General features: G+C 45.2%; 59 protein-coding genes, 7 tRNA genes and 1 other RNA gene (2 of these 67 cut by a window edge). 41 read left to right on the top strand and 26 right to left on the bottom strand.

Annotated features, from left to right (window positions below; translation table 11 throughout):
• Positions 1-781: the 5' portion of a pyridoxal phosphate-dependent aminotransferase gene (locus tag L0991_09030; protein ID XGB61581.1), read on the bottom strand. Its footprint begins 452 nt before the window's first position; the window shows 781 of its 1,233 coding nt (coding positions 1-781); its start codon is at positions 779-781; its stop codon lies off the left edge, out of view.
• A gap of 291 nt (positions 782-1,072) precedes the next feature.
• Between L0991_09030 and L0991_09025 the strand changes: the two genes are divergently transcribed.
• From L0991_09025 to menE, 6 genes are all read left to right on the top strand, one after another.
• Positions 1,073-2,380 carry an isochorismate synthase MenF gene (locus L0991_09025; protein ID XGB63877.1) on the top strand — a complete coding sequence of 436 codons (1,308 nt, stop codon included), beginning with the start codon at positions 1,073-1,075 and terminating at the stop codon, positions 2,378-2,380.
• Positions 2,377-4,101 (top strand): 2-succinyl-5-enolpyruvyl-6-hydroxy-3-cyclohexene-1-carboxylic-acid synthase, encoded by a 1,725-nt coding sequence (gene menD / locus L0991_09020; protein ID XGB61580.1) that lies wholly within the window; start codon positions 2,377-2,379, stop codon positions 4,099-4,101. The genes L0991_09025 and menD overlap by 4 nt, the downstream gene beginning before the upstream one ends.
• 9 nt (positions 4,102-4,110) lie before the next feature.
• Positions 4,111-4,908: a 2-succinyl-6-hydroxy-2,4-cyclohexadiene-1-carboxylate synthase gene (menH, locus tag L0991_09015; protein XGB61579.1), complete on the top strand. Its 798-nt coding sequence runs from the start codon at positions 4,111-4,113 to the stop codon at positions 4,906-4,908.
• 105 nt (positions 4,909-5,013) lie between these two features.
• The gene (gene menB, locus L0991_09010; GenBank protein ID XGB61578.1) at positions 5,014-5,880 is read left to right on the top strand and encodes a 1,4-dihydroxy-2-naphthoyl-CoA synthase; all 867 of its coding nucleotides are present in this window, start codon (positions 5,014-5,016) and stop codon (positions 5,878-5,880) included.
• Between the two features lie 74 nt (positions 5,881-5,954).
• Positions 5,955-6,962: an o-succinylbenzoate synthase gene (gene menC / locus L0991_09005; GenBank protein XGB61577.1), complete on the top strand. Its 1,008-nt coding sequence runs from the start codon at positions 5,955-5,957 to the stop codon at positions 6,960-6,962.
• A 52-nt stretch (positions 6,963-7,014) separates the two neighbouring features.
• The gene (gene menE / locus L0991_09000; protein XGB61576.1) at positions 7,015-8,445 is read left to right on the top strand and encodes an o-succinylbenzoate--CoA ligase; all 1,431 of its coding nucleotides are present in this window, start codon (positions 7,015-7,017) and stop codon (positions 8,443-8,445) included.
• Positions 8,446-8,555: 110 nt separating this feature from the next.
• Here menE and nagE read toward each other — a convergent pair whose 3' ends face one another.
• Positions 8,556-10,001: an N-acetylglucosamine-specific PTS transporter subunit IIBC gene (nagE, locus tag L0991_08995; GenBank protein XGB63876.1), complete on the bottom strand. Its 1,446-nt coding sequence runs from the start codon at positions 9,999-10,001 to the stop codon at positions 8,556-8,558.
• A gap of 194 nt (positions 10,002-10,195) precedes the next feature.
• Here nagE and L0991_08990 point away from each other — a divergent pair, with 194 nt between their 5' ends.
• Positions 10,196-11,074 carry a LysR substrate-binding domain-containing protein gene (locus L0991_08990; GenBank protein XGB61575.1) on the top strand — a complete coding sequence of 293 codons (879 nt, stop codon included), beginning with the start codon at positions 10,196-10,198 and terminating at the stop codon, positions 11,072-11,074.
• A gap of 106 nt (positions 11,075-11,180) precedes the next feature.
• Entirely contained in the window at positions 11,181-11,345 is a 165-nt protein-coding gene (locus L0991_08985; GenBank protein XGB61574.1) for a hypothetical protein, read from the top strand.
• A gap of 113 nt (positions 11,346-11,458) precedes the next feature.
• On the opposite strand, the gene L0991_08980 is transcribed toward L0991_08985, so the two are convergent.
• The 3 genes from L0991_08980 to L0991_08970 all read right to left on the bottom strand — a co-directional run bounded on the left by L0991_08980 (position 11,459) and on the right by L0991_08970 (position 15,009).
• Positions 11,459-12,379 (bottom strand): putative sulfate exporter family transporter, encoded by a 921-nt coding sequence (locus L0991_08980; GenBank protein ID XGB61573.1) that lies wholly within the window; start codon positions 12,377-12,379, stop codon positions 11,459-11,461.
• A gap of 147 nt (positions 12,380-12,526) precedes the next feature.
• Positions 12,527-14,401 carry an MFS transporter gene (locus L0991_08975; GenBank protein ID XGB61572.1) on the bottom strand — a complete coding sequence of 625 codons (1,875 nt, stop codon included), beginning with the start codon at positions 14,399-14,401 and terminating at the stop codon, positions 12,527-12,529.
• Positions 14,402-14,418: 17 nt separating this feature from the next.
• Positions 14,419-15,009, bottom strand: a complete 591-nt coding sequence (locus L0991_08970; GenBank protein XGB61571.1) for a WHG domain-containing protein — start codon at positions 15,007-15,009, stop codon at positions 14,419-14,421.
• Positions 15,010-15,206: 197 nt separating this feature from the next.
• Here L0991_08970 and L0991_08965 point away from each other — a divergent pair, with 197 nt between their 5' ends.
• On the top strand, positions 15,207-16,121 hold the full coding sequence (locus L0991_08965; protein ID XGB61570.1) for a TIM44-like domain-containing protein: 915 nt from the start codon (positions 15,207-15,209) through the stop codon (positions 16,119-16,121).
• Positions 16,122-16,354: 233 nt separating this feature from the next.
• On the top strand, positions 16,355-16,510 hold the full coding sequence (locus L0991_08960; protein ID XGB61569.1) for a hypothetical protein: 156 nt from the start codon (positions 16,355-16,357) through the stop codon (positions 16,508-16,510).
• Positions 16,511-16,670: 160 nt separating this feature from the next.
• Here the strand turns inward: L0991_08960 and L0991_08955 are convergent.
• The 7 genes from L0991_08955 to L0991_08925 all read right to left on the bottom strand — a co-directional run bounded on the left by L0991_08955 (position 16,671) and on the right by L0991_08925 (position 17,884).
• Positions 16,671-16,755: transfer RNA gene (locus tag L0991_08955), tRNA-Tyr, on the bottom strand.
• Positions 16,756-16,859: 104 nt separating this feature from the next.
• Positions 16,860-16,944, bottom strand: a tRNA-Tyr gene (locus tag L0991_08950).
• A 103-nt stretch (positions 16,945-17,047) separates the two neighbouring features.
• Positions 17,048-17,132 (bottom strand) — tRNA-Tyr (locus L0991_08945).
• A gap of 103 nt (positions 17,133-17,235) precedes the next feature.
• Positions 17,236-17,320 (bottom strand) — tRNA-Tyr (locus L0991_08940).
• Positions 17,321-17,422: 102 nt separating this feature from the next.
• Positions 17,423-17,507, bottom strand: a tRNA-Tyr gene (locus tag L0991_08935).
• A 103-nt stretch (positions 17,508-17,610) separates the two neighbouring features.
• A tRNA-Tyr gene (locus tag L0991_08930) sits at positions 17,611-17,695 on the bottom strand.
• Between the two features lie 104 nt (positions 17,696-17,799).
• Positions 17,800-17,884, bottom strand: a tRNA-Tyr gene (locus L0991_08925).
• A 129-nt stretch (positions 17,885-18,013) separates the two neighbouring features.
• Here L0991_08925 and L0991_08920 point away from each other — a divergent pair.
• The 3 genes from L0991_08920 to vexH all read left to right on the top strand — a co-directional run bounded on the left by L0991_08920 (position 18,014) and on the right by vexH (position 22,639).
• Positions 18,014-18,175 carry a hypothetical protein gene (locus L0991_08920; GenBank protein ID XGB61568.1) on the top strand — a complete coding sequence of 54 codons (162 nt, stop codon included), beginning with the start codon at positions 18,014-18,016 and terminating at the stop codon, positions 18,173-18,175.
• Positions 18,176-18,449: 274 nt separating this feature from the next.
• Positions 18,450-19,526 carry an efflux RND transporter periplasmic adaptor subunit gene (locus tag L0991_08915; protein ID XGB61567.1) on the top strand — a complete coding sequence of 359 codons (1,077 nt, stop codon included), beginning with the start codon at positions 18,450-18,452 and terminating at the stop codon, positions 19,524-19,526.
• The gene (gene vexH, locus L0991_08910) at positions 19,526-22,639 is read left to right on the top strand and encodes a vibriobactin export RND transporter permease subunit VexH (protein XGB61566.1); all 3,114 of its coding nucleotides are present in this window, start codon (positions 19,526-19,528) and stop codon (positions 22,637-22,639) included. Before L0991_08915 ends, vexH begins: the two co-directional genes overlap by 1 nt.
• A gap of 99 nt (positions 22,640-22,738) precedes the next feature.
• Here the strand turns inward: vexH and L0991_08905 are convergent, their stop codons facing one another.
• Positions 22,739-23,332, bottom strand: a complete 594-nt coding sequence (locus L0991_08905) for a thioredoxin domain-containing protein (GenBank protein XGB61565.1) — start codon at positions 23,330-23,332, stop codon at positions 22,739-22,741.
• 127 nt (positions 23,333-23,459) lie between these two features.
• Between L0991_08905 and L0991_08900 the strand changes: the two genes are divergently transcribed.
• Complete coding sequence (locus L0991_08900; protein XGB61564.1) at positions 23,460-23,780, top strand: DUF1244 domain-containing protein; 321 nt, start codon at positions 23,460-23,462, stop codon at positions 23,778-23,780.
• A gap of 85 nt (positions 23,781-23,865) precedes the next feature.
• On the opposite strand, the gene L0991_08895 is transcribed toward L0991_08900, so the two are convergent.
• Entirely contained in the window at positions 23,866-24,933 is a 1,068-nt protein-coding gene (locus tag L0991_08895) for a PLP-dependent cysteine synthase family protein (protein XGB61563.1), read from the bottom strand.
• A 147-nt stretch (positions 24,934-25,080) separates the two neighbouring features.
• Here L0991_08895 and L0991_08890 point away from each other — a divergent pair, with 147 nt between their 5' ends.
• Together L0991_08890 and L0991_08885 are read left to right on the top strand one after the other, a co-directional pair.
• A complete protein-coding gene (locus L0991_08890) occupies positions 25,081-25,536 on the top strand; it encodes an Lrp/AsnC family transcriptional regulator (GenBank protein XGB61562.1) in 456 nt (151 codons plus the stop codon).
• A 62-nt stretch (positions 25,537-25,598) separates the two neighbouring features.
• Positions 25,599-26,264 (top strand): hypothetical protein, encoded by a 666-nt coding sequence (locus L0991_08885; protein XGB61561.1) that lies wholly within the window; start codon positions 25,599-25,601, stop codon positions 26,262-26,264.
• A gap of 112 nt (positions 26,265-26,376) precedes the next feature.
• On the opposite strand, the gene tesB is transcribed toward L0991_08885, so the two are convergent.
• On the bottom strand, positions 26,377-27,237 hold the full coding sequence (tesB, locus tag L0991_08880) for an acyl-CoA thioesterase II (GenBank protein XGB61560.1): 861 nt from the start codon (positions 27,235-27,237) through the stop codon (positions 26,377-26,379).
• Between the two features lie 168 nt (positions 27,238-27,405).
• Between tesB and L0991_08875 the strand changes: the two genes are divergently transcribed.
• On the top strand, positions 27,406-27,846 hold the full coding sequence (locus L0991_08875) for a YbaY family lipoprotein (protein XGB61559.1): 441 nt from the start codon (positions 27,406-27,408) through the stop codon (positions 27,844-27,846).
• 75 nt (positions 27,847-27,921) lie between these two features.
• On the opposite strand, the gene L0991_08870 is transcribed toward L0991_08875, so the two are convergent.
• Complete coding sequence (locus L0991_08870; protein ID XGB61558.1) at positions 27,922-28,224, bottom strand: MGMT family protein; 303 nt, start codon at positions 28,222-28,224, stop codon at positions 27,922-27,924.
• A 51-nt stretch (positions 28,225-28,275) separates the two neighbouring features.
• Between L0991_08870 and L0991_08865 the strand changes: the two genes are divergently transcribed.
• Entirely contained in the window at positions 28,276-29,019 is a 744-nt protein-coding gene (locus L0991_08865) for a hypothetical protein (GenBank protein ID XGB61557.1), read from the top strand.
• Positions 29,020-29,230: 211 nt separating this feature from the next.
• Positions 29,231-29,327, top strand: an RNA gene (gene ffs / locus L0991_08860) — signal recognition particle sRNA small type.
• An 84-nt stretch (positions 29,328-29,411) separates the two neighbouring features.
• On the opposite strand, the gene L0991_08855 is transcribed toward ffs, so the two are convergent.
• Positions 29,412-29,747 (bottom strand): hypothetical protein, encoded by a 336-nt coding sequence (locus L0991_08855; protein XGB61556.1) that lies wholly within the window; start codon positions 29,745-29,747, stop codon positions 29,412-29,414.
• 248 nt (positions 29,748-29,995) lie between these two features.
• Between L0991_08855 and L0991_08850 the strand changes: the two genes are divergently transcribed.
• From L0991_08850 to L0991_08830, 5 genes are all read left to right on the top strand, one after another.
• Positions 29,996-30,829 carry an AraC family transcriptional regulator gene (locus L0991_08850; protein XGB61555.1) on the top strand — a complete coding sequence of 278 codons (834 nt, stop codon included), beginning with the start codon at positions 29,996-29,998 and terminating at the stop codon, positions 30,827-30,829.
• 104 nt (positions 30,830-30,933) lie between these two features.
• A complete protein-coding gene (locus L0991_08845) occupies positions 30,934-31,662 on the top strand; it encodes an AzlC family ABC transporter permease (protein XGB61554.1) in 729 nt (242 codons plus the stop codon).
• 2 nt (positions 31,663-31,664) lie between these two features.
• Entirely contained in the window at positions 31,665-31,994 is a 330-nt protein-coding gene (locus L0991_08840) for an AzlD domain-containing protein (protein XGB61553.1), read from the top strand.
• A 46-nt stretch (positions 31,995-32,040) separates the two neighbouring features.
• The gene (locus L0991_08835) at positions 32,041-32,346 is read left to right on the top strand and encodes an NIPSNAP family protein (protein ID XGB61552.1); all 306 of its coding nucleotides are present in this window, start codon (positions 32,041-32,043) and stop codon (positions 32,344-32,346) included.
• Positions 32,347-32,427: 81 nt separating this feature from the next.
• On the top strand, positions 32,428-33,210 hold the full coding sequence (locus L0991_08830; protein XGB61551.1) for a ribonuclease H family protein: 783 nt from the start codon (positions 32,428-32,430) through the stop codon (positions 33,208-33,210).
• 102 nt (positions 33,211-33,312) lie between these two features.
• Here L0991_08830 and L0991_08825 read toward each other — a convergent pair whose 3' ends face one another.
• Positions 33,313-34,458: a glycosyltransferase family 4 protein gene (locus L0991_08825; GenBank protein ID XGB61550.1), complete on the bottom strand. Its 1,146-nt coding sequence runs from the start codon at positions 34,456-34,458 to the stop codon at positions 33,313-33,315.
• Positions 34,459-34,753: 295 nt separating this feature from the next.
• Between L0991_08825 and L0991_08820 the strand changes: the two genes are divergently transcribed.
• The 6 genes from L0991_08820 (at position 34,754) to L0991_08795 (ending at position 39,561) form a co-directional block, all read left to right on the top strand.
• Complete coding sequence (locus tag L0991_08820) at positions 34,754-35,680, top strand: glycosyltransferase (GenBank protein ID XGB61549.1); 927 nt, start codon at positions 34,754-34,756, stop codon at positions 35,678-35,680.
• Positions 35,681-35,696: 16 nt separating this feature from the next.
• Positions 35,697-37,133, top strand: coding sequence for an oligosaccharide flippase family protein (locus tag L0991_08815; protein ID XGB61548.1), 1,437 nt, complete (start codon positions 35,697-35,699; stop codon positions 37,131-37,133).
• 74 nt (positions 37,134-37,207) lie between these two features.
• Complete coding sequence (locus L0991_08810; GenBank protein XGB61547.1) at positions 37,208-37,525, top strand: hypothetical protein; 318 nt, start codon at positions 37,208-37,210, stop codon at positions 37,523-37,525.
• 127 nt (positions 37,526-37,652) lie between these two features.
• Positions 37,653-38,267 carry a LysE family translocator gene (locus L0991_08805; GenBank protein ID XGB61546.1) on the top strand — a complete coding sequence of 205 codons (615 nt, stop codon included), beginning with the start codon at positions 37,653-37,655 and terminating at the stop codon, positions 38,265-38,267.
• A 49-nt stretch (positions 38,268-38,316) separates the two neighbouring features.
• On the top strand, positions 38,317-39,093 hold the full coding sequence (locus tag L0991_08800) for an aminoglycoside phosphotransferase family protein (GenBank protein XGB61545.1): 777 nt from the start codon (positions 38,317-38,319) through the stop codon (positions 39,091-39,093).
• A gap of 33 nt (positions 39,094-39,126) precedes the next feature.
• On the top strand, positions 39,127-39,561 hold the full coding sequence (locus L0991_08795; protein ID XGB61544.1) for a GNAT family N-acetyltransferase: 435 nt from the start codon (positions 39,127-39,129) through the stop codon (positions 39,559-39,561).
• 75 nt (positions 39,562-39,636) lie between these two features.
• Here L0991_08795 and L0991_08790 read toward each other — a convergent pair whose 3' ends face one another.
• The 4 genes from L0991_08790 to L0991_08775 form a co-directional block, all read right to left on the bottom strand.
• On the bottom strand, positions 39,637-40,104 hold the full coding sequence (locus L0991_08790) for a DUF3429 domain-containing protein (protein ID XGB61543.1): 468 nt from the start codon (positions 40,102-40,104) through the stop codon (positions 39,637-39,639).
• Entirely contained in the window at positions 40,101-40,646 is a 546-nt protein-coding gene (locus L0991_08785) for a glutathione peroxidase (GenBank protein XGB61542.1), read from the bottom strand. The genes L0991_08790 and L0991_08785 overlap by 4 nt, the downstream gene beginning before the upstream one ends.
• An 84-nt stretch (positions 40,647-40,730) precedes the next feature.
• Positions 40,731-42,074: an AarF/ABC1/UbiB kinase family protein gene (locus tag L0991_08780; GenBank protein XGB61541.1), complete on the bottom strand. Its 1,344-nt coding sequence runs from the start codon at positions 42,072-42,074 to the stop codon at positions 40,731-40,733.
• Positions 42,075-42,398: 324 nt separating this feature from the next.
• Entirely contained in the window at positions 42,399-42,785 is a 387-nt protein-coding gene (locus tag L0991_08775; protein ID XGB61540.1) for a DUF393 domain-containing protein, read from the bottom strand.
• A 162-nt stretch (positions 42,786-42,947) separates the two neighbouring features.
• Between L0991_08775 and L0991_08770 the strand changes: the two genes are divergently transcribed.
• From L0991_08770 to L0991_08755, 4 genes are all read left to right on the top strand, one after another.
• The gene (locus L0991_08770; GenBank protein XGB63875.1) at positions 42,948-43,505 is read left to right on the top strand and encodes a DUF1439 domain-containing protein; all 558 of its coding nucleotides are present in this window, start codon (positions 42,948-42,950) and stop codon (positions 43,503-43,505) included.
• A 203-nt stretch (positions 43,506-43,708) separates the two neighbouring features.
• The gene (locus L0991_08765; GenBank protein XGB61539.1) at positions 43,709-45,271 is read left to right on the top strand and encodes a glutamate synthase-related protein; all 1,563 of its coding nucleotides are present in this window, start codon (positions 43,709-43,711) and stop codon (positions 45,269-45,271) included.
• A 263-nt stretch (positions 45,272-45,534) separates the two neighbouring features.
• On the top strand, positions 45,535-46,326 hold the full coding sequence (locus L0991_08760) for an arylamine N-acetyltransferase (protein ID XGB61538.1): 792 nt from the start codon (positions 45,535-45,537) through the stop codon (positions 46,324-46,326).
• 19 nt (positions 46,327-46,345) lie between these two features.
• On the top strand, positions 46,346-46,870 hold the full coding sequence (locus L0991_08755) for an NAD(P)H-dependent oxidoreductase (protein XGB61537.1): 525 nt from the start codon (positions 46,346-46,348) through the stop codon (positions 46,868-46,870).
• A gap of 81 nt (positions 46,871-46,951) precedes the next feature.
• On the opposite strand, the gene L0991_08750 is transcribed toward L0991_08755, so the two are convergent.
• Positions 46,952-47,764 (bottom strand): enoyl-CoA hydratase/isomerase family protein, encoded by an 813-nt coding sequence (locus tag L0991_08750; protein ID XGB61536.1) that lies wholly within the window; start codon positions 47,762-47,764, stop codon positions 46,952-46,954.
• A gap of 130 nt (positions 47,765-47,894) precedes the next feature.
• On the opposite strand from L0991_08750, the gene L0991_08745 reads away from it, so the two are divergent.
• Positions 47,895-48,854: a LysR family transcriptional regulator gene (locus L0991_08745; GenBank protein ID XGB61535.1), complete on the top strand. Its 960-nt coding sequence runs from the start codon at positions 47,895-47,897 to the stop codon at positions 48,852-48,854.
• Between the two features lie 138 nt (positions 48,855-48,992).
• Entirely contained in the window at positions 48,993-49,433 is a 441-nt protein-coding gene (gene soxR / locus L0991_08740) for a redox-sensitive transcriptional activator SoxR (protein ID XGB61534.1), read from the top strand.
• 18 nt (positions 49,434-49,451) lie between these two features.
• Here the strand turns inward: soxR and L0991_08735 are convergent, their stop codons facing one another.
• On the bottom strand, positions 49,452-50,213 hold the full coding sequence (locus L0991_08735) for a carbohydrate deacetylase (GenBank protein ID XGB61533.1): 762 nt from the start codon (positions 50,211-50,213) through the stop codon (positions 49,452-49,454).
• Between the two features lie 109 nt (positions 50,214-50,322).
• Positions 50,323-51,651, bottom strand: coding sequence for a 6-phospho-beta-glucosidase (locus L0991_08730; GenBank protein ID XGB61532.1), 1,329 nt, complete (start codon positions 51,649-51,651; stop codon positions 50,323-50,325).
• A gap of 103 nt (positions 51,652-51,754) precedes the next feature.
• Between L0991_08730 and L0991_08725 the strand changes: the two genes are divergently transcribed.
• From L0991_08725 to L0991_08715, 3 genes are all read left to right on the top strand, one after another.
• A complete protein-coding gene (locus L0991_08725) occupies positions 51,755-52,639 on the top strand; it encodes a LysR substrate-binding domain-containing protein (GenBank protein ID XGB61531.1) in 885 nt (294 codons plus the stop codon).
• A 74-nt stretch (positions 52,640-52,713) separates the two neighbouring features.
• Positions 52,714-53,094 (top strand): VOC family protein, encoded by a 381-nt coding sequence (locus tag L0991_08720; GenBank protein ID XGB61530.1) that lies wholly within the window; start codon positions 52,714-52,716, stop codon positions 53,092-53,094.
• A 97-nt stretch (positions 53,095-53,191) separates the two neighbouring features.
• Positions 53,192-53,611 carry a globin gene (locus L0991_08715; protein ID XGB61529.1) on the top strand — a complete coding sequence of 140 codons (420 nt, stop codon included), beginning with the start codon at positions 53,192-53,194 and terminating at the stop codon, positions 53,609-53,611.
• A gap of 119 nt (positions 53,612-53,730) precedes the next feature.
• On the opposite strand, the gene L0991_08710 is transcribed toward L0991_08715, so the two are convergent.
• Positions 53,731-54,501 (bottom strand): DUF481 domain-containing protein, encoded by a 771-nt coding sequence (locus tag L0991_08710; protein ID XGB63874.1) that lies wholly within the window; start codon positions 54,499-54,501, stop codon positions 53,731-53,733.
• A gap of 139 nt (positions 54,502-54,640) precedes the next feature.
• On the opposite strand from L0991_08710, the gene L0991_08705 reads away from it, so the two are divergent.
• A complete protein-coding gene (locus tag L0991_08705) occupies positions 54,641-55,030 on the top strand; it encodes a DUF4345 domain-containing protein (protein ID XGB61528.1) in 390 nt (129 codons plus the stop codon).
• Positions 55,031-55,039: 9 nt separating this feature from the next.
• On the top strand, positions 55,040-56,389 hold the 5' portion of the coding sequence (locus tag L0991_08700) for an arylsulfatase (GenBank protein ID XGB61527.1). 153 nt of this gene lie beyond the right edge of the window; only the first 1,350 of its 1,503 coding nucleotides appear in the window; its start codon is at positions 55,040-55,042; its stop codon lies beyond the right edge, outside the window.

Below are 56,389 nucleotides of genomic sequence, written 5' to 3'. Positions count from 1 at the left end.
CTAAATGTTTAGGGCCCGTTAGGAACATCCAACCACCACGGAAACCACAAACACGGTAAGCTTTAGATAGGCCGTTGAACGTTACCATCAGTACGTCTTCAGCAAGCGTTGCCACAGAAGTATGTACAGCACCGTCGTAAAGGACTTTGTCGTAAATCTCATCAGCGAAGATGATTAGGCCGTGTTCACGTGCAATCTCGACAACTTGCAGTAGGAAATCACGGCTGTAAACCGCACCTGTAGGGTTGTTCGGGTTGATAAGAACGATGCCGCGAGTCTTCGGTGAGATCTTTGCGCGCATGTCATCCAGATCTGGGTACCAGTCTGCATCTTCATCACACATGTAGTGAACCGGAGTACCACCAGAAAGTGCCACTGACGCTGTCCATAGTGGGTAGTCTGGAGCGGGAACTAAGATTTCATCACCATTATCCAGTAGCGCTTGCATAGACATAACGATAAGCTCTGAAGCACCGTTACCAATGTAAACGTCTTCTACGTCAAGATTGCGTAGGCCTTTTTTCTGGTAGTGTTGAACAACCGCTTTACGGGCTGAATAGATGCCTTTTGAGTCGCAGTAACCTTGAGATGTCGGCAGGTTACGGATTACGTCAACAAGGATTTCATCAGGGGCGTCAAAACCAAATGGGGCGGGGTTACCAATATTAAGCTTTAGTATTTTATGCCCTTCTTCTTCCATGCGCTTAGCATGTTTGAGTACAGGCCCCCTGATTTCGTAGCATACGCTGTTGAGTTTTGACGACATCCCGATATTTTGCATTGCCGATTTCCTGAAATTAATTTAAATACTTTATTAAAGTACCGCAAAATGGCGTTTGATAGAATAAAAATCTGATGAATGTCGCATTTCAGTGTTACGTTTGGTCCTTTTGTTGTCACCCTTTTCTAAGTTTTAATTCATCGCTTTTATGGTTATTGTCTAAAATGATAGAGGGGCTCGCTTAAAGTCACAGGAATGTTGAAAAGATATCGGACATTCTTGATCTAAGTGGGTGCTACCCATAAAGTATCAAACTAATATAATAAGAATTTAGATGTGAACGAGGTCGATTTGTCACATTTCCAGCAAACTATCTCTGCTTTGATTGAGCGAGTACAAAATGCCCAAGCAAGCGAAGTTCGTTGTGTTGAAGTTCTCACGCAAAAACCATCGTTTGCATTTATCGAATGGCTTCATGCTCAACCACTTTTTCCTAAGTTTTACTGGCAGTCACGCGACACTCGTGAAGAGGTGGTTGCACTTGGTCAGTTACACACATTTTCAGATCCAGCACCCGCGTATGCGATTCTTGGTGAAGACCAACGAATCTGGGGTGGACGTTCATTTGACGGTCACACTGAAAAAAATCGCCGTTGCATGGAGTCTTTTTTCTTTCTTCCTCAGATAGAATTGATCCGCTTTGACGATACTTGGTCGCTGGCCGTTAACTTATCACCTGATCGCGTTGCGTCTATTAATGCTCTGAATAAGCTGTCTGTTGATGCTGCGATACTGGCTCCCTTGTCTGCGCATATTGAACAGATTAACCACGTTCCAGAAAGAGAACAGTGGGGCGGTTTGGTTGAGAAAGTACTCAAAGGCATCAGTGACGAAGAATATAAGAAGGTGGTTTTGGCGCGTAAAACGACGCTAAGGCTTGATGCGCCTATTTGTGCCGCTCAACTCCTTAAAGCGAGCTATCTGCAAAATCATCACAGCTTCCACTTTATGCTGGTATTGGATTCGAAACACAGCTTTATTGGCTCGACGCCTGAGCGCCTATATAGCCGACATGGCACTGAGCTCGATACAGAGGCACTGGCTGGGACTATTGGTCGTGGCGAGAACGCGACCGAGGATATGGAGCTAGCCAATTGGCTTTCTCAAGACACTAAAAACCTCAATGAGAACCAATATGTGGTCGACGATATCATTGAGCGTCTCACGCCTCATTCGCAATCCGTGCACGTAGAGAAAGAAGCGCGCCTGGTTCGTTTGCGCAAGGTACAACACCTAAAACGCAATATTCACGCGCAGCTTAATAACGGCGTTAATGGCGTTCAGTTGCTTGCCGCTTTACAACCTACAGCAGCAGTCGCAGGACTACCGCGTAAAGAAGCAATGGACTTCATTCTTGAACACGAACCGTTTGCTAGAGGCTGGTATGCTGGCTCTGTCGGTTACATCAGTCACCAACGAGCGGAATTCTGTGTGGCGATTCGAAGTGCATTAATTGTAAACGATCAAGTACAGCTGTTTGCAGGTGCGGGGATCGTACCTGGATCGGTAGCAGAGCATGAGTGGCAAGAACTGAATAAGAAGATGTCGACCTTGCTTAGCCTGATTTCTGATCATCCACCATTGGGTGTGGCATCATGAGTCACGACCAAGCTGTATTAAACAGAGTTTGGTGTAACACATTACTTGAAGAGCTTGTCCGCAGCGGTGTTGAACATGTTTGCATCGCGCCAGGCTCTCGTTCAACACCATTAACACTCGAAGCCGAAGCTAACTCTAAGCTAACCTTACATACGCACTTTGATGAGCGCGGACTTGGCTTCCTTGCTTTAGGCTTAGCTAAGGCGAGCAACAAGCCAGTTGCGGTGATTGTTACGTCCGGTACTGCTGTAGCTAACCTTCTACCAGCGACCGCTGAATCTGGATTAACGCGTGAAAAGCTAATCTTGCTGACCTCTGATCGACCAATTGATTTAGTCGACTGTGGTGCTAACCAAGCGATTCAGCAACAGGGTATCTTTTCGTCCCACGTTGAAACGGCATTAAACCTTCCAAGCCCAACGACACAAGTTTCTTTGAATTGGCTTTTGACATCGGTTGATAACGCACTGGAGAAACAGCGCAGCGTCGGTGGGGCTATTCACATCAACTGCCCGTTCCCAGAACCTCTTTATTCCGCTAATAGCGCCGAGATGTATGCGGATTATACAAAGAGCGTGGCAGCTTGGAGAGCTTCAAACAGCCTTTACTCCAACACTTATTTACCCAGTCATTTAAACGCTCAGCCTGTTTCAGCAAGTGATTATGTCGCTCGTAAAGGCGCAGTGATTATTGGTTCTATCGAGAATGAAGCTGCAGTTAAAGCCAAGCAGTTTGCGACAGCTTTGGGCTGGCCGGTATTCTGTGACCCTCAATCGGGTGTCAGCAGTGATTGGAAACACTATGATCTGTGGATGCAAAGTGACGCAGCCAAAGCGCAGCTTAGTCAGTGTGATTTTATTATCCAGTTTGGTGAGCGCATCGTATCTAAGCGTCTTAACCAATGGGTAAAAAGGCAAGTCGCTTCATTTTGTTCATCGCAGTACATCGTTGTCTCACCCGATGCACATCGTATTAATCAAGATCATCTGCCTCAAACTCACATCGTCATTGATATCGAGCATTGGTTATCAGAGCAACACCTACCGACACTGTTGGGAGAACATGCTGGCTGGGCGGCACCGTTGGCGGAAGTCGCGAACACCGTTCAACAATTGGCATTGGCGCAAATCTCTAATAATGATCAACTTACAGAGCTGAGCGTTGCCGTTGACTTGTCGTCTAGACTTAAAGGCAGAGAGTTATTTGTGGGAAATAGCTTGATGGTAAGGCTGGTGGATATGTTGTCATCAATATCTGCGAGTCAAGTATACAGCAACCGTGGTGCCTCGGGCATTGATGGCTTGGTGGCGACAGCTGCGGGCGTGGTGAAAGCTAATCGAAACCCTTTGATGATGTTGATTGGCGATACCTCTTTGCTGTACGACCTCAACTCGCTAGCGCTACTCACTCACAACACAACGCCAATGGTTATTGTGGTTACCAATAACGATGGTGGAGCGATTTTTGATTTGTTGCCGGTACCTGAGCAACAAAAACAGTCACTTTATCAGATGCCTCATGGTTTCAGCTTTGAGCATGCCGCTGCACAATTCAAGCTCGATTATGCTGCCCCTGAAACCCTTAACTGTTACCAAACGCTCATCGAAAAACATTTCGAACAAGGTCAAGGTACTTTGCTCGTGGAAGTTAAGACGCCTCCCGAACAAGCGTCTACTTTGCTGAAGCAATTCAGCTCAATGCTCACCGAGGCATTAGCCTAAGGACTTTACATGCTTTACTCCAATTACTACCCAGCTGCGCAAGTACCTTCTGACAAACCTTTGCTTGTTTTTTTACATGGTTTACTCGGAAGCGGGGATGATTGGAGTGCATGTCACCCCTTCCTCGAAGATTTTCCTCGTCTTTGCATAGATTTACCCGGACACGGACAAAGCCGTTTTATCGATCCTGTAGGCTTTGAACACTGCTGCACCAAGATTGTTCAGTGCATCACTTCTCAGTTGGAGGAGAACGATCTTCCTGCAGATTATCCTATCGTGGTGATTGGCTACTCAATGGGAGGAAGGCTCGCCATGTATGGGGTGACAAGCCCTTGCTTTGAAACACTGAATCTTGAAAAAGTCATCATCGAAGGTGGTAACTTTGGCTTGGAGTGTGACGAAGAAAGAGCACAAAGGTTAGTACATGATACGCAATGGGCCGTGCGCTTTGCACAGCAGTCGATTGAGGATGTTTTAGACGATTGGTACCAACAAAGCGTCTTTTCTTCACTAAATCATGAGCAAAGACAAACTTTGGTCATAAAGCGTAGTGGTAACCTTGGAGTATCCGTAGCAAATATGTTGTTATCTACTTCGTTAGCGAAGCAACCTGATTTACGTGCTACATTAAAATCTCATGAGCATCTTTTGCACTATGTGTGTGGTGAAAAAGATCGTAAATTCATGGAGCTAGCTGAGAATAGTGGCTTTGAATATAGTCAGGTTGATTACGCTGGTCATAATGTTCATTTTGAACAACCAGAGATGTTTTCAAACTTGATTATCCAATGTATCGCCAGTCGTTGATGAACTGACTGAGCGTGTCTCTCGTATCAAGCGCTATAGAAAGCAGAGCAACACCGTCGCGACTCTACACTAGTCGCGCTCTCTAATAGAACAATGGGAATCACCATGGCTAAAACAGTAGGCATCACAGAAGAAGAACTTTACGCAGCCGTTAACTGGCGCGATGAAAGCAGTCAATATGAAGATATTCAATACCACAAGTCTGATGACGGTATTGCGAAAATCACGATTGCTCGCCCTCAAGTGCACAATGCGTTCCGTCCACAAACCGTAAAAGAGATGATTAATGCTCTGGCTGACGCTCGTTACGACGAGAAAGTTGGCGTAATCATTCTAACGGGCCTTGGTGAGAAGGCGTTCTGTTCTGGTGGTGACCAAAGTATTCGTGGTGACTACGGCGGCTACAAAGATGATTCAGGTACTCACCACCTGAACGTGCTTGATTTCCAACGCCAAATCCGTACTTGTCCTAAGCCAGTAATCGCAGCGGTATCGGGTTGGGCTGTAGGTGGTGGTCACGTGCTTCATATGATGGCTGACCTTACTATTGCAGCAGACAACGCTCAATTTGGTCAGACTGGCCCTAAAGTGGGTTCGTTCGATGGCGGTTGGGGCGCTTCTTACATGGCTCGTATCGTTGGTCAGAAGAAAGCGCGTGAAATCTGGTTCCTATGCCGTTTCTACGATGCTCAAGAAGCATTGGATATGGGCTTGGTGAACACGGTTGTGCCTGTCGCTGACCTAGAAAAAGAAACCGTTCGTTGGTGTCGTGAAGTTCTGCAACACAGCCCAATGGCGCTACGTTGTCTGAAAGCAGCGCTAAATGCCGACTGTGATGGCCAAGCAGGTCTGCAAGAGCTTGCAGGTAATGCAACCATGATGTTCTACATGACAGAGGAAGGCCAAGAAGGCCGTAATGCGTTTAACGAGAAACGTCGACCTGATTTCGACAAATTCCCGCGTAACCCATAGTTTTATCCTCTTCAGAATGAGTCGCTAAATAGCGGCTCGTTTTGTTTTAATGTTCCCGTTTTTTAGGAAACCTTATGAATTCAATGAATTCCCAGCGTCACGCTAAACTGTATCGTTATCAACTACCTATGGATAGTGGCGTGGTGCTGCGTGATAATAAGTTGAACGAACGTGTTGGCTACATTATCCATCTTGAGTGTGATGGTCAGTCTGGTTTTGGCGAAGTCGCACCGTTGCCGGGCTTTAGCCAAGAAGATGCCGAGCAAGCTGGCATTCAGTTACAAAATGAGCTAGAGCTTTGGAGTCACAACAAACCTAATACCCCATTCGATGAACTTTATCCGTCAGTGGCGTTTGGTTTTTCAATGGCGTTGATGGAGCTTCAAGGCGAACTCAATGCGGAAGGTAACTACCAAGCTGCACCTCTATGTACTGGTGACCCAGATGAATTGATCCCTGTGCTTAATGAGATGGAAGGTGAGAAGGTCGCTAAAGTCAAAGTGGGTCTTTACGAAGCGATCCGCGATGGGATGCTGGTGAGCTTATTCCTTGAATCGATTCCTGATTTAACGCTACGACTTGATGCTAACCGAGCGTGGAAGTCTGAAAAAGCGAAGCAGTTCATCAAATACATTTCGCCATCACTTCGTCAGCGCATTAGCTTTATTGAAGAGCCTTGCCAAAAGCCAGAAGATAGCTTGGCTTTTGCCATCGACCACGGTGTAGCAATTGCTTGGGACGAAACATTGCAAGAAGCGGTGCGTAAGCCTGAGTTTGATTTAAGTGATTTAACTGGTGTTAAGGCTGTGGTAATTAAACCAACCTTAATCGGCTCGGTAGAGCGTTGTGTGGCGATCATTGAACGTGCACAGCAACTTGGTATTAAGCCTGTTCTAAGCTCAAGTATTGAGTCGAGCCTTGGCTTAACTCAGATTGCGCGATTGGCACAGCAGTACTTGCCTAATGAAGTGCCGGGGCTTGATACGATTGGTTTGTATCAACAACAGCTAGAAGTGGCATGGCCAGGTTGCCAACTTCCTGTTGCGACGCTTGAACAGCAGCAGCTGATTTGGTCTTCATAAGCCGATTGGCCGGCTGACTCAATCAGTTTTCAATCTTTAACTTGGTTATCTTATGATGCGCCTACAATCTAATCATCACCCGCTCTGGGTACAGTGGGCGCAGCTGAACCCACATCAAACAGCATTCGTTACTCCCAACCGTGCTTACACTTGGCTGCAAGTTGTGGCGTTAGTGAGTGATTACCAACAACAGTTATCAGAACAAGGCCTCTCTCAAGGCGATGTGTTGACCATTGTTGGTAAGAACCAAGCCGAAGTGATCCCCGTTTATCTAGCGGCACTGAACCTAGGTGTGCTTTGCGCGTTCACTATGCCTCAACCTTCAGCTCGCTTAACGCAAAAGCTTGAATCGCTTTATAGGCCGTCGGATAGACGTTACTTATGGCTCTTAGAAAGTGGTGGTTTAATTCAATCGGACTTTACTGAACCAAACACTAAGTTACTTACATTGCCTTGTTTGATTGATTTGAATGTTGATGACAAGCCAGCAGCAACGGCAGAGCTTTCCTGTTTCAGTCCTCAAAACCTCGCGAGTATCGTATTTACTTCAGGTTCTACCGGAAATCCTAAAGCGGTGGCTCACACACTTGAGCAGCACTTATGTTCTGCTGCCGGGTTACTGGACGCTTTCCAATTTAAAGGCAGTGATACGTGGCTGCTAAGTTTACCTACGTACCATGTGTCGGGGCTGGCGATTGTTCATCGTTGGCTCGTTGCTGGTGGCTGTATAAAAATGGGTATTGGTCAGCTTGAGTCAGATATAAAGGGGTGTAGTCATGCTTCGTTGGTCGCTACTCAACTACATAGGTTATTAAAGAGTAAGCAAGCACTTACTTTAACTCATGTGCTGTTAGGCGGTAGCCATATTCCAGAAGCACTTGGCCTTGAAGCTCAGCAAATGGGGATTGAGACTTGGCTTGGTTATGGCATGACGGAAGCGGCCTCAACGGTGACGGCAAAGCCTGTTGATGCGAGCAGCACTGCAGGTTTTGTGCTTAATCATCGTCAATTGAAAATTGAAAATCAACGTATCTATATTGGAGGCAATACCCTCGCTTCTGGTTACTACTATCAAGGCATTTTAACCCCATTAGTGGATGAGAATGGCTGGTTTAATAGTAAAGATCTTGGTCAATGGAATGGCGAGCAAGTATCGATTATTGGTAGAGCTGACAATCAGTTTATTTCTGGCGGTGAGAATATTCATTGTGAAGAAATAGAGCGATCACTTAGCCAGCTGCCCGAGGTTAAGCAAGCCTTTATCATTCCCGTTGAAGACAGTGAATTTGGTTTTAGACCTGTTGCGATTATTGACTGTGATGAAATGCCAACCAAAGCGTGGTTTGCCGAGCAGCTACAAGGAAATCTGGAGCGATTTAAGTTGCCTATCGACTACTACCGCATGCCAGAGCAAGAACAATTAGGCATCAAGGTATCGAGAGCGGGATTGGCGCAGTGGTTACAAGAGGTTCGTTCTAAATAAAACGAAGCGCAATACACGGTGACTAGTCGTAATTGCGCTTCAGGGGGTTGTGATGGTGGTGAAGCCATCACAAATTCTTACTATCTTATCTTGTCATCAAAGGTATCTTGTTAAGCGAGAGCCTTCTTCATTTGTTCTGCGACCTTATCCACTTTTCCTAAGCCAATGATAACTTGCAGTCCACCTTTACCCACCGGAACCACACCTGCTGCTCCTAGTTTCTTCAGTTTGTCACTGTCGGCGATTGAAGAGTCTTTTACCGTTAGGCGTAGGCGAGTGATGCAGTTATCAACTTCTAGGATGTTGTCTGCACCGCCAATCGCTTCAATGTAGTTGTTAGTTAGGTTCACGAGTGCTTCAGGGGATGCAGTCTCGCCTTCAGCTTCCATCTCTTCACCACGACCTGGAGTACGTAGGTTGAATTTGATGATAGCGAAGCGGAAGATGCAGTAGTACAGCGCGAAGAACACAACACCTTGAACCAATAGCATGTACCAGTTTACTGCTAGTGGGTTTTGGCTAGACAGAACCAGGTCAACAAACCCTGCTGAGAATCCGAAGCCTGCCATCCATTCCATGCTTGCCGCAATGTAAAGTGATAGACCTGTTAGCACAGCGTGCAGTAGGAACAGTACCGGAGCCAAGAACATGAAGCTGAACTCTAGCGGCTCTGTAATACCTGTGAAGAATGAAGCCATAGCCGCCGCAAGCATGATAGCGAATACTTGGTTCTTATTTTTCGCATCAGAGCAGTGGTACATAGCCAATGCTGCTGCCGGTAGACCAAACATCATGATTGGGAAGAAGCCCGCTTGGTACATACCTGTTTTACCAGGGATACCTGTGCCGTTAGCAATAGATTGCGCGCCGCCCAAGAAATTTGGAATGTCGTTAATACCAACAACGTCGAACCAGAACACTGGGTACAGTGCGTGGTGCATACCTACGGATAGGAACAAGCGGTTGAAGAAACCAAATAGACCCGCACCGACCGCGCCCATGCTCTCTAGCTTGATACCTAGCACGATAAGTGCGTCGTAAACTGCAGGCCAGATGTAAAGAAGAGCAAATGAAAGCGCCATACCTGCAACCGAAGTCAGGATAGGAACTAAGCGTTTACCGCTGAAGAATGCGAGAGCTTGAGGCAATTCAACGGTCGAGTAGCGGTTGTAGATCTCAGCAGAGATGATACCCACGATAATACCGACAAATTGGTTGCTGATTTTTCCAAAAGCGGCTGGCACTTCACTTGCCTCAACATTAAGCAACTGTGCGACTGAGCCTGGGTTTAGCAACGTGGTGACGACAAGGAACATCACGAAACCAGACAGCGCCGCGGAGCCATTTTTGTCTCGGCTTAAGCCAAATGCGACACCGACAGCAAAGAGAACTGCCATGTTATCGATGATTGCACCGCCAGATTTGATCAAGAATGCGGCCAAAATACTTTCCGAACCCCATCCAACAGGATCCAACCAGTAGCCAATACCCATAAGGATTGCGGCAGCTGGCAGTGTGGCTACGGGAACCATCAATGCCTTACCTACTTTTTGCATATACCCAAGTATATTCATACGTGCCCCTAAATTTTTAAATTAATTTTTTTAATGTTTCTGCGCATCAGTATTTGCAACCAAATATTGATCAATGCAGTATTTTAAGTAACTGCGGCTATTAGAAACTTATTTCTTAATGCAAACAAACGAAACGGGTAGTACCATGAATTAAAATTTTTAATGCATGAGTGCTTATGGCAAACCATCAGTCTTTACTTAGAAATCTTCATACCTTTAATGTCGCAGCAGAGAAAATGAGCTTTACGCTGGCTGCTAAAAAGCTTCATTTAACACAAGGAGCGGTGAGTCATCGCATTAAGGTGTTAGAAGGTGAGCTTGGCTTTAACTTGTTTGTACGAGGCACACGCAAGCTTGAGTTGACCGAAGAAGGTCAGCGCTTTCAACGAACTTTGTCTAAGTCGTTAAGCTCGATTTTTGGTGAGATTGAAGACATTACCAACACCGATCTCTATGGGCAGATCAATATTGGTACTAGCCCGGCGTTTGCTAATAGTTGGTTGTTGCCTAGGCTTGCGGACTTTAAGAAAAGATACCCTAAATTTAATCTCAATATCTTCTCGCAAGAGGAACAGGATTTTCACCAAAACCATCTTGATATAGCTATCTATTACGGTGCGGAAGATCTTAAAGACATGCACCGACAACGCCTGTTTGGTGAAAAATACATTCCGGTTTGTACGCCGAGTTATGCCGCAGAACACAAAATCTTTGATGATGGTCTAGAGTCGCTTCATAGGATTAACTTTATTCATGCGTTAGGCTCCGACGTCTGGCAGCGCTGGATTAAGCACAATCATTTGGATGTGAATCTGTTCGAGCAGTTTTATTGTGTGAGCCACCGAGATATGGGCGTTAAGAGTGCTCTCTGTAATATTGGCGTTGCGATGGGGCGCTATCACTTCGTGAAGCAGTACATTGAGACGGGAGAGCTGATTACGCCTTACCCAAGCATGGAGACAGATAAAGGGTATGATCTTATCTGCCCACTCGGTACCGAAAAGCGGCCTAAAGTAAGAACTTTTATCAAATGGTTAGAAGGGCAGTTGAACTAGGTTAGTTAATTTAGCAATTAGATAGTTCAAAACAGAATTTATTATCTTTATAACCATCCATCATAATAAGCCATATAAATAACGGATTATAGAATAAGGTCTTATTATGAAAATTGCCCTCATCATTGCAGTGCTACTGCAGATAGGCCAAGCTATCACATCGTCGGGGCTGACGCGTTCGTTAGCTGAACTTACTGCATTTGTGTTAGTTGTGGTATTGGTTTTGATGAAAAGAGAGAGCAAGAAGAGTGATAAGCCCCTGTTTGAATAGCGATTTGGTTAAAAAGTTTCAAAAACGATAAAGGCAAAGCCCATATGAGCTTTGCCTTTTTTGTTTCGATATTCGAGCTTCGTTATTTTGTTAGAGATTTAACTCCGTAGAGGTTATGCGAGGGTCAACCACGCTAATGAACCTGTAGAAATCATCACCCACATCGTAATACCAAACATCAACGGTTTTGGTCCCGCCGCTTTCAGTTTCTCTACAGAGATACCGCAGCCAATTAAAAATAGGCACACAACCAATGCACGCTTAGACACGTCAAAGATGCCTTGGTATACCACTTCAAATTGTGGCAATAAGTCGCTGACTGCGATAGCCGCGCAGTAGAAGAAAATGAAGTAAGGCACGGTAATCTTCTTTTGATCACTCTTGAAGATCATTGCGCTGACCAACGCGATTGGGATGATCCATAGCGCACGAGCGAGCTTAAGTGTTGTCGCGGTCGTCAGTGCTTCTTCACCATATGCAGATGCGGCACCAACAACTGAAGAAGTATCGTGAATCGCGATGGCTGCCCAGGTACCGAACGTTTGTTGGCTCAATTCAAGCGCATGACCAATCATCGGGAATAAGAACAGTGCTACAGAGTTCAATACAAAGACGGTAGCCAATGCTAAACCAATCTGTTCGTCTTCTGCTTTGATGGCTGGGGCGACCGCAGCAATCGCACTACCACCACAAATTGCAGTACCAGAAGAAATCAGGTAACCCGTAGTACGGTCCAGCCCTATACGTTTTGCTAAGAACCAGCCAATAACCAATGTGCCGATGATAGTGGTAATGATCAAACCAATACCGTCACCAGTCACCGCTAGTGCTTTCTCAAACTGAATGCCAAAGCCCAAGCCGACAATTGAGTAGGCCAGTAGCTTTTTAGTGATTTTTCCAACCTCTACGTTTTCAGGCACTAAGCCTAAGCTTGCAAGCAGAAAACCGACAACCAGCGCGGTAGGTGAACTTACCCATGGGGTTAAGCAAAATAGAGCAGCGAGATAAAATGGAATGGATTTATTCATTTTCATTATATTGTTTTTATCGTTTCTGGTTATGGCAGCGTAGCGAAGACTATACGCTTAACTTGATGATAAGTAAGTCTAAATGAATTGAACAAACGTTAAGAAAAACTAAACGTCTGTTCAGGAGGGGCATTTGGACCTATTTTAAGCTAATTACCTTTGAGAGCCACGCAGATCAGCAACGGCCTGACGCAGGGTTTCACAAGAGGCGTCGGCCGGCGAAATTGGCTCACCTGCTTCGATCTCTAGCTTGGTCCAGAAACGAGTCGGTAATCCTTTGCATGCTCGACCTTTATAGCGGCTAAAGTAGCTGCCCCATAATCCTTTGAGAGCCATTGGAATGACTGGTACGGGAGAGCGTCGGATAATCAGCTCCATGCCACGCATGAATTCCGCAACCTCGCCATCTGAGGTGAGTTTACCTTCCGGGAAGATACACACGATATGACCTTCATGCAGTGCTTGTTCGACCTCGTTGAAAGCGTTGCGAATCGAGCGGCGGTTGGTGGATGAGATAGGAATCACTCCAGCTCTTTTCAAGAAGCGTCTTAATGGTGGAAGCTTGGCATAGTCTTCTTCCATGACAAAACGAATCAGGCGAGGACATACCGCGCTGAGCAGGAGTGCATCCATATAGCTGACGTGGTTACAAACAATCAACGCTCCACCATTCTCAGGCAGGTTGTGCAGATTCTTGTGCTTAACGCGGTACATGGTGTGAGTGACGACCCAAGTGAAGAAGCGGAAGGCGTAAATGGGTACCTGATAGAACAGGTAAAGCATCACGAAAGTGTTCAATAGCGCCAGCAGTATAAACAGCTGTGGGATGGATAGTTCAAGCACGCTTAAGCATACGATGCCCATCACAGCGCTACCTACCATGAACAGCGAGTTGTAGATATTTAGCCCTGCAATTACTTGAGCACGTTCGTCTGGTTTCGCGCGTAACTGCATCAGTGAATAAAGCGGCACAATAAAGATACCACCAGAGATGCCAAGCAGCAGTAGATAAGCAAACAACGGCCATAGCTCTGAATAAGTCACAAATTGCTGAAAAGAGCTAAACTCGGGCAAAGACTCAGGGATGGATGTCGCCATCAACAAGCCAAAAATTGAAATTCCTAAACTGCCCATTGGCACAATGCCAATCTCAATTCGGTGATTTGAAAGCTTGTCACAGGCTAGAGAGCCAATGGCAATACCCACAGAGAATAGAGCCAGCAAAAAGGCAACCGAACTCTCAGTGCCATTCAAATGCAGCTTAGTGAAATTTGGGAATTGGGTTAAATAGGTAGCGCCTAGGAACCAAAACCAGCTGATAGACATTAAAGCCTGGAAGGTTGGGCGGTCTTTTTTTGCAATCGCGAGTGTTGCTTTGGTCAGCTTGATTGGCTGCCATTTCACTTTAAGATCTGGCGCATTGCTTGGTGCTTCAGGAATAAAGCAGCTTGATACATAGCCAAGTACAGCAAATGACACTATACAAATTGCTGCAACCAGCTTCGCGCTCTCTTCCGATGCAATAATACCGGCACCCAAAGTACCAATCAGAATGGCTAGAAATGTACCTGTCTCAACTAATGCGTTACCTGAAACGAGTTCTTTTGTTTTTAGTTGCTGAGGGAGTAGCGCATATTTTACTGGTCCGAAGAAGGCACTCTGCGTCCCCATTAGAAACAGAAGTAGAAGTAAGATCCCGTAGCTTTCGTAGATAAAACCAATCGCACCCAGCGACATGATCACCACTTCAAGCAGCTTCACTTTACGGATAAACCAAGATTTTTCGTATTTGTCAGCCAGTACGCCAGCCAAAGCAGAGAACAGGAAGAAGGGCAGAATAAATAAGCCAGCCGCCAAATTTATGAATAGGTTGCTGGAGATAGGTAGTGTGTCTACGCTTGCGAAAGCAACAAACAGCAACAGAACATTTTTGAAGATGTTGTCGTTAAAGGCTCCCAGAAACTGGGTAATAAAATAGGGTAGGAACCTTTTTTGCGTTAACAGCGAAGATTGGCTGCTGTTGTTCATTGTCTTTCCTTGAATGCTTACCAGTTGGTTAAGTAGTTTGAGACTAGGTTATTAATCAACTCTTTACCATCGATAGGCTCAGATGCGAAAAACTTATCGTCAACACTCAGAAGTGTAATTCCGTGCACGCCAGACCATAATACGCGGCTCGCTTTAACAACTTCGCTTTCCGTATGTTCAGGTGCAATTGCGATTAACAATTGCTCTAGCATGCCAGTCATCTTATCAATACGGTTGGATTGCCATTCAGGTAGGTTTTCACCGTTCATGTTGTGTTCAAAGATAAGCTGCCAACGGTGTGGGTGCTTTTGCGCAAAGTCATGGTAGCAGTATGCAAGATTAAATAATGCTTGTTGCGCATTGCTTGATTGTTCAACGGCAGCTGCAGATTCAGCCGCGAGTTCATCTAGTGTTTTGGCGACGACATGAAGAAGCAAAAGGTTGTAGTTACCGAAAACATTTACCAGGGTACTTGGTACATAACCAATCATGTTCGCGATTTTTCGTAGGCTCAACTCGTGATAGGAGTGCTGCTCTAAAAAATCTGTCACTGTATTTAAAGTCAGCTGGATCAATTGTTCTCGAGTGTGGTCGTTTCTGCGTGCCATGAGTAGTTTCTAGTAAATGAACATCGTTCAATATTTTAATGCTGCCCCTGAGTGCCGTCAATCCTTTCGCTAGTTTAGTAATCAACTAATCGCCGCAATATTATGAAACATGTGTAAACACAGTGAATATTTCATTGTGCTTTGTTAACGAGTATGATTAAGGTGTCGAAAGATAAAGAAACCTATAAAGGATAATAATGAAACGATTTTTCTCACTAGTCGCGATTCTGATGGTATCAGTCGCGGTGACACCAATCGCGGAAGCGAAAAAGTTTGGTGGTGGTAAGTCTTTTGGTAAGAGTTTCAAAACGGCTCCTGCACCCAAACAGCAACAACAGAACACGAATTCAATCCGACAAGATCAAGCAGGTAAGAACACAGCGGCTAACTCTAGCAAGAAAGGCCTAATGGGCGGTCTGCTAGGCGGTTTACTTGCAGGTGGTCTACTAGCAGCATTCTTCGGTGGCGCATTTGAAGGTATCCAGTTCATGGATATTCTGATTATGGGTCTGATTGCTTTCCTAGCGTTTAAGTTCCTACGTGGCATGCTTGGCGCGAAGCAGGGGTCTATGAATCAGCAGAATGCACGTGGCCAACAGCCAGCATTCGGCGGTATGGGACAAAACAAGTTTGAACAACCAACGCAACAGCCAAATGTTCATAACTTCGAGCAAGCACAACCTCAATCACAAGGCACTGCTGGTGGCTTTGGTTTTGGTGCACAAAGCGATGTTCCACATAACTACCCACCGGGTTTTGATCAAGCGGCATTCATCAACGGCTCTCGTGAGCACTACCGTACACTGCAAGGTGCATGGAACCACAACGAGCTAAGCACGATTGAAGAGTACGTGTCTCCAAGCCTTTTCGAAGACCTAAAAGCTGAGCGTAGCAAGCTAGACGGTGATCAGCACACAGACGTAATGTACGTTGATGCTGAAATCGTTCGTGCAGACCATGACGGCAGCAAAGCACAGCTAAGCCTACAGTTTAGCGGTCGCTACCGTGATTCTGCGGAAGGTATCGAAGAAGACATCACTGATATCTGGCACTTAGAGCGTGATCTAACAACTGACAACGCACCTTGGTTGATTGTTGGTATTCAAGGTTAATCTCTGGCACGGCTAACAGAATAAGTTAGTAAACCAGTGCTTTGATTATTGAAAGCCCCTGCAGGGAAATCTGTAGGGGCTTTTTTGTGTCTGGTCGTTTACTCTGCAAGTGTCTGGAAGAGAACGAGTTAGGGAAGGCTTGGGAATAAGGTGGGCTAACCTCAATGCAAGTTACTCACTTTTAATATTTCTAATTAGTTACGTAACTAAATGAAACCGAGGAGTTGGTTGATATGACGAGGTTTTTTGAGCCTATATTAGAGCCTGAACTTTCATCGCAGCAGATACAGAACATCGTGGATGATTGCGAAGACCCTGTTTCGACAAACTGCTTAGGTTGCGCAGCTTATTTGGTTTGTAAGCGTCATATGGAAGTTTGGAGTGATTGATTCATCGGTAAGTTCAAAGGTATCAACTACCTTACGATAAGATCGGTATTGCAGTGTTCTAACGTTTAGAAGAGAAGTTACGCTGAGAGATATGGAATGTTAGAAACGAAAAAAGCCAACTCAATGAGTTGGCTTTTCGATTTTCCAATTAAGGATAATATGGTGGAGGGAGACGGATTCGAACCATCGAAGGCAGTGCCGGCAGATTTACAGTCTGCTCCCTTTGGCCACTCGGGAACCCCTCCAGGGTGTGTCTTACTCTTCACAAAGTAAGCCTAAATTGATGTTTTCCCATAAAGCCCATCAACTAGGTTGTTCTCTTAACTCTTAGGTAGAGGTAAGAAGAGTATGGTGGAGGGAGACGGATTCGAACCATCGAAGGCAGTGCCGGCAGATTTACAGTCTGCTCCCTTTGGCCACTCGGGAACCCCTCCAGGGTGTGTCTTACTCTTCACAAAGTAAGCCTAAATTGATGTTTTCCCATAAGCCCATCAATCAGGTTGTTCTCTTAACTCTTAGGTAGAGGTAAGAAGAATATGGTGGAGGGAGACGGATTCGAACCATCGAAGGCAGTGCCGGCAGATTTACAGTCTGCTCCCTTTGGCCACTCGGGAACCCCTCCAGGGTGTGTCTTACTTTTCACAAAGTAAGCCTAAATTGATGTTTTCCCATAAGCCCATCAACTAGGTTGGTCTCTTAACTCCTAGGTAGAGGTAAGAAGAATATGGTGGAGGGAGACGGATTCGAACCATCGAAGGCAGTGCCGGCAGATTTACAGTCTGCTCCCTTTGGCCACTCGGGAACCCCTCCAGGGTGTGTCTTACTCTTCACAAAGTAAGCCTAAATTGATGTTTTCCCATAAGCCCATCAACTAGGTTGGTCTCTTAACTCTAGGTAGAGGTAAGAAGAATATGGTGGAGGGAGACGGATTCGAACCATCGAAGGCAGTGCCGGCAGATTTACAGTCTGCTCCCTTTGGCCACTCGGGAACCCCTCCAGGGTGTGTCTTACTCTTCACAAAGTAAGCCTAAATTGATGTTTTCCCATAAGCCCATCAATTAGGTTGTTCTCTTAACTCTAAGGTAGAGATAAGAAGAATATGGTGGAGGGAGACGGATTCGAACCATCGAAGGCAGTGCCGGCAGATTTACAGTCTGCTCCCTTTGGCCACTCGGGAACCCCTCCAGGGTGTGTCTTACTTTTCACAAAGTAAGCCTAAATTGATGTTTTCCCATAAGCCCATCAACTAGGTTGGTCTCTTAACTCTTAGGTAGAGGTAAGAAGAAATATGGTGGAGGGAGACGGATTCGAACCATCGAAGGCAGTGCCGGCAGATTTACAGTCTGCTCCCTTTGGCCACTCGGGAACCCCTCCAGGGTGTTTTTCCTAACTCATAATGGATAGGCTAAAGAGATGTTTTTCCCAACGCATCTCTCAAGTGCGGAGCGCATCATAGCAAACACGTTAAACCTGTAAAGGGTTTTTCTTATGGTTTTGTGTTAAATGCTGCCTTTTTGGGCAAAGATGGCGAAAAGTACGCATATTGCTCGTGAAGTGAACATCTGTACTAAGGTTTACGTACTGGTGGGTAACGCCTTGAGGTTATTGGCTTTCTGTCTTGCTGTTGTTTTGGATAAACCACCACGAAACGTAAACGAAATTTAATCTAGATTTACACTTCTTGACGTTACAGCATTCATCAGTTGATAGAATACGGTTAATTTCATTTATAGAGAATAATACCAATCGTAGTAAGTAACTTGTCGTTCTAGCTTATTAAAATGCTCGACAGCTGCGTTAGGATTTTTGATTGTAGGATAACTACTTATCGAAGCTATCCTGTTGAAAAGAGCAGCCTTGTTTTCAAGCCTTTTTCCTACGCTATTGCTGACCACTTACTCACTGTGATTGCTACAAAACTTACTTGCAGACCATAATTATGAAAAATAAATCTGTTTTAACCCTGCTGAGCTTGTCTATTCTTATGGCGTCTCCAGCCGTACTTGCAAAGCGCATGGGCCCGAGCACTGTCACTGTTGTTACTGAGCAGGTTGATATTCACCAAGTTAGCCAATCCCTTTCTCTAGTTGGAAAACTAGAAGCTGAGCAATCAGTGATGATCACTTCTGAGGTGGCTGGACGCGTTGACTCTATCAACATTAAAGCGAATCAAGATGTGACTAAAGGTCAGATGTTGGTTCAGTTAGATGACGATAAGGCAAAAGCTGCAGTTGCAGAAGCGCAAGCGTATCTAAAAGACGAGAAACGTAAACTAGCGGAATTTGAACGCTTGGTGAAACGTAACGCGATCACGCAAACCGAAATTGACGCACAGAAAACCAATGTAGAGATCGCCAACGCTCGTTTGGCGGCAGCAAATGCCAACCTAAAAGATCTTCACATTAGTGCACCATTCTCAGGTACAGTCGGTTTCATCGATTTTAGCCGCGGCAAAATGGTGACCGCGGGTACTGAACTGGTAACCCTAGATGACCTTTCAGTCATGCAGTTAGACCTTCAGATCCCTGAACGTTACCTTTCTAAGCTATCTAAAGGTATGAAAGTGACAGCTCGCACCAGTGCATGGGGAGATACAGAATTTACAGGTTCAGTGGTTGGCATTGATTCTCGTATCAACGCAGAGACATTAAACCTTCGAGTTCGAATTAATTTCGACAACAACAATGATTATCTAAAGCCGGGCATGTTGGTGTCGGCGGCGATGGACTTCCCACCAATTGAAGCACCAATCATTCCCGTTCAAGCCCTGGAGTACTCAGGTACTAAACGCTTTGTTTATGTGGTTGGTGAAGATAACAAGGCAACGCGAACGGAAGTCTTCCTTGGTGCTCGTATCGACAACGAAGTTGTGATTGAAAAGGGTATCGAGATTGGCCAGAAAATTGTCGTTCAGGGCATCGTGAACATGCGTGATGGTGTTCAGGTTCAGGAACTTGCTATAAACCGACCGGCTGACTCAGCAACCGAGAAAACAGCACAAGAAGGCGCTAACTAATGTTGTTATCTGATGTTTCAGTAAAGAGACCGGTAGCAGCTGTCGTATTGAGCTTGCTATTGGTTGTGTTTGGTATTGTTTCTTTTAGTAAGCTTGCCGTTCGTGAGATGCCTGATATCGAAAGCCCTGTGGTATCGATCAGCACGCGTTACGAAGGCGCATCAGCGACCATCATCGAGAGTCAAATAACCTCCAATCTTGAAGACCAATTATCCGGTATCAGTGGTATTGATGAGATCGAGTCCACCACTCGCAACGGTATGTCGCGTATTACGATTACCTTTGAATTGGGTTACGACCTGAATACTGGAGTGAGTGACGTTCGTGACGCCGTTGCTCGTGCACAGCGCTCTCTGCCTGACGAAGCTGATGACCCGATTGTTTACAAGAACAACGGTAGTGGTGAGGCTTCGGTTTACATCAACCTAAGCTCTACTGAGATGGACCGAACGCAGTTGACCGATTACACAGAGCGTGTATTGATTGACCGATTTAGTTTGATCTCCGGCGTAAGTTCGGTGGATATCTCGGGTGGCTTGTACAAAGTCATGTACGTGAAGCTAAAGCCTGCTGAAATGGCTGGGCGTGGGGTTACTACATCTGATATTACGTCTGCATTGAACAATGAGAATATCGAGAGCCCGGGCGGTGAAGTTCGTAATGACGCGATCGTGATGTCGGTTCGTACCGCTCGTTCATACACAGAAGCGGAAGATTTTGAATACCTAGTGGTCAAGCGCGCTTCTGACAACACGCCGATTTATCTTAAAGATGTCGCTGATGTTTACATTGGCGCAGAGAACGAAAACTCGACCTTTAAGAGTGATGGCGTTGTTAACGTCAGTATGGGTATCGTGCCTCAGTCAGATGCCAACCCACTTGAGGTTGCTGACTTAGTACACAAAGAAGTGGAAGCGATTCAGAAGTTCTTGCCAGATGGTACGCGTTTGGCTGTCGATTATGACTCGACCGTGTTCATCGACCGTTCTATTTCAGAGGTGTACAGCACACTCTTTATCACGGGTGGCTTGGTTATCCTCGTACTGTACATCTTTATCGGTCAAGCTCGTGCCACGCTTATCCCTGCGGTAACCGTACCTGTATCTTTGATCTCGTCGTTTATTGCGGCTTACTACTTCGGTTTCTCCATCAACCTGATTACCTTGATGGCACTTATTCTATCGATTGGCTTGGTAGTTGATGATGCAATCGTGGTGGTTGAGAACATTTTCCACCACATTGAACGTGGTGAGTCGCCACTGCTTGCGGCCTATAAAGGGACACGAGAGGTTGGCTTCGCGGTAATCGCAACGACACTTGTATTAGTGATGGTATTCCTACCAATCTCGTTCATGGACGGTATGGTTGGCCTTCTGTTTACCGAGTTCTCTGTATTGCTTGCTATGTCGGTGATCTTCTCGTCGCTAGTCGCATTGACACTAACGCCAGTGCTAGGCAGTAAGATCTTAAAAGCGAACGTGAAACCAAACCGCTTTAACCTGTTTGTTGAACGTGTATTTGGCAAATTAGAATCTGGATACCGCTCGGTATTACGCCGCGCGTTAAATTGGCGTTGGGCTGCTCCTATCATCATTATCGCATGCTTGGGTGGTAGCTATGGTTTGATGCAACAAGTGCCTGCGCAGCTGACTCCGCAAGAAGACCGTGGTGTTATCTTTGCGTTTGTCCGTGGTGCTGATGCAACCAGTTATAACCGCATGTCTGCCAACATGGACATTGTTGAAGAACGTCTAATGCCATTGCTTGGTCAAGGCTTCTTGAAGTCATTCAGCATTCAATCACCAGCATTTGGTGGTAATGCCGGTGACCAAACGGGCTTTGTTATCATGATCCTCGAAGATTGGGACGAGCGTGACGTGACCGCGCAAGAAGCGCTGAATGAAGTTCGTAAGTCACTAGCCGGTATTCCTGATGTACGAGTGTTTCCATTCATGCCCGGTTTCCGAGGCGGGTCGAGTGAACCAGTACAATTCGTGCTTGGTGGCTCAGATTACTCTGAACTGCAAAAGTGGGCAGAGATCTTAAAGCAAGCCGCTGAAGATTCGCCGATGATGGAAGGCGCAGATATTGACTACTCAGAGAAAACGCCTGAGCTACTGGTTACTGTAGACAAGCAGCGTGCAGCAGAGCTGGGTGTGAGTGTTTCTGACATTTCCGACACCTTAGAAATCATGCTGGGCGGTCGCAGTGAGACAACCTTTGTGGAACGTGGTGAAGAATACGATGTTTACCTGCGTGGTGACGAAAACAGCTTCAACAATGCCAATGACTTGAGCCAAATCTATATGCGAACTCAGTCTGGTGAGTTGGTGACGCTAGATACTTTGACTCACATTGAAGAAGTCGCATCATCGATTCGTTTGTCTCACTACAACAAGCAGAAGTCGATAACGATTAAAGCTAACCTGATGGAAGGTTACACGTTAGGTGAAGCTCTGGATTTTCTTGATGAACAAGCGATTGAGCAACTACCGGGTGATATTTCGGTAAGCTATTCGGGCGAGTCTAAAGACTTCAAAGAGAACCAATCGAGTATCTTAGTTGTGTTTGCATTAGCGATGTTGGTGGCGTACTTGGTATTGGCGGCGCAGTTCGAGAGCTTCATTAACCCGTTAGTGGTGATGTTCACTGTACCTATGGGTATCTTTGGTGGCTTCTTGGGCTTGGTAGTGATGAGTCAGGGGCTCAACGTCTACAGCCAGATTGGTATGATCATGTTGATCGGTATGGTAACCAAAAACGGTATCTTGATCGTTGAGTTTGCTAACCAACTGCGTGACCGCGGTATTGAGTTTGAAAAAGCCATCATTGATGCTTCTGCTCGACGCTTACGACCAATCATGATGACGGCATTTACCACGCTAGCAGGTGCTATCCCATTGATTACCTCAACAGGTGCGGGTTATGAAAGCCGTGTAGCAGTAGGTACGGTTATCTTCTTTGGTATGGGCTTTGCGACCTTGGTAACTCTATTCGTAATCCCAGCGATGTATCGATTGATTTCTGGTACCACTCGTTCACCTGGTCACGTCGAAGCGGTGCTCAACAAAGAGCTAAGCCATGACAACATAGGTCGAACTAGCCACGGTTAATTTAGTGGTATAGACAAGTAATTGATGAAAGCCCGACAACTTACTCGTTGTCGGGCTCTTTATTTGGTACTGCGAATGGTGCCAGAAAAGAGTGAGACTCTATTGCTCTTTCAGGTATTTAATGGTTTCGAGCAATTCTTCCATAGAGCGGTGGCCTCTTAGTTTCACCATATAGCGCCCATTAATAATAAAGCTCGGAATGCTGCTAATCGACGCTTGCTCGGTTTTAGAAACAGCATCTTCCATAAACTTAGCCCATTGCTGTTGTTGGTCTTGAGTCATGTCTTCTTGTTTCACAAGGTTGTGTTCTTTGAAAAAAGCATCGATATCCGTTTCTTGAAGTGGGTTTTTAGTTTGAACCAGCGAGAATAACTCACTCAAAAGTTCATGAGACAGAACTGGCTTTTGAGCCAATACGGTGTAGTAAATACCCGCAGCTTGTAAGGTCGAGTCGTTAAAAATCACGTGAGTACGATGCAATTCCAGTTCACCAGAGCCTTCCTTATCTTTAAGTAACTCTGTCATCTGCCAACAAGGCATGCAGGTCAATGAAAAGAATTTGTCTACTTGATACTCGGTCGAATAAGGTTTTTCTAAAAGCGTGTATTGTTTTCCCTCTGATGGAGATGCATAAGCAGTAGCGCTTAGGATAAGAGAAGCTAAAAGGATAAATACGTTTTGTAATCGTTTCATGAGAGTTCCGGTTTATCTGTGAATGTTTTGAAAAGCCTGCGTTTGCTCCTAGCGAAATGCGGGCTTTTTTTGTATAACAATATCTGCTCAATACATTAAAAAATGAAAACTATTAAGGGACACCAAAGTGGCTGAATTTAAATACAAAGATCTTTCTCAAGAAGAACAAGACAAGCTGGATGCAGCAACCTTTCGTCGCCTATTAGCACACTTAGACAACAACAAAGATGTTCAGAACATTGATCTGATGATCTTGGCTGGCTTCTGTCGTAACTGCTTCAGCAAGTGGTACAAAGCAGAAGCGGAACAACAAGGCTTAGATCTTGATATCGATGATGCTCGTGAGCGTGTTTATGGCATGACTTACGATGAGTGGAAACAAAACTACCAACCAAAAGCAACACCAGAGCAACTGGCTGCTTTTGAAGCGAAGCAGAAGCCAGAATAGCCTTGGCTTATCGCTAACTAAAGACACACAAAAAGAGCCCATTAAGGGCTCTTTTTTATTTGAAAGCTTGTGCTTTTCTTGGCGCTTAAGCTAGCTCACCCGTTTGAGAGAAAGCTTCTAATTTTGCTGCGTAAGGTTGTAGGTCGCCAATGTTGTTGTTCACCCACTCGTCATTGAAGTAAGTGTCTAGGTAACGCTCGCCGCTATCACAAAGCAGAGTCACGATAGAGCCTTTCTCTCCACGCGCTTTCATTTCACTTGCCAGTTGAAGCACACCGTACATGTTGGTACCCGTAGATGCGCCAACCTTACGGCCTAGAATGTCAGATAACCAATGTGTCGTTGCAATACTTGCCGCGTCTGGGATCTTACGCATTTCGTCAACCACACCTGGAATAAAGCTTGGTTCTGCACGAGGGCGACCAATGCCTTCAATTTTGCTGAATGTGCTGCCTTTTACTTCTGTATTGCCTGTTTTGTAATACTCGTGGAAAACTGAGTTTTCAGGGTCGACAACGCAAAGCTTAGTCTCATGCTGTTGGTAACGAATGAAACGGCCGATCGTTGCTGAAGTACCACCAGTACCCGGGCTCATTACAACCCAAGTTGGAACCGGGTGATCTTCCATCTGCATCTGATTGAAAATCGAGTTTGCGATGTTGTTGTTACCACGCCAGTCGGTTGCGCGCTCAGCGTAAGTAAATTGGTCCATGTAATGACCATTAAGTTCCGCTGCTAAACGGCGAGACTCATCGTAAATTTGGTCAGAGCGGTCAACTAGGTGTGCTTGGCCGCCGTAAAATTCAATTTGCTCGATCTTTTTCTTCGCTGTGCACTTTGGCATTACCGCGATAAATGGAAGGCCAAGTAGGCGAGCGAAGTAAGCTTCAGACACTGCCGTACTACCAGATGAAGATTCAATGATCGTAGTTTCTGGGCCAACCCAACCGTTACAGATAGCGTATAAGAACAGAGAGCGCGCCAAACGGTGCTTCAAAGAGCCTGTTGGGTGTGTACTTTCATCTTTAAGGTAAATATCAATGCCTTCAATGCTTGGAAGGTCTAGTTTGATAAGGTGCGTATCCGCAGAGCGTTGGTAGTCCGCTTCAATTTTACGAATCGCGTTGTTAATCCATTGATGGTCAGTGCACATAATCGTTCTCCTGATCGAGTGTAGGAATTTTTTGTAATTGGTATGGTTTTAATTTAGCTAGATCTGGAGAGAAAAACTTTGCCATATTTGCTTTATTTTGACTAAAATGTAGAAAATTATTCTATTTAAAAGCGATTTGGTGAAAGTGTGATAGATGCCGTAGATAAAAAAATATTAGCGTTATTACAAGAAGACAGCACCCTGTCATTGAACGACATTTCTGAAGCAGTCAACCTCACCACAACGCCTTGCTGGAAACGTTTAAAGCGTTTGGAAGAGAATGGCATCATCGAAAAAAGAGTGGCATTGCTGAACCCTGAAAAGTTAGATCTTTCTTTTACCGCGTTCGTATTGGTGAAAACCAGCGATCATTCTCATGAGTGGTATGGTCGTTTTGTGAATACTGTGTCGGAATTCCCAGAAGTGATGGAGTTCTACCGCATGGCGGGCGAGTACGATTACATGATGAAGGTGCAGGTTAAAGACATGAAGTGCTTTGATGAGTTCTATAAGCGCTTGGTTAATAGTGTGGATGGTATATCAAACGTTACTTCTACGTTTGCGATGGAGCCATTAAAGTACACCACCGCGCTACCGCTATAACCATTTTAAAGATTGTGTTTCGAGTTTAGATATCGCCTCTGCGATGAAGAAAAGGATTATTCATGTTTGCAAAAGTTTCTACTGCTATTCAGCTCGTGTTAGCTATCGCCATTTTTTACCTTGGCTACACCATTTATTCATTCACCAATAAAGTCGGTGAAATTGTCGATACCTATCCTCAGGTTATTGAGGATCTTTCCGTGCTCACCAAAGAGCTAAAAGTCGAAGAGTTTCTGATACTGGCGGAGCACGTCGACGAGTTGGCACCACAGATGTTGAGTACCGTTGAAGATGTAAGAAAGACGGTAGAGAAGGTGAACAAAACGGTCGCATCGGTCGACAGTAAAATTCCAGCTATCCTAGACGAAGTGAAAAATGTTCGAGTTGAAGTCGGACAGGTGAGAACGGATGTGATTCCGCCAACGCTGACCGAACTTAAGCGCTACCGTGTTGATGTTATGCCACCTATGCTTGCTGAAAGTAAGTCCTACCGAGAACAAACGATTCCTGTGGTGATTGCCGAGTCTGAGATGCTGAGAGCCGAAGTCCCTGCGATTTTGGTGCAAGCTAACCTGTTGGCTGACAAGAGTAAGGAGCTCGCTCAAGGCGCGGCAGAAGGCGCGGTGAAAGGCGTGGTGTTATCGCCATTTAACTTGTTACGAGATGCGGGTGATGGTATCAAAACGCGAGTACAAGGCGAGTCTAAGCCGGTTGAGCAGGGTAACTAAATACGGTTTCGTTGAACTGCCATTGTGATTAAAAAGAGAAGAGGCTAGGTGTGATACCTAGCCTCTTTTCGTTTCAAGCGTTTGCTTACAGATGCTCAGAAGTATTTGATCACTACTTAGTAAAGCGCATCACACCTTCTTGAACGGCTGTCGCGACTAAATCACCTTTCTGGTTGTAAATCTCACCGCGCACTAGGCCGCGAGTGTTGGCCGCTGTTGGGCTTTCAATCGCGTAAAGTAGCCATTCATCCATTTTGAATGGGCGGTGGAACCAGATTGAGTGGTCTATCGTTGCCACTTGAAAGTTTGGCGTCATTAGAGAGACTTCATGTGGGTGAAGCGCAGTAACTAAGAAACCCCAATCAGAAGCGTAAGCAAGCAGGTATTGGTGAATCAAGTGGTTATCTGGCATCGCGCCGTTCGCTCTAACCCAAAGGTACTGCTTCGCTTCCGTCTTTTTAGGTTTGAGTGGGTTAACAACCGTTACAGGGCGCATCTCAATGGGCTTTTCACCACAGAAAGTTTTACGCAACTTCTCCGGTAAGAACTCCGCAATATGGCTAGCAAGCTCAGTTTCAGACGCAAAGTTTTCCGGCCCTGGAATATCAGGCATCGGATTTTGGTGTTCAAAGCCCGGTGCGTCACCGTGGTAAGAAGCCGTCAGGTAGAAAATAGGGCGGCCATTTTGAATCGCTTTAACACGGCGGGTACTGAAGCTGCGTCCATCTCTGAGATTTTCCACATCGTAAATAATCGGCTTTTCAGGGTCGCCAGGGAATAGAAAATAACTGTGAAACGAGTGAACACTACGGTCGTCTTCAACGGTATAACGAGCAGCAGAAAGTGCTTGTCCTAGGACCTGACCGCCATAAACCTGTGGAAGACCGAGGTTTTCACTTTGCCCACGGAATAAACCTTCTTCCAGCTTCTCTAGCTGAAGTAAACTTAGTAATTCTTTTAAAGGTTGACTCATCGCCAGCATTCCTCTTCGTAAAATGAGTGTCAGATTATGGTGTTAATCATTTAGCTTAGTCAGATATCTGTCAATAAATCATAGGGTTTCAAGACAGAATATGAAAGCTCTCTTATAATTAGTCCGTAGATTTGCCGAGTCCGGCAAACATGTTGAGAGAAATTGAATATGAAAAAGGCTCTAATTCTTCTAACGTCTTTAGTATCGTTTGGCCTGTTAGTCGGTTGCCAAACAACATCAGAAACGAACGCTTCTCAGGAAGTGGTTGCAGAGAATACTCAAGTGATTTCAGGAACAGTTAGCTACCGCGAAAGAATTGCATTACCAGAGAATGCACTGGTTACTGTAACGCTAGAAGATATTTCACTAGCAGATGCTCCATCAACGGTTATCGCGACTCAAGAGTTCACAACCGATGGTAAGCAAGTACCGTTTGCGTTCGAGCTAAGCTACGACGACAACAAGATTCAGCCTAACCACCGTTACAACATGCGCGCAACGATCTATGTTGACGGCAAACTACGTTTCACAACAGATACCATCAAGTCTGTGATTACAGATGTAGAAAACACACAACACGCTGACCTACGCTTGGTTGGTGTTCGCTAATTAGAAATGGATGCCAGCGTTAAGGCATCTTGATTGGCTTAATCTAGCCAGTTGAATAGGCGAACGATGGCAGCTCTAGGGCTGCCATTTGTATATTCTGAGTTTAACTTTTCCTGCGTCACTCACTTCAATCCCTTCTTCCACCAAATGCTTCTTTTGGCGTTCAAATGAGTCGCCTTTCAAGGAAATCTCGCCTTTACTGTTGATCACTCGATACCAAGGAAGTTTGCTACCTTCAGGTAAATTACCCAATGCTTTTCCCACATGGCGTGCATAGCCCGGAAAACCCGAGAAACGTGCTATGTCTCCATAAGTTGTTACTTTTCCATATGGAATTTGGTGAATCACAGCAAAGATTTGGGCTAAAAATTGGTCCATACTAAATATTCCTAGTTCATGAATACCACGGATCGGTAGAAGGAGAGAGCTATGGTCTTTTCAACGTTTCAATTTCTAATTACAACATTATTAGCCGTTGTTTGTGCGAGAGCAATCAGTTTAAGTGAGGGAGATATCCCTGTACTGGCGATGGTGATTCCTGCGTTATGGATCTTACCGCAGGGTGGTATCGCAGGTTTAGCTTTACTTGCTGCCATGACGACTTATGGCTTAACCCTTCCTCTACAGCCAATCACGCTCTCTGTTAGCGCGTGGGTGTTGTTCCCACTGTTAATGGTGGTTTTCTCAAGACGCAGTAGTTTGTCGGTAGTGATTATTTCTGGTTTGATCGTGACTACTTTGCAGGTTGGGATTATGGTCACGCAATCAGCAGGCAAGCTTGATGGCACACCATGGGTAACTCTATTACAAGTCTTGTCCATCATGGTTATTTGGTGGGCTGCTAATCATCTTAAACCTGCGAGTCGACACAGTTGGTGGTCATTAGGGTTAATCTTGCCTCTTTGGATAGCCGACTTACCTTATGCAGCGCTTGTGGCCTTGTGTGTGACGGGCATCATGGCGTCAATGGAAGCGATGACGAAGTTGAAAACCTTCCGTTGGAATAAGTTACTGTGTTGGACGCTACCAACTGCTGGCTTTGCAGCACTGGTGATTACACCGAGCATTGAAGTACCAAGCCCTGTATTTGTAGTCTGGCTATGTTTGTTAGGAACGGCATGGATGACGGACTACATCATTCGTACTGAAGATAACGAAGACATCGATATCTAGTGTCTATTCAATCTAGATGATGTTATGTGAGAACTTCAAATCGCAGGTAAATGGTGAATTTACCTGCAATTTACTGGTGGTTTGAATAAAGGATAAGCACTTAGACCACAATTGCTCAAAAAGAAAGGGGAAGAGCTTGCAATGGTTGCCGGGATGCTTAATAATCCACTCACTCTTTGAGGCAAGCCTCTTAGAAAACGAATCTATGGGGGCCTGGTCCTCCCGCAACAATAGCTCGTGAACTCGGTCAGGTCCGGAAGGAAGCAGCCGCAGCGTGTGACTTGTGTGCCGGGATGTGGCTGGGTTCCCACCCTTTAAAAAAGCCGCTCTTAACGAGCGGCTTTTTGCTATCTGAAGCTTTTCAATTTTCTTGTTCAATATGCTTTAATTTCTTAATTCGCAGGCAACACCACTGCTGATGCTTCTTCAGACTCTTCTTTGCCTTCAACTTGCTCAGCAACCCAATCAATTGTCTTGGTTAAATAAAGCTTATTGGTTTCGGTATCACACCAACGCTTTGACAGACCTCTACGGTTGAATTCGCTGCCAATAGCGGCCAGTGTTTGATTACTCGGTCTTCCGTAATACAAAGTGTCGCACAGTTGTAGGTTCGACATCGACTGCGGGTATGAATTTACGGACGAAGAGTTCATGCTTAACGCTTTCGACTGGTTATGAGTGCAGCCTGATAGGCTTAAGAAGAACAGAAGTGCTACGGTTTTTTTCATTATATCTCTCGAAGGGTAGCCTAAGGTTGGTGAGAATTATTGGCATGATTCAGCCATTCATTTGTCAATTTTTCGCCAAGTACCAGCGTAGCACGACCTCGCTCTCAATTAGAAAGCATTATCCCGAGCTTTGATTCTAAAGCTAAAAGCACTATTACCGACCAAAAGCGCAATTTTGTACAAAAGCTAAAAGAGCCTATAGAGTAGACTGATAAGTCGTTCGATAATTAACAGGCTTGGGAATTGTTATGGAGAACAAGAAACGTTCTAAAGAAAAGGCCGAATATAAAGTCGCTGAGGAGCTCGGCGGCATTGAAATCCTTAATGCTGAATACGAAAAGCAGAACTTCTCACGTCATAGCCATGAGGGGTACACGCTTGGGGTTATAGAGCAGGGCGCTCAACGTTTCTATCGCACGGGTGGTCATCACATTGCTCCCCAAGACGCCATTATTCTGGTCAATGCTGATGAGGTACATAGCGGTCATTCGGCAACGGAAGGCGGTTGGGCTTATCGCGCTATGTACCCGCTCCCAGAGCAACTAGCTAAAATTACCCAAGAACTAAACCTTCCTAATTATGGCGCCCCCTATTTCCCTAGGGCAGTCGTTGAAGACCCTGAACTCGCCAATCAACTGAGGTTGGTGTTTAACGCGATAGATGAATCGGATAATCGATTGCTCCGTGAAACCTTGATGTATGGGATGTTGGTTAAGTTGATTAGCCGACATGGTAAGTCGAGTCTTAAGCCTCAGTTGGATAGTAAAACCCAGCGCCAACTTGTTCTGGTTAAAGAGTTTTTAGACGACTTTCCGCAGGCTGATGTCTCTTTGGAAGAGTTATCTAAATTGGCGGCCTTGAGTCCCTTTCATTTAGTTCGTTCATTTCAGAAAGAGTTTGGTCTTCCTCCCCATGCTTATCAGATCCAGTCTCGTTTGAGACTCTCTCGCAAGCTGATGAAGCAAGGGCATACTATTTCAGATACTGCCCAAGAGTGTGGTTTTCACGACCAAAGCCATTTTCACCGACACTTTAAAAAGGCCAATGGCTACACGCCGGGGCAATACATTAAGATGCTTTGAGCGTTGGCGAAAAGTACGGTCGCTTAATCGAGCAAGTTTGTACAATCGAATCCACTCAGGTGTTTTTACATTGAATAGCCAATGTGAAGAGAGAAAAGAATAATATGGATAATCAAAAGATGGATAGGCGAACACAGCTGTGGAAGGGCGTTTTAGCGGGCATGCCTCTGAGTATCGCCGTGATACCGTGGGGAATCTTAGCTGGTTCATACGCGATTGATGCTGGATTGAATCAACTGCAAGCACAAGCAATGTCAGCGATTTTGTTTGCTGGCTCCGCACAACTGGTCGCGGCAGGCATGTTCAAAGCGGGCATTGGCCTTGGCACCATGTTGCTGACCACACTGTTCATCACCTCAAGACACTTTTTATACAGTGTGTCGATGCGCGACAAAATCAGTCACCTTCCTACTCGTTGGCGCTTATTGCTTGGCTTTTGGTTAACGGACGAACTGTTTGCGATTTGTAGTGGTCAGTCTCAGCAAGAGTTTAATCGTTGGTATGCCGCGGGTGTTGGCGGCGGTTTTTATCTGGTTTGGAATATCGCAAGCTTCGTTGGCATTGTCGCTGGAAGTCAAATTCCATCCCTTAATGAAATTGGCCTCGACTTTGCGGTCGCCGCGACTTTCATTGCGTTGGTATTCCCGTTAATCAGAACATTGCCTGTTGTGGTGTGCGTGTTGGTTTCATTGGTGACTTCGGTTGCTATGTCGGTGAATAACGTTGAAGGCGGGCTCATGATTGCAGCAATTGCTGGCATGTTAGCGGGCTTTTTCAGTGAGTCATTTCAAGAGCGCAATAACGGCAAAAAGCCAATCATGGAAGGGAAATAGAGATGATCTGGTTAACGATATTACTGATGACAGCGATTGTATTTTTTAGCCGATACTTATTTCTTGAGCCAGCGATTCCGCTTCGACTCAACCAAACCGCGCGACGTTTATTACGCTATTCAAGCCCTGCGGTACTTACTGCGATCTGGGGACCGATTGTGTTTGCACCAGAACAAACATTTTGGCCAAGTTTTGAAAACCCGTATTTAATCGGGGCGCTTGTGACAGGTTTGCTGATATGGAAAACAGGCAATGTGCTGCTAACGATCGGTGTCAGTATGGCGGTGTTTTTGTTCTACAATCTTGTGGCGATTGATTTCTTATTCTCTTGATGGCTAATCTAAATTTGGTGTGTTATTCGGTATTTGAGGACGATATATGATTACTTGTTATGTTCGATATGTAATTGATCCTAAAAAGATTAAGGAGTTTGAGACCTACGCAAAAATGTGGATTCCTTTAGTGGCTAAATTTGGCGGTCAGCACAATGGTTATTTTTTACCATCTGAAGGTGCCAACAATATTGCGATGGCATTGTTTTCTTTCGATAGTTTAGCGGCTTATGAAGAGTATCGAACCTTATCGTTAAAAGACCCAGAGTGTATTCGAGCCTTTGAATATGCGGATGAAGTTGACTGTATTGTGAGTTATGAGCGCAGCTTCTTTACACCCGTTTTTGAGTGATTGACCTTGCAACCCGTGGCTCGGTGACTTCTAATGTATTGATTCACGGTTTGTGTCGTCAGTTTTTGGTAAGGAGTTAATTTGGCTAAGAAATATTATGTGGTTTGGAAAGGCCGTAAACCGGGTATCTTTACCACTTGGAATGAGTGTAAAGCGCAAGTCGATGGTTTCGCGGGCGCGAGATATAAATCGTTTCCAACACTAGGAGAAGCTGAATCTGCCTTTGGTGGTAGCTCGTCCTTTACTACTAAAGCTGCGTCAGGTTCTAGGTCTGTATTTCCGAAGTCTAGTGGTGCAAACAAGTCAAAGACTCCACCTCTTTCTCAGCAGCAAATTACTGACATGCCATTTGATATTAAAATCTTTACTGATGGTGCTTGTGAACCTAACCCAGGCGAAGCGGGAACGGGTTTAGCGGTTTATTTGAAGAATGATCTCACTGAACTATGGTATGGCTTGTACCAACCGATGGGGACTAACAATACTGCTGAGCTACAAGGTTTAGAACAGGCCTTTATTCTCGCAAAAGAGAAGCTGAAAGCAGGGCTGTCTGTTGCAATTTATAGCGACTCAAAATATTCGATAGACTGCATTACTAAGTGGGCATCAGGTTGGGAGAAAAAGGGTTGGACTAAGTCTGGTGGCGAGATAAAAAACCTCGATATCATTAAAGCCGCTTATGCACTTTATCAAGAGCTTGCATCTCAAATTACTATCTACCACGTAAACGGTCACGTCGGTATTGAGGGCAATGAGCTTGCTGACCGAATGTCTATTGTGGCGATCTCTTCGAAAGAGCAAGGTTTGAGCCGTTATACCGAAACGGACGATCTTGCAGAGATCTTAGCGCTACGTGCAGGTTAACAAGAGCTGCTCGTGAGAGCACAATCAACCTAGAGCGTTACCGCTTTGAGCTATGTAACGCTTTGTTTTATTTTCCATTCTACTCGACAGTTTTAGCTGGCCCTAAGCGGGGTTCTCTATCCAGTTAGACAGCTGCTGTGCTTGCTTGAGAGAGTTAAACTTAGTCTCAACTCGTGCTCTGGCTCTCATCCCCATTTCTGCTCTTTCATCACTGCTTAATTGAGCAAAACGCTCAATAGTTTCTCGTAACTCATCGACACTTTTCTCATTCACTAAAAAGCCAGTCTCTGGAGTGACAATCTCTTTGCAACCCATGATGTTTGTGGTGATAACAGGAACGCCAACAGCCATCGCTTCTTTCAGAACTAAGGGCCCGGTATCGACACAGCCTGTCTCTGAAAAACAGAAAGGCGCTACTAAGCTATCGTAGCTAGGTAAGTTCTTCTTCACCCACTCGTGGGTTTGTGCACCATGGAAAGTCACGTTTCGGGTAAGTTCCTGATGCTCTACTTGCATCTTGAGTTGAGATTCTAAGTCGCCAGTTCCGATGATGTCCAAATGAATGTTGAGCGGTTGTGCGATGGGAGCCAGTGCATCGATCAAGTGATGAACGCCTTTTTGTTCAACCAGTCGACCGAGAAAGATTAGACGTAGGAGTTTAGTGTCGTTTTTCGGCTGTAGCTTAAACTGCTTAGTGTTCACACCACAGTGGAGCAGCTTCACATTCCCTTTAGCCATGTTATTGAAGTCGTTGAGCATGTCTTTACAAACGGCAACCACGAAATCACTCGAAGAGATCTTTTGTTCGATGTCGTAGGCGAATTCATAGACATCGTGTCCGTGGGCGACAAACGAGCAAGTAATGTTGAGCAGTTTGGCAGCGACAATCGCGTGTGCAGCGGTATGCTGACAAAAGTGTGCATGAACGTGGTCTATGTCTCTTTCTGCCAATTGCAGTGCGAGTTTAAACCCGTATGCAAACAGTGACTTCTTCGGCATGCTGTTTTGCTTTGAAACGAATGATAGTGCTTTGATAAATCCAAACCAGTTGATGCTGGCTACTTTACCCAAACGAACATCTTTGCCTATTTTGACAATGTCGTAGTCGAACGACTTTTCACTCTGTTCAACCTTGAACGTCATCACACAGACATCATGCCCGCACGCTTTCAACGAATCGACTTCCGTTTGTATGAAAGTTTCGCTGAGTACAGGATATGTCGGCGCTACAAATGCTACTTTCTTCATGTTTCTCTCCCTTGATGAAGGCCACTACAGTTGAATAAGCAAGATATGAACCAAGATTAAAGCCCTTTTTTGAGGGACTTTTTGATGCTTTTCCTGACCTTATGCGTCGCTTAACGCTGTTTTTCTCAAAATAGAAATCAATTTTGAATTGTGTGCTTGCTGGCGTGTTGTGCTCAGTTGTCATTTTGCGAATAGAGCCGTAAGTGGCTGATATGAATGCACTCTAATCGTTTTCTGAACTCGGCATAGAAGATGCACTGTTAGCTGTACAACAAATAATTGAGAGAGCGTCATTATGGCTAAAGTGAGTATTGTTATCCCAACCTACAACTGCTTGGACTATCTACCAAAGGCAATTGGCAGCGTTTTACAACAGACCCATCAAGATATCGAACTCATCATCATTGATGACAACAGCAATGATGGAACGTCCACCTACCTAGCTTCGATAGACGATGAGCGCATCATCACATTGTCGACCCTAGGAGTTGGCGCACCACAAGCAAGAAACCTGGGTATAGAGAAAGCGTCAGGCGAGTTTATTGCCTTTTTAGACGCGGACGATTTTTGGTTCCCTGAAAAGATTGAGCGCCAACTTGAGTTCCACCAACGATACCCTGAGATGGCGATGAGTTTTACTAACTACGAGCACCTAACAGAAGACTATGAAGTTATTGTTGATTGCTTTAGCTATTGGTCGCAATTTCAAAATCGAGAAGAGCAGTTCATCAACATCGATAACCCATTAGAGTTCATCATTGAAAATAACGTGATTGGTACGTCGACCGTCATGGTGAAAGCCGATGTGTTTTCTCAGACCGATAGCTTTAATGCCGATATCAAGTATGGCGAAGATTGGGAGTTGTGGCTTCGAGTGAGTGAAAACCATCAGATTGGTGTGTTGAACTCTGTGGAGGTGGGCTACTTAATGAGAGCAACATCCGTGACTCAAACTGAAGACCTCAAGCTCAGAAACCTAGCCTCTATAGAGACCATTCTTCAGCGCTATCAAAACAACAGCCAGCGTTGGAATTTACCTCAGTCTAGTTTTAAAGTTGCAAAGGCGAGAATATTAGAGGGCTATGCAGACTATTATCGAGGCTTACAACAGAACAGACAGGCTATTGTCTACAGTTTCCGCTCTTTGGTGATGGCTCCTCAAAAACGTACATTGCGACATTTGATAGGTGACTGTAAGAGTTTCCTAAAGCCTGCATGGTAAGGGTTCGGTGACTCGTATGGGTTCGTTAAAACAGTCAGCCTATTACGCTATTGGCATATTGATGATGAAAGGGATCTCATTAGTGATGATCCCTTATATTACTCACAAAATGACGTTGGCAGAATATGGATCATTAGAAGCGATCGTCTTATTGGCGGACATCGGTACGATCTTGTTTAGTTTCGGTATTGTGGAATCGATGTATCGTTATGTTGGCGTCGCAGAAGGTGATGAAAAGCGCAAGCTGATATCTAACTGCTTCACGCTCAGTTTAGTGGTGTGTGTACTTGGCGGCGTGCTCATTGCGCTCAGTATGCCTCTGTTGCTACTGATGTTGCCTGTTGAATTCAAACCCTATCAGATCGTTCTTCTACTTATTCCTACGATGCTTGATGGGGCAATATCCATCCCGCTTACTTTGATGCGCATGAACGCCATGGCGAAACGTTTTTGCCAACTCAACGTATTGAAAGCCGGTGTTCAGGCTATTATGACGTTTGTCCTGCTCGAAGCGGGTTATGGCATCGATGGCGTGCTGATTTCTGCCGCTGCTTCCAGTCTGCTATTGATGCTTTGCCTGGTGAGTTATCAGTGGCAGCAGATGGGCAGCTTAGGTTGTTTCCAATATTCAGCGAAGATCTTGAAATTTGGGTTACCAACCTTGGTTGGCGGGGCATCCATTTATATGATCACCGGGCTAGATCGTTGGGTGATGGCAAGTTTTGTTGGAGTAGAGGAGCTAGCCGTTTACGCGGTTAGTGGTAAGTTTGCGTTAATTCTAGGCTTGCTACTGCAACCTTACGCGCTTTGGTGGTTTCCAAACCGAGTCGCCATGCTTCAGCAACCCGGCGGCAGCAAAATGTGTGCAGACAGAGCGTTAATCGGGGTCAATCTAGCCATAGTGTTAGGAGGCTTGATGATCTTAACTGTTCCGGGCTTTATCTCTCTTATTTTACCAAGCGGCTATCATCAGGCTGGGGTGATAGTGGTTGCATTGTTGGCTATCGCCGTAATTAAAAGTGCGGGCGATTACCTAAACTTAGGCTGCTTCAGCGGTGACTCTAGTCAATCTCAGATGTGGATCCAAGGCGGTTGTGCGGTATTGGCAGCAATCGGTTATTTTACTATTACCCCAATATACGGAGTGTGGGGCGTGATTGCGGTTCTGTGTGCGATTTATACTTTGAGGTTACTGCTTCTGTATTTTGTTAGCCAATCGATGGAGCGTTTGCCTTATGATCATCGTAGATGGATAACTGCAATCAGCATTGCCATTGTTGCTATTGTTTGTGACCGTGTTCTAGGGATGATGCTGGTCGATGTCCATGATTTTGTTTTAGGAACCGTTGTCGCATTGATTACGCTGGTGGCCTTTGTGAAATATTCGGTGATCGTTATTCCTCAAGCTCTGCTTGATAAGCTCACACTGGGAAAACAGTCACACGCCAACTAAATAAAACACTGTTCATTATCGGCTGAATTAGATAGTATTTATAAATTCAATGAATGCTAACTATGGAAAGATATATGAATAAGTGGATTGTACTTTCAGCATTTTGCTCAACTCTGTCTTATGCTTCTGCTGAGCTTGTCAGCCAAGATTTATTGTCTCACCATTTTGATGCCCCAGAACTCCCATCTTTGGAAACGCAACACAGCGTTTGTAACAGTCTTGTCTGTAATTCGATATCCGAACCACAATTAGTTTCTTCTGCGGGGCACTTTCCTGAACGTGAATCGAATCCAACGATAGATACGATAACCAGCGCAATCTACTTCGTAGGTGAAATGGGCGTTGCTGAAAATCTATCGACTCCAGAATATGAACAATTCTTTGAGAACTAGCTGAAAGCTTATATACCGAGAGGCGCTTCTTTTTCGTCCTATTACAAAGTACATAAAATGCTGTTATAAAAGCTTCTATCGCATAGAGTGATTTGATTACGTAATACATGACGACTAGGACACCCCGATGGAAATATGGAAGTTGCTGCTGTTTATTCCAGCGTGCTTTGCGCTGAACATGACGCCTGGGCCAAATAATCTTTTATCGATGAATAATGCCCGTTGCTATGGTTTTAAAGCTGCATTTATCGCAGGGTTAGGCAGAATCTTTGCTTTCTCTGGAATGATTGCGTTGGCGGCGTCTGGCTTGGCTGTCGTTCTTTATACTTCTGAAACTTTGTTCTTCCTGATCAAACTTTTTGGCGCAATGTATCTATTGTGGATCGCGTTCAACCTATGGCGCTCTCAAGCTAGCCCTGTCGTAGGCATCGAACGCAATAAAAACTGGTTTGGTCTAGTTAAACAAGAGTTCGCACTCGCTGCTGGTAACCCTAAAGCGATACTCATCTTTACCGCATTTCTGCCTCAATTCGTTGATGTTTCAGCCAATGTAAGCACACAGTTCTTCATTCTAGGTAGCACATTCCTAGTGTTAGAGCTGCTCGCGATATCTATCTACGCAGCCTTTGGTTTATACCTCAGAAACTGGTTCTCCAAGCCGCAAATGGCTAAGCGTTTCAACAAAGCGTGCTCGGTTTTTCTTGCTCTATCCGGAGCTAATCTGTTGGTGAGTCGACAGTAGCTCTCGGAATTAGAACAGTTAGTAATAGACAGTGTGAGGACGGTATTCAATGAGCAACAAAGACCTATCTAAAATGGGTTCGGCTAAGGTCACTCTTGTAAATCGAAACGGCGTACCTTGTATTCGAAAGCAAGGGGCGGGTGAGGTTGAGATTTCTTTTTACCAACATGCTGCGCAGCATTTATCTGGCGTGCACAGTCCTAAGTTGTTGGCTGTGGAGGGAGATACTCTGTTCATCGAGCACATTCCTCATTCTTTAACACTAAGTGAGCTTCAAACGACTTCTGAGGTGTATCAGCAACTATCTCGTATTCATAAGTCTCAATACTCGCCGAGTTTTGCAGTGAAAGAGCATAGATGGAGTACCTGTGACACTGAAGCTGCACTCACGTCTCTGAATTTACCTCAAGTGACTCAAGGTAGCTTATTGCGTATTCAGCAGCATAGTGATGCTTTGTTTAACCATAACACCTTGATCTCTGGTGATGCGAACGAAGGTAATTGGGGCAGAAGAGACAATGGTGAGCTCGTATTATTTGATTGGGAGCGTTTTGGTTATGGCAGCCCAGCTATCGATTTGGCACCGCTCGTTTCTCGGATGGGCACTTTGTCTGACTATGAGTTTATTGTTGACCAGTACCTACTTCATAACAATCTGATTTTCCGAGAAGATTTAATAAGGCAATTGATCATCGCGAAAAGCTGGATCGTTGTCGAAGTCACGAATATATTAGTCTCGCGTAACAACCCTGAAGCTTCGAAATACATTCACTGGTTTAGAGAGCAATTACCAACTTGGTTAGCTAGCGTGGAAGGCCAGCTGTAACAAGGTTGGAGTCAAATCTATAAAGGTCTATCTATGAATATTGTCTGTGCGGAAAAACAGGAACTAGCTGAAATTTACCAGCTTGAACATGCATTGTTTGGTGACCATGCCTATCCGCAATTTTTCATTCGTCAGGCATTTGATTGTTGGGGAAAAGGCTTATTAGTTGCTAAGCAAGACTCAAAGATTGCGGGCTATGTCTTAACGACAACCACGGACACGCAGAATGAGTTTTGGGTCCTATCATTAGCGGTAGACCCGAACTATCGTGGTATGGGAATTGGCCGGAAACTGATGCAACGGGCGATTGAGCAGTTGCCGAGAGATGCTAGGCTTTTACTCACTGTAGATCCAAATAACACATCCGCTTGCACGCTCTACGCATCAATGGGATTTTCTACGATCAGACAAGAAGAAAACTACTTTGGTGATGATGAGCCGAGGTTAGTGATGCAGCTCATCATCTAGGTTGTTGCTAACGGTTTTCAATCAAAGGCACTTAACTAAATCAAAGGCTCACGCCTCAAAGACAACCTCGTAGCCCTAAGTCAGCATCACGATACCGTGCATTAGCACGACACTAGAGGTGAGCCGAGTTCTCATATCAAAGTAGCCGTCGGGACCTTGGCTTTGGTTCTCTTCTCTCATCGTCCTTTCAGCTCGCCAAACCGCAATATATCCAAGGATAAGAATAAGAGTTGTCACCAGTTCTTTTTGTTCGCCAAGCAATACGGCCAGCCAAGCGGCGAGCACAATCGCGTTACTTAGCAGTAGCGCTTTGTTGCTTGATTGGCTTTCAAAGTTCTCGATGCCATTTGCCCACAAAATCCCAGAAAGAAAGCTCAAAATTGCCACGCTGTAGGTGATGAAGAGCGTTTCACCGCTTATCCCCATAAATTGGCTGTCGGTGAGCGAAAGGAGGAGGCCGAATAAAAACGGAGTTAACCCCATGTACCCAAGTTTGGCCATGGTGTTACGGGTTTGAGTTGTTGCTATATAATCTGTATTCATAGCTGCTGCTCGATTGCGTTTTTGAGCGTAGCGCTCACTGGTGATGTGGAGCTAGGGAAGGTGGCGACGACTTTGCCTTCTTTACTGATCAGGAATTTGTAAAAGTTCCATTTAGGCGTTACGCCCGCTTGCTGTTGTATCTCCGCAAATACGGGATTGGCGTTGCTACCAGACAGTGAAGCTCGCGCCATCATTGGGAAGGTCACACCGTAGTCGAGGTAACAGACTTTTGCCGTCTTCTCTTCGCTTCCCTTGTCTTGGCGAAAATCATTACTTGGGAAACCGATTACGGTGAAGTCTTGGTCTTTGTAGGTTTGATGAAGTTGTTCGAGCTGCTCAAACTGCGGAGTGAAGCCACATTGGCTAGCGGTGTTTACCACCAATAGAGTTTTGCCTTGAAACTCATCACACAGTGCAATTTCTTCGGTCGAATTTAACAACCTCTGTTTGCCATTGAGGATCTCGGGACAGTTCGCTGCTAAGGCGATGGAACTCGTGAGGCTTGTAATCAGTGCGGTTGAGCAAAGTAGTGAACATTTCATAGGGTTGGCTCATTTTAGTTGGCGTAATGGTTACTACTCTTGAGCATGATGAAATGATCACTTTGTGTATTAATTACTGTCTCTTTAACTTGCGCTTTTAGTTGTACATTTGTGCTCTGAGATAAGATATGGAGTGACCAAGCGGCTGATATTCACTTTCGCTCCAAGGCGAGCCGCGAGTAGATACATGCCACCGATTTTTCGGTGTAGGAACAGCGCATCGGCGGGTGGGGTGTGCCAATATTCTTGTTCCATGCTCAGGATGGTGCCGGCTTCACGAAGACGTTGCGCTAACCCACTTGCTTTGAAGTCGTAGTCTTCGTCTACTAACATCGGCTCACAAGCCATTTTCACTAGGTTTAGAATCGCTTGGCGTTGTTCGGGAAGAATGGTTTCGCTAAAGAATCCAATCTGCTCTAACGCTTGGTTGAGCGCTTGCTCATCGCTGTTAATTACAGAAGAAAAGGCCAAGCGATAACCCTCGCTGAAGCGGTCACTGTACTCACGTGTTGCTCCGAAATCTAATAAGCCAATTTGTCGGGTGTTTTCAATGTAAAGGTAGTTGGCGAAATTGGGGTCGGTTTGTACCATCTTAAAGTCGAACAACTCTCTGAATAGGAGTTCGAGCAAGCTGTGCATCACAAAGTCACGGGTGCTTTGGTCGTAACTTTCTATCTGTTCTATTGAGACGCCCTCAATGAAGTCCATAGCGAGCACAGATTCTGAAGAGACTTGCGGATGAATCTTAGGCACGACGAAGTGTGAGTGCTCTTTTAATGCATTGTGATAACGAGTCGCATAGTTAGCCTCGCGAGCATAGTCTGCTTCATCATGGAGCTGTTTTTTTGCCTCTTCTAGTAAACCCTTATAGTCGACTGATTTGGGAATCAAGCCAACAATGTTGAGCAGTGTGCCAACGTTATCTACATCACTGTCGATACTTTTTCGAATCCCTGGATATTGAACTTTGACGGCGAGCTTGTCCCCAGCATCGCTGTACGCTTGATGCACTTGCCCGATGGACGCACTGGCAATCGGTTTAAAGTTGAAGGAAAGGAATTCGGTTTTCCATTGGTTCCCAAGCGAGCCCTCTAGGACTTGATTAAGCTGCTTTGTTGGCAATGGGTCAGCGTCTGAGCGCAGACGAGAAAGAATGTCGGCTAATTCCGGTTCTAAGACATCCCCCGCATCCATTGAAAGCATCTGTCCTAATTTCATAGCCGCACCGCGCAAGTGTGCGAGTTGATCGGTCAGGCGAGCGATGTTCTGTGGCGTTAACAGCAAATCCTTTGCCTTGGGCCTATTGCCTTGTGCGATTTGCTTGGTGCCTTCTGTGAGCACGTTACCTGCGACTCTTGTCGCCAGTGAAGCGAACTTACTAAACCTAGAAAGTCGATGAGTGGGAAGGTTTCTCTCTTTTGCCGACATAAAAGTTCTCTCTGGGAATTAGGTGTGATACCAATCGTAGTAAATAACGGTTCACCTTAGCTTGTTAAAAAACTCGATAACTTCGTTAGATTTTTTGATTGTAGAATAACTACTTACTGTGATTGGTATGACTACAAAGTTCTATCAATCGTCTCACTACCTTGTGTCTTGTTGTGATAACTTGTCGCCTGAATCAGTAACTCGATTGAAAAGGACAAAGCATGAAGTTTATTTGGTTGAAAGTCGCTCTTACCGTATTAGTATTTGCTGCACTGTTTGGTATCGTTTATTACAAAGTTGCTAGTGGTATGTCTTAACTCAATACTATTTGGTACAGCTGTTTCCATTGCAACGTGATTTTCCGGTTAGCCAGAATGAAATCTTATATCGATTCTTAGCAAACCTTAGGTAGCACCAGTCTGCAAACGGCTTAAATATGGCCCAACGTAATGGCGCATAAAGCCAACCTTTTCCTACTAGGTTCCATGCTTGGTAGGTCACGTCCAACCCCAGTACTAGCTTTCCGTTCTCATCAAGAGCATGCAGCACTGTGTTAGCCGCATCCGCATCAATCTGAGGGTAGCTTGCAAACGCTTCACTATAGATGTCGATGGTCTGAATCTTGTTTTTAGTATCGTACTTAGCGAGCGCAGCCATCTCTTTTGCACACAGTGGACACGTTCCGTCATAAAATATTGTTAATTCAGTCATTGATTTCTTTACTATTTTTGCCATTTTCAAACTATACGCGAATGTTGATTAGGTGGATCATTCTGCCCACATATCCGACACTGTCAGTGTGACGACTGTTTTACGATATCATCTAGAGGTAACATCTGTTCCATGCAATTAGAAATTAAGAGTCGAATTTACATGACAACCAAGCTCATTAACCGCTTCATCATCGCCGGCATCGCGCTCATCTTGAGTGGTTGTGTCAGCTACAGCATTACCGAGCAAGAGATGACAGAATATCTTGCTGATTCAGTCATGCTTGAACAAGAGGTAGGCGTACAAAGCGTGATGTATGCGCAAGTCGCAGTCGATGATCTACAAGTGAAAATTGGTCGAGCAGATGAACAGCGAGTGTCAGTGTTAGCGAACACCAATGCAAAAGTTCAAGTCTTCAATATGCCGAATATGGGGTTGGACCTAGATTTAGAATTCAGCGCGATTCCTGAATATGACAAGGAAAGCGGTGAAGTGTACCTAAAGTCGTTGCGTCTAGAGCGATTTGAAGAGAAGGAGCAACAGCTATCTCCTGAGATTGAAAAGCTGCTTAAGCCTGCGGTATCGATGATCGGTTTTGCTTTGTCTCAATCTCCAGTATACAAACTGGATAGCAACAAGGTTCAAGAGTCGTTGATCAAGTCATCAGAACCGAATTTGGTAATCCGAGATAATAAACTGGTCATTGAGCTGTTTGATTAATCCAACATACATAAGTTTCTACTAAGCTATCGCACATAATGGCTGCCTACTGGGCGGCCATTTTTCTTTCTATTGAGTTGGTTCACTAACTCTACCTATTAGGCCATTTATTGAATTAGCCGCGTATCTCACCTTTACTTTACTCTTGTGAGCAAGTCATCGCTTCAGTCATCAAATCATAAGAAAGAAAAGGTGAGCGAACTATGAAGAGTCCAGTAATTGCGGATAACAAACCCGTCAAAGTAGAGCTGACGAAGGGAGAGGAGTATTACTTCTGTACCTGTGGGAAATCGAAAAGCCAACCGTTTTGTGACGGTTCTCATGCCGGTACGGGCTTCAAACCGAAAAGCTTTATTGCCGAAGAGGACGGTGATGCCTACCTGTGTCGCTGTAAGTATTCTAACAACCTTCCTTTTTGCGATGGCACTCATAAACAGTTCACTGCGGAGCAAGTTGGGCAGGAAGGCCCTGAAGTTCACATTCAAGCGGCAGCCCCTGACTTATCTCCTGCGGCAACCGCAACCAAAGAAGAACCTACCGTGGAGTTTATTCATCAGTTAGCGCGTGATGGTTTATCCAAAGTAGGACATCATGGGCCTATGACTTCTATGGGTGTACCTAGGCACCTCTTGCCTCACTGGGATGACATTCAAGTGATGGTCGCGCAAATGGCCACCAAGCCTTTATTGGAAAACGTGCCAGTAGGAACGGAACTGATTATTGGCCCTAACGCCAGAAAACCATTGAAGCTCAATATTCCTCTATTTGTGTCAGACATGAGCTTCGGGTCGCTATCTGAGGAGGCGAAAGTGTCTTTGGCGACGGGGGCTGAACTTGCAGGAACCGGGATATGCTCAGGGGAAGGCGGCATGTTACCCGAGGAACAGGCAGCCAATTCTCGTTACTTTTATGAGCTAGCCAGTGCTCAGTTTGGTTACGATGAAGCTAAGCTTAAAAACGTTCAAGCCTTCCATTTTAAAGGTGGGCAAGGTGCAAAAACCGGAACGGGCGGGCATCTGCCTGGCGTGAAGAATATCGGTAAGATCGCGGAAGTACGTGGTATTGAAGCGGGCACTGCGGCGATTTCTCCACCTACTTTTAAAGACCTAAAAACCGCAGCGGACTTTAAAAAATTCGCTGATCGCGTGCGTGAAGTGACAGGCGGTATACCAATTGGCTTCAAGCTAAGTGCCAACCATATCGAAGAAGATATTCAGTTTGCATTGGATGCCAGTGCCGATTACATCATTTTAGACGGTCGAGGCGGCGGTACCGGGGCTGCGCCAGAAATGTTCCGAGACCATATCAGTGTGCCTACTATTCCAGCTTTGGCTCGCGCTAGAGCCTACCTTGACAAACAAGGCGTCAGTGATCGAGTTACATTGATCATCACGGGTGGTTTACGTGTGCCGATGGACTTTGTGAAAGCGATGGCGCTTGGCGCAGATGGTGTTGCTATCTCAAACAGTGCCATGCAGTCGATAGGGTGTGTGGCGGCGAGAATGTGTAACACCAATAATTGCCCGGCGGGTATTGCGACTCAAAAGGCCGACTTACGCCAGCGTTTAAATGTCGAGAAAGCGTCGAATCAGCTTAAAAACTTCTTCGAGGCGTCGACAGAATTAATGCAAGTGATGGCGCGAGCTTGTGGACATGATCATCTGAATCAATTCAACCCTCACGATTTGGCTACGTGGAATCGTGAGATGGCAGAACTATCGGGCGTTGCCTATTCTGGTGTTGGTCCACTCAATCCACTTAAGTAAACAGCACGTCGATAAAGCACATTCACTGGGTTTGTGAGTGTGCTTGTCTTCTCCATTCAATCATTTACCCATTTCAATCTATTGCTTTATAAGCACTTTTAAATTATTTCCTGTTTTTTGAAAATATCGCTTTACCTCAAGTTAACTTGAGGTTTTATCATCCTTCCCAATCTAAAAAAACAAACCATCACCTTGTTACTTTCTAAGAGCTGCAAGCTCAGTAGAGGGCAATCATGAGGTGACAAACGAATCAGGGGTTAGGTATGGAACAGAGTCAAATCAGCGAATATCTTTCAAGGATCGGCTTATCTCAACCAAGCGACATCACAATCGAGAGCTTAAAGGCGATTCATCAACATCAACACAGAAGTATCCCTTTTGAAAACTTTGATGTGATTCATGGACTACCGATTCAGCTTACAGCAGACGCACTGTACGAGAAGTTAGTGGTTAATCAGCGGGGCGGTTATTGCCAAGAGCTGAATGGACTTCTGTTGAACGTGCTCACCCATTTGGGCTTTGAAACGAGAAGTTTACTTGGCCGAGTGCACCTAGCTGGAGACCCGACAGGGCGCAGTCATCGAGTCACCATGGTGACAATTGATGATAAGCAATGGCTGGTGGATGCGGGCTTTGGCACCTTCACGCCACGTGCTCCATTGTTGCTAGAAACCGGTGTAGAACAGTCTAATGACTTACAAACCTTCCGTTTTATAGAAGACGAACTTTACGGCTTACTGCTGCAAATCAAGCAGAGCGGGGAGTGGATGAAAGTATACAGCCTAGACATGACTCACGTGTGTGCCAACGATTTAGAGTCGAGCAACTTCTTTACGTCCAACAGCCCGAAATCGATTTTCACATCGAACTGTATTGCAGCGCTACCTATTGAAGAGGGGATTGTCACGCTACTGAATCAAACCATTAAGGTGACCAAAAACGGCATTACCGAAGAGTGGTCATTAGAGGATGAGGCGTCTTACTTTGCTGCTTTGCAAACCTATTTTGGACTCACACTCAACGTACCTTTTTCACTTATAAAGAAATGTTTCTAACCAAATTTGAGGATAAATAATGAAAGTATTAGCGATTGGCGCAACCAACAGTACAACATCAATCAACCAACAGCTTGCAGCATACACCGCAGGTTTAGTCGAAGGCGCGCAAGTTGAGGTGCTCGACCTCAATGATTTTGAGATGCCGATTTATAGCGAGAAAAGAGAGCAAGACTCGGGCATTCATCAACACGCTCAACGCTTCTTTGACAAAATCGGAGAATCAGACGCGGTCGTCATCTCCTTTGCAGAATATAACGGTTCATACACGGCGGCCTTTAAAAACGTGTTCGATTGGGCATCACGCATCGATATGAAAGTGTACCAAGGCAAGCCAGTGGTGATGCTTGCTACCTCTCCGGGTCCAGGTGGCGCGACCTCTGTGCTGTCTTCTGCTGTGAACTCAGCGCCTTACTTTGATGCAGACGTGAAAGGTTCGATGTCAGTGCCAAGTTTCTACGATAACTTCGATATGGAAACGGGCGAGGTGACTAACTTAGAGATGATCGAGAATCTTAAGATGATCATGAAGAAGGTTGGCTAAGTAGCTTTGGTTAACGTTATGAGTGAGTAGCTTTCCAAGGTACAAGGCAGCCATAACGTAATGGCTGCCTTAGGCGCTGTATCAGTTTGATAATTCAGCTGCTGTATCAACGAAAATACCTTGAATGTCTTTCGCTTCGCGCTCAGTTTGACCACCGTGCTTTAGGAATGCCGCAATGATGGCTGCTGTTTTTTGCTCTTTTGCACGCTCTAAGAAGTAACGTAATTCTAGCTCTGCGCCTGCTTGCTCATCTTTGATTGAGGTTGCGATGATATCTTTGTACATCACGATATCACGCACTTCTAATTGGCTGATCACACCTAGCGTTGCCGCTAAGAAATCTTCAAGCTCTGCTTTCGGCACGAACTGAGTAATGATGTTACGGCTTTCAGCTTGTTGCGCTGTAAAATCGTTGCCTAGCAACAGTGCTTGTAGGGCTTTGTTTTTACCCATGCGTCTTGCAAACTGCACGGCACCTTGACCACCTGTTGGGATGTTCACATGAATTTCTGGTTGCGCGAACGCTGAGTTTTCAGTGCCATAAGCAAGGTCACACGCCATCACAAACTCATTGCCGCCCCCACGAGCAACACCATCCACAACAGCGACAGAGACTTGTTTCATCGCTTTGATGTTTTCAATCATGTGGTTGAATTCGATTGAGCCAGCTTGCCCACCTTGGGTGCCATTGATCACGTTAAGATCTAAATGAGCAAGGAAGAACTCAGCATGCAGTGATTTGAATACCACCACTTTAGTATCGCGGTCATCTTTTAGCGAAAGAACAAACTCATTGATTTCATTAATTAAATCGAAAGTTAATACATTCACTGGTGGATTGTTGATTGATACGGTAGCAATGCCATTTTGATTGGTAATAGATAGTAGTGCCATTTTGGTTTCCTCTGATAATGTGGAGCTGGATGTTGTCTCCGTTATGTGCAGCTACTATAGATTTGTAATAAGATGAGAAAAATAGCCATATTGGCACTTAATTGGTGCTTTAAATGCAACAAAGGTCGTTATGGATACATCAAGTCGTTTATTATTGCTGTTGGAAGTGGTTGAACTAGGTTCGTTCGTCAAAGTTGCGGAGCAGAGGAACGTTGACCGTTCTGTCATCTCTAAACAGATCAGTCGTCTTGAAGAAGAGCTTGATGTTCGACTGTTGAACAGAACTACTCGCTCTTTGTCGCTCACAGCAGCAGGTAACGAGATGGTCAACCAAGCCCATCAATTGCGTGCTTTGCTTAATGACACACAACGCTTGGCACAGAACTACCACTCCGAACCTAGAGGTCTATTAAGGATCACGAGCTCTACCATGTTTGGCAGACAGTATGTTCAGCAAGCAATATCAGTGTTTCAGCAACAGTATCCGGATGTCGATTTCGAACTGAGACTCGAAGATCGCATTGTTGATATGGTCAAAGAAGGTTTCGATATTGGCTTTCGTATTGGCAAACCTAAAAACTCTAGCTTAATCAGTCGCAAGATAGCGAGAAGCAGACTCTTGATTGTCGCGTCACCTCAATTCATCGAGAGGCACGGGGCAATTGACACTATCGAAAAACTAGAGTCACTGCCTGCCACCATTTATGCCGCACCGGGATTAGTGATAGACAAATTCTCTTACCGAGATGGAAAGGGCAATACACAGCATTTTCAGCTTAACGCGACCTATAAGGTGAATGATGTGGAGATGATTCCGAAGAGTGCGTTAACAGGCAATACTCTAGCGGTGGTCACGGCACAGATGATCAGTGATGAAATATCAAAGGGTGAGTTAGTGCCAATTATGACGCATTTGGCACTGGATGATTTTGGCACCTTCTATGCGGTTTACCCTCATCGAGACGCACCAATAAAAACTAAGTTGTTCATTGATACGTTGAAATCGATAGTTGGTGAAGAACAGCCTGTTTGGGAGCAAGGTATTGCGGGCTTTGATGAGATGTATGGTAATCAAAGCGCAAAGTCATAATTAGTCACCGCTAATATGAGGCTTCAAAGTCTCGTGAGTTTTTAGCAAAACCCAGACTTATACCTAAAGTTAAAGTGAACTCTATTTTTGTATATACTGGCTAGCACGTATTGGAAATTCGAAAAGGGAAGTAACAACATGAAAAACATCGTGTATTTAACGATTGGTCAACTCTCGGAACGTAGTGGTGTTGCCCCTTCGGCTCTGCGTTTTTATGAAACCAAAGGATTGATTGCCTCTATCCGAACCAATGGCAATCAACGCCGTTATCAATCAGCGATGTTAAGGCGAATTGCCCTTATTCAAGTTGCTCAGTCAATAGGTTTCACGCTAGAAGAGATTACCGAAGAGCTGTCTAGCTTGCCGATGAACCACACCGCAACTAAGCGCGATTGGGAGCGAGTGGCAAAGAAATGGCAAGGGCAACTCGACAGTAAGATGGCACAGATCCGTTCATTACAAGAAAACCTTACAGGCTGTATTGGCTGCGGCTGTCTGAGCATGCAGAAGTGCCATCTATTAAATCCAGAAGATATTCTGCATGACCAAGGGCAGGGTGCTCAGCGTATTGTTGACTAGATTGGTTTGAGGATTTAGCTAAAGCTGATCGAATCCAATGCATTCAATTCCATTGTCAGAGAGCCATTGTTGTAAGGCCGGATTCGTCAATAAGGCGTGTTCTTCCACTCGCTTAGTGAGGTAGCTAGACAATGACCTCAGTTCGTCACTGGCAAAAAGCGCGGGATGGCACATTAATTCGACTGTGCCGTTAGGCATCATGGCTTGGTGGCTTAACAGCAAATCTTGCAAGCCGGTTAGTGAAACCCCGTCATCAAAAAATCGCATATCGAACGCATCTGACGTTGGCACTAAAAGTGAATCTTGCCCGCTCACAATGTTGTCGATTCGTCTCACGGGCAGGCCGATATCATTGGCGGTTCGAGTAAATGCAGCTTTAAGAGGCTGGAAGACGCCGCCGAAGTGATGACTGTCGATATGGTTGATCTTTAAACCAGCATCAAGCGCAGCTTGGTATTGCGCATTGAGCTCAAGTACCACTTCTTCTTCAACAACATCTGCTTTGTTGAGCAGGGTAGTTTTATCTAAAAAATAACCCTGATTATCGACAAGGCTGGGGATGAGCTCTGGTGAACTAATGGGTTTGCCTGCCGTGACCGTAAAATGTAATCCAACTTCAGGAACTAAGTCTTGGTGGTAAAGCTCGATGGCATGTTGTGTACCTGGTTGGTTCATCATAATGGTAGTTGATTTCACCATGCCGGCTTTCAAACAATCAACAATGCCAAGGTTTACGCTTTCTGTGAGACCGAAATCATCGGCGTTCAATATCAATTTCATGGTTGGCCTCATTCTAATGAGAAGGTGTGGACTTTTAGTTTTGAATTAGCTCAGCATTTACTGAGCTAATGTACCGAAAACAGTGAGTTATACTGAGGGAGTTATCACATTATGTGAGTCGATGAGCGAACGCAGGCATGAACTCTAAGTTTTCGCGAATCGTTTCTAGTAGAGCCTCATCAATGTGCGAGCCCGTATCGACGATTGGGTTTAGGATCAGGGCGCGTTTCGCTGTGGCAATATCTCCCGTGATTGCTGCTTTTACGGTGAGGGTTTCAAACTCTTTCATTTGCTGGATCAAGCGCAACGTGTCACTGTCAAAAGGCTCGACGTTGAGTGGGATGATTTCACTGCTGGTGATCACAGAGCTGACTTCCACCGCGCAGTCATCTGGCAAGCCTTGTATTGCGCCGTTATTACGGGTGTTTACATGCATGATAGAGCGCTTGTTGTTATAAATACTGTTCATCAACTCACAAGCCGCTTCAGAGTAATAGGCACCACCACGCTCTTCTAACAGTTGAGGTTTGGTGTCTAACCTTGGGTCTTTGTATATCTCAAGCAGTTGTTTCTCAACTTGAGCCACCAAGTCTGCACGGTTAGCGTTGTTCTTCGACGCCTCAAACTCTTTATCTAAGATATCTCGAGACTGATAGTAGTAACGCAGGTATGCACATGGAATGATGTTGAGTGAGCGAATCAACTCGCCGTCCCATTCAAAGAGAGGGATATTTTTCGGCATCATTTGATCGTTGCCACCAAGAAGTTGATTGATGACCTCACCCAGCTTGTCTTGCCCTTCATGTAGCACCTTGCGAGCCCACACTAAGTGGTTCAAACCCGCAATTTGCATCGTAATGTCTTCACGTTTTGCGCCAAGCATTTTGGCTGCACCAAGCTCCATGTTGACTGGAACGTTACACAGACCAACGGTTTTAATCGACGAGTGTTTAAGCAGAGCTTCGGTAACCATGCCTGATGGATTGGTGAAATTGAGTAGCCATGCGTTCGGGCACAATGCTTCCATCTCTTTCGCGATTTCTAATGCAATCGGGATAGTTCGACAGGCGTTTGAGAAACCACCCAGCCCGTTAGTTTCTTGCCCGATCATTCGATATTTCAAGGCGATACGTTCGTCACGTAATCTTGCTTCTAGTCGACCTGCTCGAAATTGAGAGCATACGAAATCGGCATCTTTCAGAGCCAATTCTCGGTCCGTGGTTAGGTGAACATTAATTTCGCAGTTCACTTTATTAATCATACGCTTGGTTAGATCGGCAATGATCTGAGCTTTTTCTAATCCAGCCTCGATATCCACCAACCAAAGATCAGTAATAGGTAATTCGTGATGACGTTTTAACAAGCCTTCAACTAACTCAGGGGTGTAACTTGAACCACCACCGATCACGACGACTTTTAATTTTTGTTCTTGTTTCATGTTATTCACCATTAGACTTTTAGATTACGTGATTTAATCTATATGATGAGTTGGCACACCGACAAACCAGAAATGGCGAGTTATAAATTAGTGAGATTAATCCATGAGCTTGTTTGAAAATAGGCAACAGACACTATCACTGCTACACACATTCAGTGTTGCGGCTAAACATTTGAGTTTTACTTTGGCTGCTGAAGAGTTGTTTTTGACACAGGGCGGTGTTAGTCATCGTATTAAAAAGTTGGAGCAACAACTGAAGTTCAATCTGTTTGTGCGCAAGACAAGAAAACTTGAATTGACCCCAGAAGGACAGCGAGTTCTTTCGATGTTGAATGTCTCTTTTGAGTCGATATTTTCTGAACTCATGGACATTCAAACCGGCGAATTGAGTGGTGAGCTATATATAGCAACCTCTCCTTACTTCGCTTCTTCTTGGTTGATGCCACGTCTGCCGGAATTTAGAAAACTCTATCCGAACTTGAGCCTCAAACTGCAAACCAAACAGAACCAATCTGACTTCCAATTCGAACCTTATGATGTGGCCATTTTTTATAGCGAAGGGCATTACCCTAACCATCACAGTGAGCGACTTTTTTCAGGGATCAGAACGCCGGTGTGCAGCCCAGAGTACGCCAAGAGGTTTAGTCTGGATAAGGGGGTACATCAATTAGCTGATGTGCAGTTTATTCATAGTGGGAACGTGACGGCTTGGCAGCGGTGGTTATCTGAAGCTCAAAGCGAAGTGGATTGCACGTTGATGTGTGATTACTACAGTGATAACCGTTTAGCCATGGACGCTGCGATACTCTCAATGGGCGTTGCATTAGGGCGCTTAGAGTTTATGAAGCCGCAAATCGAGCAGGGGCTGTTAGTGGCTCCAATGATGAGTATTGAGTCTGGTAAGGGCTATGACTTGGTGTGCCCGAAAGGGATGGATCAACGAACCAAGTTTCAGGTTTTTGCTCAGTGGATAAAGCAACAATTGTAGTTTGGGAACGCCTAGACAAATGAGGTTGAAGGGACTAGTTTAGGAAGTTCTTTCACTAAAAGAAGACGTTAGTTATGTTTAGCCATGTTTTTCTTGGTACCGAAGATGTTGAGCGCGCGAAGTCTTTCTATGATCCAATTATGAAGGTGCTTGGTTACAGCGAAGGCTCTGTGGACCCTAAAGGGCGTTGTATCTATGTTAGCCAAACTGGAGTATTGGGCTTAACGAAACCGATTGATGGTCAGCCAGCGACACACGGCAATGGTATGACGGTTGGCTTTTTGGCCTCTTCACCAGAAGCGGTGGATGAGTGGCATCGTGTTGGTGTAGAAAATGGCGGTACGAGTATTGAAAACGGGCCTGGTGAGAGAGGATCGGATGAACGCCGACTTTACATGGCTTATTTGCGTGATCCTGATGGAAACAAGATCTGTGCAACTCACTTTATGCCTTAGTTCATGATATGCCTCAGTTCGTTTTATGCCACTGTGGCGTATAATTAAGTCATCTTAGTGGTTCAAATCAAACAGATTATTGCAAAGGATTGGCGAGATGACTTCAAACGAACTATTTTATGAGAGCTTTGAGCGTTGCCGGATTGATCAAGCGTTTTTAGAGTCATTCTTGGCCGACTTTTGCCAACATAATCCTAGGTTTTCAGAACGCTTTGAGAAAGTAGGATTGGAGCAACAGACTAAGATGCTCAAGGCTTCCATCATCCTCATCTACAATTCTGCTGGATTACCTAGTGTGCGTAATTCCGTAAAGCGACTCGGAAAGCAGCACAAAGATTTAGGAATGGATATCTCCGAGCAAGAGCTTAATGAGTGGTTTAAATCATTGCTCAATACGGTCAAGAAATACGATCCTCACTACAATGATCAAGTCGAACAAGCATGGACAGAAACCCTCGATGTTGGTCTTAAAATCATGAAGCAAGAGTGCGTGGTTCCGAGTTCTGTGAACAGCTAAATTCTGGATTAGTTATTCTCTGTTTTGCTTGCTCGCTATTTAAAAATGGCAAGATCGCAGAAGGGATGATTTTGTAAGGTAAGCCTAACGCTATTAGGCTTACCTTTTTTATTGTTTGACTAGAAGTGCGCAGCCCAACCGACTAAGAAACCTTGTGATGCCGTGTCATATTCAAAAGTCCCTTTGTTTTCGTAGTCCACCCAAGTCGATTTATAAGCGAGATTTAAGTCAGACCAACTGTTTATCTGGTATCGCACCCCAGTTAATAGCGAACTGGTAAAGTTGGTATCACTACCAAGCCCTGCATCAATAGTTGCGTGAAACTTCCAACTTTGATTGATCTGCGTTATCCATCTCGCACCTATTTGATAGTCAATCCAATCTTCGTTGAGTGATCCGTCGACACTTAGTCTACCGCCTGAACCGTAAAGCTTGGCATCAATGTCGTTATCCCACCAACGAAGTCCAAATAGATAGTCAATCGTGCCAAAGTCGTACTGGTAGCGCTTAAAACCTTTTACATCTAAAACGCCTTGTCGGATATCAAGATTACCTTTCAACTTCTCTAGGTTGGCATCTAGCACTGAGTTTGTTTTCCCACTTAGCTTCATGAAGCTGTAATCAATGTAATAGCCCCATTGATTGTTATAGATCCCTTCTAAACGCACCATTGCGGTCATATCAAGATGATCCATGATAAAGGAAGGATCGACATCGATATCTGCAGACAAGTCACCAATGGTACTGTCTCCCCGAATATTCAGTGCTAGTGCGTAAATTTCAAAGCTGTGTTGCCACCCTCTAGTTTCTGCTGAGGAGCTTGCTTCTTGCGCATTAACGGTGGAACTAGCCATTAATACTGGTGCGATTAGGTAACGCCATTTAGCCATATCGATATCCTTATCTTCTGTGTGAAGTAGCAAGTTTATGAATGCGCCTTTCAGGTGGTCAGTTTTCACATATGCAACTTGTATATCGCTGATTGTAGACTATGTTTTTTGAAATGAGCCAAGTTAAGAGAGTTAGGGTATGAAGCCACAGAGTATTTTCTTGTTCGTCGCGGTTTTAGGTTTAACACCTATTGCACTGTCTTATGGTTATGCCCCCGTTGTCTCTCTTGACTATCTATTTGGTATCGACGCCACACCCATCAATGTTACTCATATCTTCCGTGCCGTGATGGGGCTGTATCTCGCACTTGCTCTGTTTTGGGTGTTTGGCGCACTGTTCAAAAAGTATCGACTGCCAGCGCTCTATAGTTTGGTGGTTTTCATGTTGGGTTTAGCTGCGGGGCGCATCATTAGCTTAGTGCTCGATGGCATGCCTCATTGGCTACTTTTTGTTTATCTAATCTTAGAGCTGGGCTTCGGCTTAGTGGGTTTAAAAATGATTCACAAAGAACAATCTGAAACCGTATAAGGACGTTCTATGAAAAGGATTTTCCAACTTCTTGTATTAAGTGTTCTGAGTAGCTTGTCATTGTCGGCATGGTCAGCTCAGGAACAGCCAAATATCTTTGTTATCTTTACCGATGACATTGGTATTTCAAACCTCAGTGCTTACCACAACGGAGTGATGAGTAGTGAAACACCGAACATCGACAGTATTGCCGAGAAAGGAATGCTACTGACCGATTATTACGCCCAGCCATCGTGTACGGCGGGTCGTTCTGCATTCTTAACCGGGCAGCTACCAGTGCGGACGGGCATGCACACGGTGGGTTTACCGGGTGGGCCAGTGGGGCTGCATGCGGACACACCAACCTTGCCTGAAATTCTCAAAACCATGGGTTATGTGACAGGTCAGTTTGGTAAAAACCACTTAGGTGACCGAGACGAATTTTTACCAACAATGCATGGTTTTGATGAGTATTGGGGGTGGTTGTATCACTTGAACGCGATGGAATACACCGAAGATCCAGATTGGCCAAAAGACGGTTCGTTAGATGCATTTGCTCCGCGCAATGTGATCTATGCAAAATCCGATGGCAAGGGCGGACAAACCATTGAAGACGATGGTGCGCTAACTATCGAGCGTATGCGTACTCTCGATGATGAAGTAAACAAACACGCGATCAACTTCATCGAAAGGGCGGTTGAAGCGGATAAGCCATTCTTCACTTGGTACTGTCCATCACGTGGTCATGTTTGGACGCATCTTTCACCTGAATACGAAGCTATGCTCGGCCAAAATGGTTGGGGGCTTCAAGAAGTGGTGATGAAAGATCTTGATGATCATGTCGGTGAGATGATGGCAAAAATGGAAGAGCTCGGCATAGCCGATAACACCATCATCATTTTCACGGCTGATAATGGCCCTGAAATCATGACATGGCCTGATGGTGGCATGACGCCATACCACGGTGAGAAAGGTACCACGTGGGAAGGTGGTGTTCGTGCGCCGGCTCTCGTAAGTTGGCCGGGTAAAATTCCTGCGGGCAGTGTGGGTAACGGCATCTTCGACGGTATGGACTGGTTACCAACGCTTGTTGCCGCTGCTGGTGGCCCAGCGGATCTGAAAGAGAAAATGCTCAAAGGTTACGATGGCTTTAAAGCACACCTCGATGGTTACAACCAAGTCGATATGTTGACGGAGAAAGGCGAATCGAATCGTAAAGAGATTTACTACTACGAACGTGACAAGCTACAAGCCGTTCGAGTCGGTGATTGGAAGGCTCACTTCGTAGTCCAGAATCATGGTTGGAGCGGTCCGAAAGAAGAACTGAATGCACCACTACTGTTTAACTTGCGACGTGACCCTTATGAGCGAGCAGCAGAA

Source organism: Vibrio chagasii (assembly GCA_041879415.1).
Classification (GTDB): Bacteria; Pseudomonadota; Gammaproteobacteria; order Enterobacterales; family Vibrionaceae; genus Vibrio.
Note: the sequence above shows the minus strand (reverse complement) of the source record. Positions and strands in the feature narration are given on the sequence as shown.

Bases quoted from the DNA above. Each gene is read 5' to 3' on its own strand.
- menD (XGB61580.1), top strand. From the start codon at position 2,377: ATGAGTCACGACCAAGCTGTATTAAACAGAGTTTGGTGTAACACATTA.
- menH (XGB61579.1), top strand. From the start codon at position 4,111: ATGCTTTACTCCAATTACTACCCAGCTGCGCAAGTACCTTCTGACAAA.
- menB (XGB61578.1), top strand. From the start codon at position 5,014: ATGGCTAAAACAGTAGGCATCACAGAAGAAGAACTTTACGCAGCCGTT.
- menC (XGB61577.1), top strand. From the start codon at position 5,955: ATGAATTCAATGAATTCCCAGCGTCACGCTAAACTGTATCGTTATCAA.
- menE (XGB61576.1), top strand. From the start codon at position 7,015: ATGATGCGCCTACAATCTAATCATCACCCGCTCTGGGTACAGTGGGCG.
- nagE (XGB63876.1), bottom strand. From the start codon at position 10,001: ATGCAAAAAGTAGGTAAGGCATTGATGGTTCCCGTAGCCACACTGCCA.
- L0991_08990 (XGB61575.1), top strand. From the start codon at position 10,196: ATGGCAAACCATCAGTCTTTACTTAGAAATCTTCATACCTTTAATGTC.
- L0991_08985 (XGB61574.1), top strand. From the start codon at position 11,181: ATGAAAATTGCCCTCATCATTGCAGTGCTACTGCAGATAGGCCAAGCT.
- L0991_08980 (XGB61573.1), bottom strand. From the start codon at position 12,379: ATGAAAATGAATAAATCCATTCCATTTTATCTCGCTGCTCTATTTTGC.
- L0991_08975 (XGB61572.1), bottom strand. From the start codon at position 14,401: ATGAACAACAGCAGCCAATCTTCGCTGTTAACGCAAAAAAGGTTCCTA.
- L0991_08970 (XGB61571.1), bottom strand. From the start codon at position 15,009: ATGGCACGCAGAAACGACCACACTCGAGAACAATTGATCCAGCTGACT.
- L0991_08965 (XGB61570.1), top strand. From the start codon at position 15,207: ATGAAACGATTTTTCTCACTAGTCGCGATTCTGATGGTATCAGTCGCG.
- L0991_08960 (XGB61569.1), top strand. From the start codon at position 16,355: ATGACGAGGTTTTTTGAGCCTATATTAGAGCCTGAACTTTCATCGCAG.
- L0991_08920 (XGB61568.1), top strand. From the start codon at position 18,014: ATGCTGCCTTTTTGGGCAAAGATGGCGAAAAGTACGCATATTGCTCGT.
- L0991_08915 (XGB61567.1), top strand. From the start codon at position 18,450: ATGAAAAATAAATCTGTTTTAACCCTGCTGAGCTTGTCTATTCTTATG.
- vexH (XGB61566.1), top strand. From the start codon at position 19,526: ATGTTGTTATCTGATGTTTCAGTAAAGAGACCGGTAGCAGCTGTCGTA.
- L0991_08905 (XGB61565.1), bottom strand. From the start codon at position 23,332: ATGAAACGATTACAAAACGTATTTATCCTTTTAGCTTCTCTTATCCTA.
- L0991_08895 (XGB61563.1), bottom strand. From the start codon at position 24,933: ATGTGCACTGACCATCAATGGATTAACAACGCGATTCGTAAAATTGAA.
- L0991_08885 (XGB61561.1), top strand. From the start codon at position 25,599: ATGTTTGCAAAAGTTTCTACTGCTATTCAGCTCGTGTTAGCTATCGCC.
- tesB (XGB61560.1), bottom strand. From the start codon at position 27,237: ATGAGTCAACCTTTAAAAGAATTACTAAGTTTACTTCAGCTAGAGAAG.
- L0991_08875 (XGB61559.1), top strand. From the start codon at position 27,406: ATGAAAAAGGCTCTAATTCTTCTAACGTCTTTAGTATCGTTTGGCCTG.
- L0991_08870 (XGB61558.1), bottom strand. From the start codon at position 28,224: ATGGACCAATTTTTAGCCCAAATCTTTGCTGTGATTCACCAAATTCCA.
- L0991_08865 (XGB61557.1), top strand. From the start codon at position 28,276: ATGGTCTTTTCAACGTTTCAATTTCTAATTACAACATTATTAGCCGTT.
- L0991_08855 (XGB61556.1), bottom strand. From the start codon at position 29,747: ATGAAAAAAACCGTAGCACTTCTGTTCTTCTTAAGCCTATCAGGCTGC.
- L0991_08850 (XGB61555.1), top strand. From the start codon at position 29,996: ATGGAGAACAAGAAACGTTCTAAAGAAAAGGCCGAATATAAAGTCGCT.
- L0991_08845 (XGB61554.1), top strand. From the start codon at position 30,934: ATGGATAATCAAAAGATGGATAGGCGAACACAGCTGTGGAAGGGCGTT.
- L0991_08840 (XGB61553.1), top strand. From the start codon at position 31,665: ATGATCTGGTTAACGATATTACTGATGACAGCGATTGTATTTTTTAGC.
- L0991_08835 (XGB61552.1), top strand. From the start codon at position 32,041: ATGATTACTTGTTATGTTCGATATGTAATTGATCCTAAAAAGATTAAG.
- L0991_08825 (XGB61550.1), bottom strand. From the start codon at position 34,458: ATGAAGAAAGTAGCATTTGTAGCGCCGACATATCCTGTACTCAGCGAA.
- L0991_08820 (XGB61549.1), top strand. From the start codon at position 34,754: ATGGCTAAAGTGAGTATTGTTATCCCAACCTACAACTGCTTGGACTAT.
- L0991_08815 (XGB61548.1), top strand. From the start codon at position 35,697: ATGGGTTCGTTAAAACAGTCAGCCTATTACGCTATTGGCATATTGATG.
- L0991_08810 (XGB61547.1), top strand. From the start codon at position 37,208: ATGAATAAGTGGATTGTACTTTCAGCATTTTGCTCAACTCTGTCTTAT.
- L0991_08805 (XGB61546.1), top strand. From the start codon at position 37,653: ATGGAAATATGGAAGTTGCTGCTGTTTATTCCAGCGTGCTTTGCGCTG.
- L0991_08800 (XGB61545.1), top strand. From the start codon at position 38,317: ATGAGCAACAAAGACCTATCTAAAATGGGTTCGGCTAAGGTCACTCTT.
- L0991_08795 (XGB61544.1), top strand. From the start codon at position 39,127: ATGAATATTGTCTGTGCGGAAAAACAGGAACTAGCTGAAATTTACCAG.
- L0991_08790 (XGB61543.1), bottom strand. From the start codon at position 40,104: ATGAATACAGATTATATAGCAACAACTCAAACCCGTAACACCATGGCC.
- L0991_08785 (XGB61542.1), bottom strand. From the start codon at position 40,646: ATGAAATGTTCACTACTTTGCTCAACCGCACTGATTACAAGCCTCACG.
- L0991_08780 (XGB61541.1), bottom strand. From the start codon at position 42,074: ATGTCGGCAAAAGAGAGAAACCTTCCCACTCATCGACTTTCTAGGTTT.
- L0991_08775 (XGB61540.1), bottom strand. From the start codon at position 42,785: ATGACTGAATTAACAATATTTTATGACGGAACGTGTCCACTGTGTGCA.
- L0991_08770 (XGB63875.1), top strand. From the start codon at position 42,948: ATGACAACCAAGCTCATTAACCGCTTCATCATCGCCGGCATCGCGCTC.
- L0991_08765 (XGB61539.1), top strand. From the start codon at position 43,709: ATGAAGAGTCCAGTAATTGCGGATAACAAACCCGTCAAAGTAGAGCTG.
- L0991_08760 (XGB61538.1), top strand. From the start codon at position 45,535: ATGGAACAGAGTCAAATCAGCGAATATCTTTCAAGGATCGGCTTATCT.
- L0991_08755 (XGB61537.1), top strand. From the start codon at position 46,346: ATGAAAGTATTAGCGATTGGCGCAACCAACAGTACAACATCAATCAAC.
- L0991_08750 (XGB61536.1), bottom strand. From the start codon at position 47,764: ATGGCACTACTATCTATTACCAATCAAAATGGCATTGCTACCGTATCA.
- L0991_08745 (XGB61535.1), top strand. From the start codon at position 47,895: ATGGATACATCAAGTCGTTTATTATTGCTGTTGGAAGTGGTTGAACTA.
- soxR (XGB61534.1), top strand. From the start codon at position 48,993: ATGAAAAACATCGTGTATTTAACGATTGGTCAACTCTCGGAACGTAGT.
- L0991_08735 (XGB61533.1), bottom strand. From the start codon at position 50,213: ATGAAATTGATATTGAACGCCGATGATTTCGGTCTCACAGAAAGCGTA.
- L0991_08730 (XGB61532.1), bottom strand. From the start codon at position 51,651: ATGAAACAAGAACAAAAATTAAAAGTCGTCGTGATCGGTGGTGGTTCA.
- L0991_08725 (XGB61531.1), top strand. From the start codon at position 51,755: ATGAGCTTGTTTGAAAATAGGCAACAGACACTATCACTGCTACACACA.
- L0991_08720 (XGB61530.1), top strand. From the start codon at position 52,714: ATGTTTAGCCATGTTTTTCTTGGTACCGAAGATGTTGAGCGCGCGAAG.
- L0991_08715 (XGB61529.1), top strand. From the start codon at position 53,192: ATGACTTCAAACGAACTATTTTATGAGAGCTTTGAGCGTTGCCGGATT.
- L0991_08710 (XGB63874.1), bottom strand. From the start codon at position 54,501: ATGGCTAAATGGCGTTACCTAATCGCACCAGTATTAATGGCTAGTTCC.
- L0991_08705 (XGB61528.1), top strand. From the start codon at position 54,641: ATGAAGCCACAGAGTATTTTCTTGTTCGTCGCGGTTTTAGGTTTAACA.